This is a genomic window from Kitasatospora sp. SUK 42 (assembly GCF_015776785.2).
Classification (GTDB): domain Bacteria; phylum Actinomycetota; class Actinomycetes; order Streptomycetales; family Streptomycetaceae; genus Kitasatospora.
The window spans coordinates 57,672-113,433 of record NZ_LFMD02000003.1 but is presented as its reverse complement, the minus strand read 5'-3'; the positions used below and the strand labels follow the sequence as shown (position 1 = coordinate 113,433).

Genomic DNA, 55,762 nt, shown 5'->3' with positions numbered 1-55,762 from the left:
ACTCGGCTCTGGTCGTGGCCGGACCCGGCGGGCCCCCGTCCGATCCCACCCAACCGTGACCGGAGAAGAGACCACCATGACCCAGCTGACCACCGACCGGCTCCTGGCGATCCTGCACGAGTGCGCCGGCGAGGGTGACCCCCTGGAGCCCACCGACCAGCCCGAGGAGCTCGACTTCGCCGTCCTGGGCTACGACTCGCTGGCCCTGCTGGAGACGCTCAGCAGGCTGAAGCGCGAGTTCGGCATAGACACCGAGGAGGATGAGTTCGCCGCCGTCAGGACCCCCGCCGAGCTCACCACGCTCGTCAACCGCCTCCTGGCTCGGTCTCCCTCCGCCTGACGGCCCTCGCCACACCCGACGGCCGCACCCCCCGACGGTCATCGGCGGCGGCACCACCCCGCCCTGACAGCACGCCGGGCGGCGCGGTGCCCCGACAAGACCGAACTGGACACCCGATCGGCGCCGGGCCAGGGACTTCGCTGCGGCGGGAGCAACGGCGGTGTGAACGACCCGGCGTGATTCTCCGGGGCGTGGACGGAGGCACCGGCTCGGTCCCTCGCCCGCTCGATGTGGACCTGTTGGCCTGGCGGCGATGTCGAGAGTTGTCGAAAGCAGGTCGATTCGTTCATTGCCCCAACAGCTCAACCACGTCACCCAGGCCATGAGAGACCTGCGTGAGGAGAAGCGCCGCAACCTGTTCGACTACCCCGGCGGCGACGACGAATACTCCGAAGCCCTCGAAGTCCTCGTCGACGAACGCCGCCGCCTCGCCGCCCTCCCACAACACCCCGCCAAGTGGGTCGACGTCGAAACCGGCCAGACCTTCGCCGACGCCTGGAACCAGGCCGACCAGGAACACCGCCGCCAGCTCCACCTCGGTCTCAAAGCCCGTCTCCACATGACACCCGACACTGAAGGCTGGTACCTACCCGCCGAACTCGAAGCACGCGTAGGGCAGCTGGAACGTGCTGGAAGCTCGGCGTAGTTCGCGAAGCGGACGAGCAACTGGCGGCCGTCATCGACAGGTTTGACGAGCCGATTCCGCGTGGGGGAGCGGCTTCGGGCGGATCTGGCGGTAGTTCGGGCCGAGATCACCGAGCTGCGAGAGGAGAACGAACGCCGAACTCAAGGGGCGTCTCGGGATGAACTCGACGGACTCCCCGACGCCGCTGTCCAGCGGCGGTCTGGTCAAGGAGAGGGCGCTGCGCAGACGGTCCGGGCTCGGGCCGGGCAAGCCCAAGGGAACTGCTCCGGGTCGCCGAGCCGGACGACACCAAGGTCCATGTCCCAGTCGCGTGCGCGTCCTACGCGGCCGACCTCTTTGGGGCATCCGTGCGTTCACGGTGGCCGGCGCCCCGACCGCATCGCAGTCGGGGCCTTCGTCATGCACGGGTATCAGTCAAGTCCTGGTCTCACTTGCTTCGGTCGGACGGTCACCAGATGACCGCGCCGATCCGCCGTACGGCCTCTTCGATCGACGCGGTGTCCGCGCACACGGTCAGCCGTACGTAGCCTTCGCCGCCCGGCCCGAACCCTGTGGCCGGGATGCCAAGCACCGCCGCGTCCTCCAGCAGCCGCTTCGCGAACGCCTCGCTGCTGTAGCCCGGCGGGCAGCGCACGAGGCAGTAGAAGGTGGCGTCGGGTCGTAGGACGTCGAGGCCGGCCCGTTCGAGGCCGTCGCACAGTAGGTGCATCCGGGTACGGTAGGTGTTCCGCAGGTGCTCGGGGTATCCGGCGGTGTCGCCCAGGGCAGCGACGGCGGCGTGCTGGATCGCCGCGAACGTACCGGAATCGGTGTGCGTCTTGACCGTACGTAGGGCATTGACGGCCGACGCGTTGCCTGCTGCGAAGCCCACCCGCCAGCCCGGCATGTTGTACGCCTTGGACAGCGAGTGGAATTCGATAGAAGCGTGCCCATGTCTCGTACACCGGATAGGCCGGGTCGGGCACCAGCACCACGTCACCCGGGTTCACATAGGCCAGCGCGAGGTGCGCCATAGCCTCCTTGCTGCCGAGCGTGACGAGTACTTCCGAGTCCGGGTCCGCCCGCACGGAGAAGCGCCGTGCCAGGAAGGCGGCGGCCGCTTCTCGTAGCTAGGCCGTGCCGCTATAGGGCGGGTAGCGGTGCAGCTCCGGGTCCTGTACGGACCTGCGCATCGCCTCCACGATGTGCGGTGGGGTGGGCAGGTCGCAGTCGCCCACCCCCAACGGGACGGGGGCCACACCGGCTTGGTCCGCGAGTGCCCGTACCCGGTCGATGAACGAGAACAGGTAGTCGTCTGTGAGCAGTAGACGTGCGGCAGGTTGTGGCACCCAACTCCCCTTTTCTCGCAGCGTGTTGTGGCCGGTTGGTCGCCTGGCCCGGTTCAGGCGTCTTCTGCGGGCGAGATGAGCGGGAATCCCGACACGTCTTCTGCTCGGCGTGACACGTGCAGTGTGGTGTGGAAGTAGCCCTCGCTCTCCTTGCCCCGAGGGTCCTCCCCGGCCGCGGTCACCGCTTCGACGGCGTACTGCTGCTCACGCGCACTGGTGAAGCGGCGTTGCGGAAAGGTGTGCGCAGGGTCCTTCTGGGTGATCAAGCCGTACGGAGCCAGCCCCTCGGCGATCTCCTGGTACGAGCCCGTGCGCAGCACGAACGCGGCGACCCACACAGGGCCGTCGGCGTTGGCCAGGAGCGGCTGGAAGGTGCGCGGGGTGAGGAAGCTGGCCCCGCCCGTGATGGTGATCAGGTCCGTGTTCCGCACGGCCCCGAGCAGTGCGGCCGAGGGCGGCGCGGTCTCCAGGTTCTCGTCGAAGGCGTCGTCCAGGATGCCGACGGCACGCGCGTACGAGACCGCGTTCGTGGCGATGTCGAGCCCGATCACGCGGGCGGCGTCCGGGCGTCGGTGGGCCGCGTAGTAGGACCGGTCCCATGCGGTCAGCTCGGCGGTCGTGAGCGCCGCCGCCTGCGGGGACGTGTAGTGGGCGTACAGGTCGTCCAGGGTCAGGTCGTGGTTGAGCAGCGCGGCGTTGATGCCGTAGGAGCAGCAGATGTCCAGTACGGTGACCGGCCGCCCGGCGCGAAGTCGCTGCCCGAGGGCTGCGGTCATCCGGCGGAAGACGCCCTGCGCGTGGTGCGGCGTCTGGTACTCCAGGGGCCTGAACGTCCGGAAGAAGGCCCGGGGGTCCGGCTGGTCGTACACGTCGTCGAACGGAGTCCGGCCCCCGAGGCCGGGCGTGGCCGGTGTGCCTGCCTCGGCGGTCGTGGGCTCCGCCGGGTCGGCGTCCTGCGCATGCGTCATACCGCACGCCTCCTCGTCACGGGTCTTGCCGACCGTCCCGCCAGTATTGGTGCTTTACCGTGCCGATAGGAACAGAGCGCGGAGGAAATCAGCCATGTGAGCGGCTCCGCCAAAGGTCAGGACGCTCCTGATCACCCGGATGCTCGGACGGACATGTGGAGCGGCGTCCTCGATGTCCATGACGAGGTTCTTTGCGGTCTGGGCCACCCAGGCCGCGGTCGGGTGGGTGGTTGCGCCCAGGATCCGGATCCGGCGGTTGGCGTGCTCGATCGCGGTGAATACGCACAAGCGGTCCCGGACAGCGTGACAGTCTCGAAGAAGTCGCAGGCCAGCAGTGCATCGGCCTGGGAACGCAGGAAGTCGGCCCAGGTGCACCCCGAGCACGAGCGGCTCATCATGCAGGCGCCGGTAGCACCAGTCGGGATCCACGAAAGCGTCACCGGTCTTCGGCTCACCAGGTCACCGGCAGGGTGTGCAGGCCCACGAGGTTCTCGTTGTCCTTGAACGACAGCTCCGCCGCCGGCACCGCGAGCCGCAGCGCGGGGATTCGGCAGAAGAGGGTGCCGAGGGCCACCTGCAGTTCGACGTGGGCCAATGCGCTGCCCAGGCAGTGGTGCGGCCCATGGCCGAGCGCCAGGTTCGGCGACGGCGGCCGGCCGAGGTCGAGCCGGTCCGGGGCAGGGAAGACCGACGGGTCCCGATTGGCGGCGTCCAGTTGGATCAGCACTCCTTCACCGGCCCGGACCGGGGTGACGCCGATGACGATGTCCTCGGTCGCGACGCGAGTCATGCCGTTGTGAGCGACCGTCGTGTAGCGGAGCAGTTCCATCACGGCCTCGGCGATGTCCTCCGTGGCACGGAAGGCGGCCAGTTGCTCCGGATGCGCGAACAGCGCCGCCACAGCGGTGGCGATCGTGTACGCGGGCGTGCCGTGGCCCGCGTGGAACAGCAACTGCGTGGTCGCCACGGCATCCTGGTGGCTCAGCTCTCCGGACCGAATCCGCTCGACCATCACCCGGCCCACCACGCCCCTTCCCGGAGAGCGCAGTTGTGCCTCCACCAAGCGATGGAAATAGCTCTCCAGCGCGTCCAGCGCCCGGGATGCCTCGTCCGGCCGCGCGGTGCGCGACGCCACGGTGCGGCACAGTGCGTGCAGCACTTGGCGGTCCTCCTCGGCGTCCACCCCGAGGACCTCGCAGATGACGCCGATCGCGACCGGCGTCGCGAAGGCGGCCACGAGGTCGGCCGGACGAGGGCCCGCGAGCATGGCGTCGATGGCGTCGTCGACGATGCCCTGCACCCGGGGGCGCAGCGCCTCCATCTTCCTCGGGGTGAACTCCCGCATCAGCATCGCCCGCTGGGCCCGGTGTACCTCGTCCTCCCGCAGCGGGTACGGCAGCACGCGCTCCAGTTTGGCCGCGGAGGACGCCGAGGAGTGCGGAAACCCGGGGAGCCGGGCGTCCCCGCTGAGCCGGGACCCCCGGCTCCTTCGGCATGCCGGTGCCCAGGGCAGCCAGTGCCTCTGGTCCATGTACCGCCCGATCCGCGCCTGCGGCTGACCCTGCTGCTCGGCTTCGGCTTCGGCTTCCTCGCCCTGGTCGGTGCCACCGCCGGCGAAGCCACCCAGGCGGTCGGCTCCCTGCTGCTCCTCGGCCTGCTCGCCGCACCGGCCGGCGCCGCAATCCGCCTGACCGACCGCCCCTTCCACGCCCTCGCACTTTCTGCTGGCCTCGCGGTCGCCGAGATGTGGGGCGGCCTGCTGCTCAGCGCCGAAGCCCCCAAGCTCCCGCCGAGCTTCGCCATCATGGCCACCGCCACCGCCCCGGCGCCGACCACCGCCACTACCTGATCTGCCGCCAGTGCGGGATCAGCGTCCCTGTGGATGCTCAACGCAGTCCAAGGCGGCGGTGGCTACCGGGTCGATCCGGACACGGTGTTCCGGTCGTCAGTGCGGTTCCTGGGCTGGCGAGTTTGCGGGGTCGCCTGCCGAGGTTCCTGCGGTGAAGGTCCTGCGATAGGCATCCGGAGTGGTGCCGAGCGCGTCGTGGAAGTGACGGCGCAGAGCCACTGAGGTGCCGAACCCGCCCAGCGCGGCAATGCGCTCGATCGTGAAATCGGTCGTCTCCAGTAGTTGTTGGGCCCGCCGGACGCGTTGACTGTTCAGCCATTCCAACGGCCTTGCACCAGTACGCTTCACGAAGTGCCGGTGCAGGGTGCGCACGCTCACCCGCGCGTGCTGTGCCAGTTGCTCGACCGTGAGCGCCTCGGCAAGGTGCTCCAGCGCCCACTGCAACGTGGCACCGAAATCATCGCTGCCCTGCGGTGCCGGAACAGGGTCGATGTACTGCCGCTGGTTGCCTTCTCTCTGCGGCGGCGCAACCAAGCGTCTCGCCACCTGGTTGGCGACGTGTGCGCCGTAGTCTTTCCGCACCAGGTGCAGGCACAGGTCGATACCCGCGGATTTCCCAGCCGACGTCAGGACGTCACCGTGGTCGATGTACAACGGCGCCGGATCGACGACGATCTGCGGATGCCGTTCGGCCAGCGCCGGCGCGTGCACCCAGTGCGTCGCGGCGCGGCGCCCGTCGAGCAGTCCCGCTGCGGCGATGACGAATGCACCGGTGCAGATCGAGGCGATCCGCGCGCCTCGTCGCGCCGCCTCTCGCACAGCGTCCACTAGACCGGGTGCGGGAGTAAGTGCCGCGTCATGGCATGCCGGGATGATGACAGTGTCTGCGGCAATCATGTCGTTGTAGGTGTACGGAGTCGAGGCCGTGAACCATTCATCGATGCGGGCGCTGGACGGGCTGCACACCTTGAACGTGTACCAGTCGGTTCCGGTCAGATCGCTGCGGTCGGTGCCGAAGATCGCGCAGGGAGCCGCCAGTTCGAAGATTGGAACGCCGTCGCTGAGTGCCAACGCCACCACATGAGGCATGTCCGAAATTGTAACAGCAGTGACACATCGGTCACTGTTGCGCGACGCGGATCCTAGCGACCGTGGACGCATGACCGAAAAAGAGCACTGTCCCCGCCCGTTGCGCGACGGTCCGGCCCAAGCGGCACGAGATCGCCGCTGCGACGTCACCGATCCAGACGCGCAGGTCGCGCTGTCGGCCGCGCGCGAGCGGAGGGGCGGACCGGCCGGCGCGGCAGTGATCTTCATGTCGGCGGCGGCGGCGCTGGGAACCTCCACCATCTACGTACTGCAGCCCTCGGTCGCGCAGGTCGCAGGCTCGCTCGGGTCGCGGATCGCCGAAGTCGGCCTCGCACTGGCCCTGGGCCCGATCGGCTACATGATCGGCCTGGCCGTACTGGTTCCGCTCGTGGACCGCTACCCACCCAACCAGGTCATGGCTGTCCAGTTCGCTGTGCTCGGCACCGCACTCGGGTTCAGCGCCCTCGTCCGAGGCATCCCGTCACTCGGCGCGTTGGCCGCTGTGACTGGCGCCTTCTCTGTGGTCGGTGCGGGCATGAGCTCCATCGCCGGACGGCTGGCACAGCCTCACCGGCGCGCTACCACGCTGGGAATCGTCACGTCCGGAATCTCAGCCGGGATTCTGTCCGGGCGCATCGTCGGTGGACTCCTCACCGACCACTTCGGATGGCGCGGCATGCTCTGGATGTTCGCCGCTGGGTGTGCCGTATGCGCGCTCTGCTGCCTGCTCGTGCTGCCAAACGCGCGCAACGCGGCAACCGGAGGCCTGTTCAACAGCCTTCGTTCCCTACCTGGGCTCTTCGTCCGGTACCGGGTCCTGAGGCTCGCCGCACTGCGGGGCGCGCTGTGGTTCTTCGGATTCTGCACCGTCTGGGCAGGCCTGGCAGCCGCGCTCTCCCAACCACCCTTCACGTACTCGCCCGAGCGGATCGGCGTATACGGGCTCGCTGGGTTGTCCGGGATCGCCGCTACCCAGATCGCTGGCCGATCCACTGACCGCATCGGTGCCCGAAAGGTCATCCTCGTCGGCCTACTCCTGGCATCTACCGCTGCGCTGGCGAGCTCGTTCACCCTCCACAGCGTGATCGCCACACTGGCCTGCCTGGCACTCTTCGATGCCGGCCTGTTCGCAGCACAGGTCGCCAACCAAAGCACCGTCCTGGCGATCGACCCCACCGCACCCGCTCGATACAACAGCGGATACATGGTGGTCTACTTCATCGGCGGAAGCCTCGGCACAGCACTCGGCCCCACTGTCGTCACAAGGTTCGGCTGGTCAGCAGCCACGCTCGCCGCCACGGCTGCCTTCCTGGCTGCCACAGCCCTGACCCTCGCGAATCGACCTGACCAGACGCCGTCTGCCAACCCCGTCACCGGACACCAGCGGGTGTGACGCGTCGATACGGGGAGAGCGGTGCGGGCGCAGTCCGGGTCCTTGCCAGTCAGCGCCGGTCGGCCCCCGCCCGGGCGGCGCGCCCTGCCATCGGGCTCGGTCTCGGCAGCGAGTAACTCGGCAGCGACGGCGCCCTCGTGGTGTTCACTGCCGCTGCCGGGGGTGACCTCGGCGTCGCTGTAGATCACGGTCTCGGGTTCGACTGCGACGCTGGTCCGCTGATCGAGGCGGGCGAAGTCGTCGCAGGCGCTGGCCCAGCGGTGCCGGATCGTGCTCGGCTGCGCGGACGGAAAGACGAACCAGGAGGTCGCCGCCGAGCTCGGCATCTGGCCGCAGACGGTCGGCAAGTGGCGGCGGCGCTTCCTGGAGCGCCGGCTGGAGGGGCTCGCGGATGAGCAACGCCCCGGCGCTCCACGGAAGATCAGTGACGAGCGGATCGAGGAAATCGTCGTCGCCACCCTGGAACGCACCCCGAAGGACGCCACCCACTGGTCGCGGGCGTCGATGGCCGCCGAGACGGGGCTGTCGAAGTCCACGGTCGGCCGCGTCTGGCGGGCCTTCGGGCTCAAGCCTCACCAGGTCGACACCTTCAAGCTGTCGAAGAACCCGCAGTTCATCGACAAGGTCCGCGACGTGGTCGGGCTCTACCTGGACCCGCCGGAGCGGGCCCTGGTCCTGTGCGTCGACGAGTCGGGTCGGACCGGGGCGCGGTAGCACCGTTTCTGGTATTCCGTTTCCCCGGCCCGTCCGCCGAACCGGACAGGCCCGTCTCCGAGCATCCGGCTCTCCACGTGTTCTTGCCGCTGAGTCAGCTGACGGCAGCTGGTGGAGTTGTCCATGGTGTGGGAATGTGCAGTCCCCGGTATCGGTAGCGAACTACCGCCACCTCTTGGGGTTTGAACAGCGAGATCCCACCCTCGGTCGGCCGTCTCCCCGGGAGGAAGCGGCGGATCAAGGACGCCCACGAGACGCGGGGGTGCCGTTTGCGCAACCAGCGGGTCACTCGACGCCAGGCGTACTCATCGAGGTAACCGAACGTGGCTGCGGACACGCCGTGCCGGAAGTAGGCGCACCAGCCGCGCAGGACAGCATTCAACTGTCTTAGCAGTTCGGACAGATGCCGGTGTTTCGATCTGCCGGTGATCGCCCGAACCTTGTCCACGATGGAGGCCAGGGCCTTCTTCGAGGGGTAGGTGTAGACGACCTGCCGGGCAGTGCCTCGTTTCCGTCGACGCTGGATGCGCCAGCCCAGGAAGTCGAAGCCCTCGTCGATATGGACCACCTGCGTCTTGGTTTCCGACAGGCGCAGGCCCATCGGCGCCAGGACCGCTGCGGCCTCGACCCGCAGAGCCTCGGCGTGCTCGCGTGTGCCCGACACCATGACCACCCAGTCGTCCGCGTAGCGGACGAGGCGACACATGGGCAGGCCACGCTTGCGACGCGCGGTGCGCTGATAATCCGAGCCGTAGCTCTGCCAGATCTCGGCGAAGTACTCGTCGAGGGCGGACAGGGCGATGTTGGCCAGCAGCGGGGACAGGATTCCTCCCTGCGGCGTACCGGTGATCGAGGCGTCCGCGGTGCCGTCAGCGTGCATGATTCCGGCCTTGAGGAACGCCTTGACCAGGGCCAGGACCCGCTTGTCTCCAATCCGCGCCCGCACCCGGTCCATAAGGGCCGAGTGTGAGATCTCGTCGAAGCACGCCTGGATGTCCGCTTCCAGGACCCACTGGTAGGAGCGGGATCCGAAGAAGTGGATTTCGGCGATCGCGTCCTGGGCCCGCCGTTTGGGGCGGAACCCGTAACTGCACGGGAGAAAGTCCGCCTCAAAGATCGGCTCCAGTACCAGCTTCAGAGCCGCTTGCACGACTCTGTCACCCACGGGAGGAATGCCCAAACGGCGGAGCTTTCCACTGCTGCCGCCCTTCGGGATCATCACCTCCCGCACGGGGAGCGGGGTGAACGTCTGCGACTTCAGGTCCCGACGCAGACGATCTACAGGCTCGTCGGCTGGGACGCCTACTTCGAGCAGATCGTGTCACCGCCTCGTAACAGTCAGCGATGATCAAGGAGCGGCACAGGATCGGGCCCACCGGCCGGGACCGCGCGGCGAAACCCCGGACGGGCATCGCTCCGGGTGAGAGGTTCGCCTGTTCGGCTCAGCGAGGATGACGGCCAGGAGACGGCGCCCGGAGACCTTCCTACCGTTGGACCCCGGGAGGCTGCATCCCCGCGGAGCCCGGCCGAGGACCTCTCGCCCGTCGGCCACCGCTCACGCCGAACCCGGCAGTCGACTTCCACCGTGACCACGCAGGGTCCGGGTCGAAGGAGATGAAGGACATGAACACCACGCGCACCGCCCGCACGCCCGCGACACCCGCACTGAACGGGTGCCGGACATCACGCCGCCGCCTTCGGGCACGGATCGGGCTCGCCGCGACCGCCACGGCCCTGTCGCTGCTGCCGATCGCCCCGTCCACCGCCAGCGCGGCATCCCACCTCCCGCTCACACAGATCGTGCGGGAGGCCAAGGTGAAGGCGCAGCAGGAGCACCCCGGCTCGCAGTTCTACGACGCGGACGCCGTCCTGCTGACACCCACGACCAACCCCAATGACGTCCAGGCCTGGTGGATCCGCTTCCGGGCCAAGGACTCGGAGCCGTCCTTCGAGTACAAGTACTCGACCACCGGTCAGTACCAGAGCACGCAGCCGTGGAGCGTCCCGATCGGGATCCAGGCCATCTCCCCGTTCACCATGACGGAGGTCCAGGCCCACGATCTGGCCGTCAAGGCCGGGCACACCGGCGCGTTCAAGCCCCTGTACCTCAATGAGCCCGTCGTGCAGAACCCGCATCCCACCTACTACTTCTGCATTCCCAGCGAGGGCAGGACGGTGGCGGTGGACACCGTGACGGGCCACGTCACCACGCCGTGGCCGTGCTAGTGACCACGGTGTGAGCCCTGTTCGGTGGCCGTCACCCAGCGGGGGTGACGGCCATCGGCGGCTGGCGACCCTTGCCCTCCGCCCGCTCGGTGCCGCCGACCGGGCGGGCGATAAGGGTCGCTGGCCTGGAGCGCGAAGGGCCGGCTGCCGCCGGTCAGCCGGGCCCGGGTACGAGCGGGGGCCGTGCCGGTTCGGCCGGTCGCCGCGCACCCGCGCTGACCGTTGCGGCCAGCATGCTCTGTGTCGCCGGCATCGCCCCGGTGGCGTCCCGCGGGTCCGACAGCGGAGGCCGCTGTGACGCACGAACCCCGTCCCGGGCCACCGGGTGGGGCCGGCCGGCCCCACCCGGCAGTCCGGTCCGGGCCGACCGCCTGCCCCGCCCCGCGGCGCACCGCCTGCCGGCGCGGCACCGGGCGACGGCCCGGACAGCCGGCGTTCCCACCTCGCGGGACCGTGGTGACACGGTGACACGGTGACACGGTGGCAGCGGGCGCCCGGCGAACGCGCTGGCGCCGGTCCGGCAGGGCGGCCCGCAGCCGGGGCCGGTGCGCCTCGAAGAGCGCCGCCCTCGAAGATTTCTCGTCCACCGTGTCACATTCCCTCGTCGCCGGGGCCAGAGCAGCAGAGGCCACCGAGCGACGCGGCGGCGAGCAGATCGACTCCCCTCGACTCCCGGCCCGGGACGAGTCGGAGACGATCGTGACGAACACCCCCGAGACCGAGGACGTCGACGCCGCCCGCACCCCGGCCGGTGCCGAACTCGGCCACCGCACCTGGGAGGTGGGCCGGTGAGGGGTGCGGCCGTTATCGATACAAGGATGAAACGCCGGTTACCGGAATCTGCCGGTACCGATGAACGGATGAAACTCCCCCCAGACGAGAACCTGACATCCCGCTCCTACGGTGCCGTGCATGTCACAAACACATGGCCGGATCGACGGTCACCGCGACAGGATCCGCGGCCGAGCGCGCACCCGGTTCGTCCTGACGACAGCCGTGTTGGCGGCGGGCACGGTGCTGGCTGCGCCCGCAGGAGCCGCCGGGCACGCCGCGAAGGACGGGGCGGCCACCACGAGCCGGGTGGTCGTCCATCCGGAGGCGGTCACGGCCGCGCAGCAGCAGGCCGTCCTGGACCACTGGACCCCCGAGCGGATGGCCGCCCTGACGACGCCGTCGTCCGACAATCCGCCCAAGGCCGCTCCCGACGGTGCTCCGTGGACCGGCGCCGACGCCCTCAGCAGGACGGTGGGCAGACTCTTCTTCACCGACCACGGGGAGGACGAGAGCTGCACCGCGACCGTCGTGAACAGCGCCAACCGCAGCACCGTCGTCACGGCGGGGCACTGCGTCAACAGCCCTGACCTCCTCGGTGAGAACGACGAGTTGCTGTCGAACGAGATGTTCGTCCCGGGTTACCGCGATGGTCTCGCGCCGTACGGCAGGTTCGTCGCCCGCGCCGGGGTCGCCGACGCGACCTGGCTCCTCAACGACGAGCAGAACGCCCTGAAGTACGACGCGTACGACCAGGCGTTCCTGGTCCTGAACACCAACACCGCGGGCAAACGCGTGCAGGACGCGGTCGGCGCCGCACAGCGCATCGGCTTCGACCGGCCGGGCAGCGCCCCAGTCCACGAGTTCGGCTATCCGCGCGAGGCCTCGGGCGATCCCACCCGCGCGGGACTGCCCGAGTACACCGGGGCCAGGCTCGCCCACTGCGTGGGGCAGACCCGCGAGTACCCCGGCACCGTGGAGCACCCGGAGCCCCGGGGCGAGTGGGGCGCCCCCTGCGTGATGGGCGGCGGCTCCAGTGGCGGTCCCCGCGTCGCCGACTTCGACCCCTCCTCCGGGATCGGCACGGTGGTGGGTGACAACACCCAGGGGGCCTTCTTCGACTCCTCGGGCCGGGTCTGCGCCCGCGGCGACGAGGCCTGCACCCGACACCTGGTCGGCCCGCAGTTCACCTCCGCGATCACGAAGCCGCTGTACAAGGCCGCCGAACGCTCCTGAAGCGTCGGCGGAGCCGTGCTCGAAACGAACCGAACCCAACCGAGATTGGCGACGATGTCAACCACACACCGAGCGTTCCCCCGCACGTTCGCCGCCGCGGGAGTCCTCCTGCTGAGCGCGACCACGGCGGCCGTGCTGCTGCCGAACACGGCCTTCGCCGCGGAACGGGAATCCGTCACCACGCATTCCGGCGCCACGACCGAACAGGAGCGCAGCCGGATCGACGCCTACTGGACCGCCGAGCGGATGAAGCTGGCGGGCGCCATGGTCCCCGAGATCACCCCCGTGCCCGAGGACGACAACACGCCTGACGATCCGCAGCCGCTTCCCGCGAACACACCGGATCCCGGAGCCACCTGGACGCACGGCGGAGCGGTGGACAAGAGCGTTGGCCGGCTCTTCTTCACCTTCTCCGACGGCTACGACGGCAGTTGCACCGCAACGGTCGTCACCAGTGCGAACCGCAGCACCGTCATCACGGCGGCGCACTGCCTGAGGGGCGTCGGAGCCGCCGCCACCGACGCGACGTGGAACCACAATCTCTATTTCGTGCCCGGCTACCGCAACGGCACGAAGCCGCTTGGCGGCTTCAGCATCAAGGAGGTGGCCACCTCCTCCCGCTGGGACGCCGATCCGGGCAGGACGACCTCGGCCGATGTCGCCGTCGCCGGCTACGACACGGGGGTCCTCGTGGCGAACCCTTCGGCCGAGGGCCGACGGATCGCGGATGTCACGGGAAGCCAGCGGATCGCGTTCACCAAGCCCGCCAAGGACGAGTTCGTCCACACCTTCGGGTACCCGAAGGACCGGCTCAACAACCCCGACGCCAAGTACGCCGGGTCACGCATGATCCATTGCGCCGGACCGGCCCAGTCCGGACCCAAGGCCCCTCTTCTGTGGGGTGAGTCCTGCGACATGTCGCACGGGGCGAGCGGCGGCCCCCACTTGGCACAGTTCGACACCCGGACCGGCACCGGCACCGTCGTCGGCGTCACCACCACCAGTGAGGACCTCGCGGGCGGCCCGACCAACACGCTCTACGCCACGCGCCTCGGTGACAGCGCACACCGCCTCTACACCTGGGCGCAGGGTCGCGCGGCCTGACTTCTCGTCCGGCCCTGTGCGGCCGGCCACCGGTGACCTCGGTGGCCGGCCGTACAGGCGGTGGCGATCAGGGGTTGTGCGCCCGGGCGATCGGGAGGCCATCAACCGGACGACGGTCATGGGGCACGCCGCCGAGCGCGGCCGAGGACGCGGCGGTCGATGGCGGGAGTCGGCCCTTGATGAAGAGAGACGATGCCAAGAAGCGGCTGAACCGCATGCACGATGCTGTCGGGAGGGTAAGCGACGTTCATGGAGCGTGGTAAACCCACCGCTCGGGGTGGAAGGACGGCCGCCCAGCGTAGGCCTGCCAGCCTGGTGGCGGTGCCGAAAGTTCTACAAAGCAGGTCGATTCGCCATTGACCCGTTGCCCGCGGAGCCGATCAGGCGCGAGCACAGGCCACGTGAGCCGATGTGAGCGGGCCCTGGGCTGGTGTCGTGCGGTCAGCCCAGGGCCGGTGTCGGCGTATTCGTCAACTGTAGGAATTCGATGGTTAGTTAATGTCGAAATCGAACGCCGCGGTGACGGGGGCGTGGTCGCTCCAGCGCTCGGCGTGGGTGTCGGCGCGTTCGACGTAGGCCTCGACGGCCTTGGCGGCGAGGCCGGGGGTGGCGACCTGGAGGTCGATGCGCCAGCCGGAGTCGTTGTCGAAGGCGCGGCCGCGGTAGGACCACCAGGAGTAGGGGCCGGTGCGGTCGGGGTGGAGGGCGCGGACGACGTCGACGTAGCCGGCCTCGTCGTAGACGCGGGAGAGCCAGGCGCGTTCTTCGGGGAGGAAGCCGGCGGACTTCTGGTTGGCCTTCCAGTTCTTGAGGTCCTCGGGGCGGTGGGCGATGTTCCAGTCGCCGCAGACCACGACCTCGCGGCCGTCGGCGGCGGCGCGGGCGCGCAGGGCGGTGAGGTGGACGAGGAACTCCGCCATGAAGCGTTCCTTCTCGTCCTGGCGCTCGGTGCCGACCTCGCCGGAGGGGAGGTAGAGGCTGGCGACGGTCAGGCCGGGCAGGTCGATCTCGACGTAGCGGCCGGAGTCGTCGAACTCCTCGGAGCCGAAGCCGATCGCGGTGCGCTGCGGCTCCTGGCGGGAGAGGACCGCGACGCCGGCCCGGCCCTTGGTGGCGGCGGGTGCCCAGATCGCGTGCCAGCCGTCCAGGTCGCGCAGTTCGACGGGCAGCTGCTCGGGTTCGGAGCGCACCTCCTGGAGGCAGATCACGTCCGCCTCCGTCCCGGCCAGCCACTCGACGAAGCCCTTCCTGGCCGCCGCCCGGATTCCGTTCACGTTCACACTCGTCACCACGATCACCCGAGCAGCCTACCCAGTGCCCGAGCCGGCCCCGAAGCGTGACGCGCGGTGACCGGGGCGTGCGTCGGTGCGGGCGTGAACGCGGCGTGAATCCGTGTCGCGGTCGCATCAAGCCGTGCCATTGGTCTTGACCATCTCCGGACAGAGCCCCTAGGGTCACTTACTGCAAGGACCTTTAATAAAGAAGGACGGATAAAGGCCCGCTCTCCCACCTGCCGCGACTGCGAGCAGTGGGCCCGGGTTCCGCCCTCCTTGTCGTAGGGCGGACAACACCAGGGTGGAGGACACGGTGGGGACGACAGGACAGCTTTCGGCGGTGCCGGAACCGAAGTACTGGCACCTGCGCACGGTGCTGCTGCGGGCCATCGACTCGGAGTTCTCCACCGGTCAGGTCATGCCGAACGAGCGTGAGCTGGCCGCCCGCTTCGGCGTGGCCCGGGCGACGCTGCGGCAGGCCCTCGACCAGCTGGAGCTGGAGGGCCGCCTGGTGCGACGCCGGGGGATCGGCACGCTGGTCGCCGCCCCGCGGGTGGGTGTCCCGGTGAACCGGCAGGAGGAGGGCTGGCCCGGTGTCGGGCGCAGCCAGGCCTGGCGCACGGTCGACTGCACGACCGCGCCCGCCTCCGCGCAGCTGGCCCAGAACCTGGGCATCGCCGAGGGTGCCACCGTGCACACCGTCCGCCGGGTCCGGCTGGTCGAGGGCCGTCCGATGGCCACCGAGTCGCTGCACGTGCCGGCCTCCGCGCTGCCGCACCTGCCGGGCTTCAGGGCCGAGAGCGACCGGGCCCGCTCGGTGCTGCGCCAGCTGGAGCGCCTGGAGGTGGACGGCGAGTCCCGTGCCGTCGAGCTGGGTGTCGCCGAGGCCGCCGAGGCCGTCCTGCTGGAGCGCTCCCCGGGCACTCCGGTGCTGGTGATGACCACCCAGTACGCCTCCGCCGGCCGTTTGGTCGCGCTCGCCGTCTCCACCTACCGGGCGGACACCTGCAAGCTCACCTTCGGTGAGACCGGCCTGGTCGAGGTCACCCCCGTCGGCGCGGCGGCCGAGGTCCGCACCGCCTCCTGAACCATTTCCGACACCCTCAGGTCGAGGCCCGGACGCCCCAGCGGCGTCCGGGCCTTTGCCGTTGCGCGGGCCGTTGCGGCGGCCGTTGCGGAGACGGGCCTGCGGCCCCGTCCCACGGCCCCGGCCCGCCGCTCCGCCCGACCCGCCCCGGGTCTACGCCCGCGGTGGGTCGACGGCGAAGAGCTGGTCCTCGACGTGGTCCATGGCCACCCGCAGGGCGCCCATGGCGACGACCTCCGAGCCCAGCGCCGCCAGCGCCACCTCGGGCGCGCGCAGGGTGAACTGGGCCAGGCGCTCGCGCAGCGGCTCCAGCACGCCGTCCAGCCCGGCCGCCCAGCCGCCGACCACCACCAGCTGCGGGTCTATGGCCAGGACCAGCGCGGCGACGCTCTGCACCAGGCGGGTGAGGAAACGGTCCATCGCGACCTTCGCGACCTCGTCGCCCTCCCGGGCCAGCCGCAGCACGCGGGCGACCGCGGCCTCGTCCAGCGGGTTGAGCGGCTTGCCGGTGGTGGAGAGCAGCCGTTCCGGGGTGACCTCCTGCCCGAGCAGGTGGAGCGCGCCGATCTCGCCGGCCGCGCCGCCGAAGCCGCGGTGCAGCTTGCCGTTGATCAGCGAGCCGGCGCCGGGGCTGAGACCGGCCATGACGAAGACCACGTCGTCGGCGCCGACCGCCGCGCCCTGCCAGTGTTCGGCGATGGCGGCGAGGTTGGCGTCGTTCTCGATCAGGACGGGGCAGCGGAAGGAGCGCCGCAGCCGGGCGCCGAGGTCCAGGCCGGTCCAGCCGGGCATCGCGGTGCCGAGCTGGATGGTGCCCTCGCGGTCGACGATGCCGGGGGTGCCGATGCCGACGGACCACAGGTTGTCCCGGGAGATCCCGCCCTTGCGCAGCACCTCGGCGACGGCGGTGCGGACGGCGGCGAGCCGTTCCTCGGCGTCGAGGGTCTCGTCCACCGGCTTGAAGTGACTGCCCACCACCTCGCCGGTGAGGTCGGCGAGGATGACCCGGATGTCGTGGACGCCGATCTCGATGCCGAGGATGTGCCCGGCCTCGGCGCGGAAACGGAACCAGCGGGCCGGGCGGCCGCGGCGGCCGGTGCCCGGCTGGCCGTCCTCCCGGGGCTGTTCGACCTCGGCCACCAGGCCGGTCTCGACCAGACCCTCGATCACGCCCTCGACGGTAGGCCGGGAGAGGCCGGTCTCGCCGACGAGCTGAGTGAGGGTCACGGAGTGGCCGGTCCGCAGCGCCCGAAGCGTGACCGCCGCGTTGATCCGCCGCAGCAGCGAGGAGTCTCCTCCGGTGAGCCGATCCGCCAATGCGATGCCCTTCGCCGTTCGCGCGACTGCCCTGGCGCGCGGTGTCGAGTGCGCGGAACCCACCGAATGGCCCGCGGGGGGTGTGCCACGGAACGCGGCACGGGCGGCGCGGCGCCGCCCGCACGAAGGCCCGGTGGACAAGCCGGAGCCTACCCGGGTACCTGCCCGGGCCGCGAGGATTCCCGCAGCTCACCCGGGCTTCGGTATCGAAATGGTACTGATCGGGTGGCGGTGCGTGACCCGGGCTTCACCGGTTGGTCACGGGCGGGCCGAAGCCGGGGAAGCGGGACCGTACGGACCGGCGCGCTCGCATCGGCAGCAGGGATTCGATGCTGGGCCAGGAGGCCGACAGCACGCGGCGGACGGAGCCGACCGAGCCGATCGACAGCACGCTGCCGGCCGATCCGAGGGAGAGTACGGATCCGGCCGAGCCGATCGACAGGACGCTGCCGGCGGAGCCGATGGACAGGATGCTGCCCGCCGATCCGAGGGAGAGCGCGGACCCGACCGAGCCGACCGACAGCACGGAGGTGACCGAGCCGATCGACAGCACCGCGCCGATGGAACCGATGGAGGCGATCGAGCCCAGTGAGGCCCGGGAGCGGATCGAGCGGATCGAGCGGATCGAGCGCACGGAAGCGGCCATGGCGTTGATCGTAGCCCGCTGACGGTGGCCGTCCAGCCTTGGTCCGGACCAGCCGTCGGGCGCACGGTCGGGTCCTGCCGCCGGACGCACGGTCAGGTTCAGTCCACCCGGGCGGCGAACAGCCCCTGCCCCAGCAGCCCCATCGGGTGCCCGTCCTCCGGCAGGGTGAGGACGGTCGGGCACCCCGCGGCGGTGAGCGCGGCCCGCCACCGTTCGGCGGGGTGGGCGGTCAGGCCGAGGGCGTCGCCGGTGATCAGCAGGTCGAGCTGCTCGGCGACGGGTGCGAGCAGCAGCAGCCGGCCGCCGGGGGAGAGGAGGCCGACCAGCGCCGGGACCTCCTCCTCCGGCCGCCCGGTGGCGGTGGCCACCACGACGTCGTAGCGGCCGCCGTCCGGGGTGAGGTGGTGGTCGGCGTTCTGGCGGGGGCGGGCGGCCAGGGCCCGGGCGATGCCGGTCTCGGAGCCGTCGCGGTCGAGTTCGAGCACCCGCAGCGGCTCCGGCCCCTCGTGGGCCTCGGCGGTGCCGCGCACCAGCGCGCCGAGGGCGGCGCCGAGGTAGCCGCGGGCGGCGGCCCAGCGGACCGGTGCGGCGGCGGGCCGGGGTGCCTCGGCGCCGGTGATGAGCCGGGGCAGCCGCAGCGCGCCGCGCCGTACCCGGTCCAGGGCGGCGGCCGGGCCGAGGCCGTCGGCCCAGGCCTCGGCGGCCGGACGCCAGGCCTCGCGGACCTCGGCCGCGGTGAGTTCGGGCCCGCCGTGGAAGATCGGGCCCTGGGCGCCGCCGTCGTGGCGGGCGATCAGGCCGTGCCGGGCGAGCGCGTCCAGCCAGCGGCCGACCCGGGGGCGCTGGGCGGGGGTGACGAGGGCGGTGGCCAGCAACTCGGGCTCGGACCAGCCTCGTTGGGGTTCGGTGAGCACGCCGCCCTGCTGGAGGGTGTGCAGCAGCGCGGTGAGGACGGCCCGGTCGAGGTGGGCGCCGAACTCGGTGACCTGTTCGGCGGTGACGCCGATGCTGTGCTTCCAGGCGGCGGCGGTGGCGGCCGTGGCGTCGGCGCGCAGCCGGCGGTCGGCGGCCTCGGCCTGGCTGTGCGGGGCGCGGACGTGGGCCAGGACGGCGCCGAGCGCCTCGACGGCGGCGTACACGTCGTCCTGCCGGGGTTCGGGGCCGACGTGCAGGACGAGCCGCAGGGCGCCGAGGTCGTGCTCGGCCAGGCCGGGCCGGCGGCTGAGCCGCCAGAGCAGGGCGGAGGGCAGGCTGAGGTGGGTGGTGCCGTTGGCGGCGACGGCGGCGAGCTGGGCGTCGGGGTGCTGCTCGGGGTCGGCGCAGTGCACGGTGCCGCCGGCCAGCAGGGTGGCGAGGGCGAGCTCGACGGCGAGGTCGGTGGCGGGGTGCAGCAGGGTGTGCCGTATCGGCGGCGGGCCGAGGACGCCGGCCCAGTGCCGGAGCCGCTGTTCGGCGGCCCGGGCGGCGGAGGGCGGCAGGGCGGCGTGCTCGGCGACCCGCTCGGCGAGGGTGCGGGGCAGGCCGCCTGGCGGGGAGACGCCGAGCAGCAGGCCGATGCCGCTGATCGCGCGCCCGTCGGCGACGACGGCGGGCCGGTCGCCGAGTTCGCGCAGCGCGCTGACCAGGGCAGGGGTCGAGGACACGGTGATCACTCCGGGGTGCGGGGGGAAGCCGCACTACTGAACCACGCGCCCGGGCCGGAAGCGGCCGTGAGCAGGTCAAACTTCCGTAATGATTTTCATATCAGCTAACCAAGCGAGTGGAGCGATCCCGACAGGAAAGCACCGGAACTTCACATTCCGTAACCGCTGTGCGATCCCTTGACAGGTGGTTCGGGTGCTGGGTTACTTGGCCTGGGCTTGCCCTGACCGAACGATCGGTTGGGCGCCCGTGATCGGCCGACCTGCGAAGGAGCGACGATGACCGGCAGCGCACCCGAGACCGGCAGCGCACCCGACCCGCGCCCACGCCTGCCGCGCCGGCGCCTGGGGGAGCCGATCCCGCCCGCACTCCTGGACGCCGGCGAGCGGATGGGCGTCGACGAACTGCGCGCCCACCAGCTCACCCGACTCCGGGCCACCCTGCGGCACGCGTACGACAACGTCGAGCTCTACCGCCGCAAGTTCGACGCCGCGGGCGTGCACCCCGAGGACTGCCGCACCCTGGACGACCTCGCCCGCTTCCCCTTCACCACCAAGGCCGACCTGCGCGAGGGCTACCCGTTCGGCATGTTCGCCGTCCCGATGGAGAGGGTCCGCCGGATCCACGCCTCCAGCGGCACCACCGGCCGGCCGACCGTCGTCGGCTACACCGAGAACGACCTGTCCATGTGGGCCGACGTGGTCGCCCGCTCGATCCGCGCCGCCGGCGGCCGGCCCGGCCACAAGGTGCACATCGCGTACGGCTACGGGCTGTTCACCGGCGGCCTGGGCGCGCACTACGGCGCCGAGCGGGCCGGCTGCACGGTCATCCCGGCCTCCGGTGGCATGACCGCCCGGCAGGTGCAGCTGATCTGCGACTTCCGCCCCGAGATCATCATGGTTACCCCGTCCTACCTGCTCACCCTGCTGGACGAGTTCGAGCGCCAGGGCGTCGACCCGCGCGAGAGCTCGCTCCAGGTCGGCATCTTCGGCGCCGAGCCGTGGACGGAGGAGATGCGGCGCGAGATCGAGGAGCGGCTCGACCTGCACGCCGTCGACATCTACGGCCTCTCCGAGGTGGTCGGCCCCGGCATCGCGCAGGAGTGCGTGGAGACCAAGGACGGGCTGCACATCTGGGAGGACCACTTCTACCCGGAGGTGGTGGACCCGTTCACCGACCAGGTGGTGCCGGAGGGCGGGAGCGGCGAGCTGGTCTTCACCTCGCTCACCAAGGAGGCGCTGCCGGTCATCCGCTACCGCACCCGCGACCTCAGCCGGCTGCTGCCCGGCACCGCCCGCCCGGCCTTCCGGCGGATGGAGAAGGTCACCGGGCGCAGCGACGACATGATCATCCTGCGCGGGGTGAACCTCTTCCCGACCCAGATCGAGGAGATCCTGCTGCGCACCCCGGGCGTCGCCCCGCACTTCCAGCTGCGGCTGACCAGGCAGGGGCGGATGGACCACCTGACGGTACGGGTGGAGGCCCGCCCGGAGTCGTCCGCCGAGCTGCGGGAGGCGGCGCGGGCGGGGATCGTCCGGGCGGTGAAGGACGGGGTGGGCGTCTCGGTCGCGGTCGAGGTGGTGGACCCGTACACGCTGGAGCGCTCGGTCGGCAAGATCAGGCGGGTGGTGGACGAGCGCGGGTGAGCGGGTGTCCCGGCACGGGCTCTATGCTGCGGGGCATGCCGAGTGAGCTGCCAACTCTCCAGGCGGGCGCCGATCTTGCCTTCATCCGGCGGGAGACCGAGCTGAAGCCCGTCCCCTTCGTACCCGAGATCCGACTGCACATGGCCGAGGACGCCATCGCCCTGTGGGAGACCACCGAGCGCGAGCGCGGCGGGGCCGGACTGCCGCCGCCGTTCTGGGCGTTCGCCTGGGCGGGCGGGGTCGCGGTCGCCCGCTACGTGCTCGACCACCCCGAACTCGTCGACGGACGGGCGGTGTTGGACATCGCCGCCGGATCCGGACTGGTCGGGGTGGCGGCCGCGCTGCGGGGGGCGAAGGACGTCCGGGCCGCCGAGATCGACGCCTTCGCGGTGTCCGCCATCGGCCTGAACGCCGAGGTCAACGGCGTACGGGTGGACGGCGCGCTGGTCGACCTGGTCGACGGGGACGGCGCCCCGGCCGAGGTGGTGCTGGCCGGGGACGTGTTCTACGAACGGGCCATGGCCGCCCGCTTCCTGCCGTTCCTGGAACGGGCCGCCGCGCGCGGGGCCACCGTGATCGTCGGCGACCCGGGCCGGGCCTACCTGCCCCGGGACCGGTTCACGGCGGTGGCGGCGTACCAGGTGCCGGTGGTCGCGGACCTGGAGGACACCTCGGTCAAGACCACCACGGTGTGGCGCCTCGGCTGACCGTCCACGGGCTGAAATTCCGGGTGGCGGGGCGGAACGGCCTGTTAGACAGGCCGCCATGACCGAACAGATCGCGCTGCGCCCCGCCACCTCCGACGAGATCCCCGCCGTGCTCGCCCTCTGGGCGCGGGCCGCCAAGGGCACCAGCATCACGGACGACGAGGCCGGAGTGGCGGCGCTGCTCGCCCGGGACCCGGACTGCCTGATCGTCGCCACGGCGGCGGACGGCCCGGCGGCGGATGGCTCGGCGGCGGCCGGCCCGGCGGTCCTGCTCGGCACCGTCATCGCGGGCTGGGACGGTTGGCGCTGCCACCTCTACCGCCTCGCCGTCGACCCCGGGCACCGTCGCCGGGGCATCGGCGCCGCCCTGCTGGCGGCCGCCGAGGAGCGCTTCGCCACCCTCGGCGGCCGTCGCGCGGACGCGATGGTGCTGGACGACAACGCCCTCGGCCACCGCACCTGGCAGTCCGCCGGCTACCACCCCGAGCCGCAGTGGAGCCGCTGGGTCAAGCCACTGGCGAGCTGACGCCTTGGACCCTTTGGTCCCCTTGGGCCTTGTCAGTCCAGCCAGCCGCGCTGGGCCGCCTTGAGCCCGGCTTCGAAGCGGCTTGACGCGTCGAGCCGCTCCATCAGCGCGGCCATCTGGCGTCGGACGCTGCGGGCCGAGATGCCCAGCTTGCGGGCGGCGACCTCGTCGGTGACGCCGGACGCGAGCAGCGTGAGCAGTTCCCGCTCGGTGTCGCCGAGTCCGGTCCGGGCGTCCTTGGACTCGTCGACGCCGAGCGGGCTGGCGGCGCGCCAGGTCTGTTCGAAGAGGGTCACCAAGGCGGCGATGATCCCGGCTTCGCGGGTGCACAGGGCGCCGAGCCTGGTGTTGGACGGATCGATCGGGACGACGGCGACCTCGCGGTCGAAGACCAGCATCCGCGGCGGCAGCGTCGGGCAGGTGCGGACCTCGCCACCCTCCTCGGTCATCCACCGGGCGTAGGCGAGGGTCGCGGGGTCGTGGTGCGCGCTGTTCTGGTAGAGCGTCCGGAGCGAGACCCCGCGGCGCATGGCCGCCTCGTCCAGTGGCCGGGAGGCGTCCAGGCTGGCCTGCGACTGGGCTCCGCCCGGCATCACCGACAGGCACTCCTCGGAGACCTCGCGCGCGAGGTTCTCCAGTTTGAACTGGATGGCGTCCAACCCGACCAGGCGCTCGGTCGTGGCGGACGGGGCGTCCGGTCGCAGGTCGGCGTACTCGGCGATCGCGCGTGCCGCGGCGGCCCGTCCCAGTTCGAGCTGCTCCCGGCGGTGTGCGAGCTCCTCCTCCTGCCGCCGCAGGAGGAGTTCGAGGCCGAGGTCAGGGCTGACCGGCTGCAAGGTGCCGGGCAGGTCCCGGGAGGGACGCAGGAGCCGTAGGTCGGCGAGCCGGTCCAGGGCCTCGCGCGCCACGCTCTCCGAGATGCCCAGTTGATCGCAGAGCTTCTGCATGCTTCCGCCCGGATCCGAGAGCATCGCCCGGTAGACGGCCTCCGCCGTGCTGTCCAACCCCAGAATGACCAACATGACCCACCCCCGGTCGCGTGGCTATTAAATTCGCCACCAGCATAAGGTTCTTGACCTCAGCCGATCAAGTGGGTTGCAGGGGGTAGGGGTTGGCGTTGGTGAACCGGGCGCGCAGATTGAATTGACAACGATGCGACTACTAAAATCGCCTTGGGCACTCTGAGCGCCCCGGACGATCGGAGGCGGCCGACATGGAGAGACTGGAAGACGGCAACCCGGAGCACCTGCACCCGATCCCCGGCCGCGCCCGGAAGATCGCGGGGCGGCTCGACGCCCTCATCCAGGGCGAGGCCTCCAGGGCCGGAGGGAGAGCGCCCGGATACCGGGAGCTGGCCGAGCGGATCAACCGGATCGCCGGACGCAACGTCATCTCCAAGGACACCATCCGCAATCTGCACCAGGCCTCGACCCAGAACGGCCACGCGCCCAACCCCACGGTCGAGACGCTGGACTGGCTGGGCCTCGCCTTCGGCATCCGTTCCGGGGCCACCTACTTCCTCGACGACGCGCGAGCGGCGCTGGTGGGCGAGCAACTCCAAGGCCTGGAGCGGCTCGCGGGTCTACGGGCCGTCCTCGGGAACGCGGAGGTGGTCGGCCTCGCCCAGCGCGCCTCCGGGCTGTCCGACAACAGCCTCCACATGCTGGTCGCACTCGCCGACCGGCTGAAGGCGTTGGAGGAGGAGGCGTCCGGCGCGACCGGCGGCGACCGGGATCGATCTGACGGGAGTGGAGAAGGCCTTCCGGGATAAGGTGAGTGACGGTTCGTCGTCCACCTACACGAAATCCACCTACACGAAGGATCCGCCGTTCGCCATGCCCGTGCCCCGGAACCTGCGCAGGCGGTGCGAGGGCATCCTCGCCGGGATCGAGCTGCCCGACCCGTTCACGGTGGACGGCTTCCGGGAGGAGTTGGCGCGATCGCGGGGCCGGCCGATCGCGATGGAACCGCTGCCCGAGCTCGGATCCGACGCCCCCTGCGGCCTGTGGATCGCGCTGCCGAGCGTGGACGTCGTGTTCTACGAGCAGCACACCAGCCCGGCGCACCAGGACCTGATCAAGCTGCACGAGCTGGGCCACCTCCTGCTCGGCCACACCGGCAACCTCGAACTGTCCCGACTGGCCGGCCTTTTCACCGAGTTGACGCCGGAACTGATAGCGCAGGCCCTCGGCCTGGCCCGGAGCAACTTCGCCACGGTGGAGGAACAGGAGGCCGAGATGATCGCCGTGCTCCTGGCCGACCTGGCCGGTGCCGACCGAATAGGCACCCCGTCCTCGCGTCGACTGGCCGCCAGCCTCGCCCACCCGATCCGCCGGCTGCGAGGCTGGCGAGGAGACTGATGGACACCCACTCCCAGGTCATCCTGCCCGTGCTGCTGTGGACAACGGTGATCTGGCGGGCGCCGTCCGCGCTCCGGGGCTCGCGCCCGTCCCGGTTCCTGTGGGGGTCCCTCGCCGGGATGGCCGTCATGATCAGCATGATCCCGCCGAGCGTGGAGCACCTCGTCCGGGCCTGCACCGGATCGCCGGACCTGCCCGTCCTGATCAAGCACCTCGCCGGGCTGGCATCCACCTACCTGATGGTGGAGTACGTGATCGCGGTCCACGGCCGCGGGCCGCGGCGAAGGGCGGTCGAGTGGATCCGGATCGCCCTGGTGGTGGCGGCCGCGTCGGCCCTGACCGTGCTGTTCGTCTTCTTCTTCCAGCACGACCCTGACCCAAGCCGTCCCGCGACCCTGGTGACCGACGTGCACCTCACCGACCCGGCCGTCCGGGCGTACGAGGGCATCTTCTACGCCTACCTCGGGACGTCCTCCCTGCTGTCGGCCAAACTGTTCTGGTCGAACCGGCGCAGTGTGCCGCCGGGATTGCTGCGGGCCGGACTCCTGCTCCTGACAGCCGGATTCGGGGCCGGCGTGGCGTACACGCTCTACCGGGTGTACTTCCTCGCCCGTCAGACCGCACCGCCGGCGGACGGACTGGGGCCGTACGACCTCGCCTCCCGGATACTCCCGGTGGCCGCCCTGCTCCTGATCCTGCTCGGGCTCGCCCTGCCGCCGCTGCGGACCTTCGCCCGCTACCTGGGTGACCAGTCCGCGCTGTGGCGACTCCACCCCTTGTGGTCGGACCTGATGGAGGCCGCACCGACCGTGGCGTTCGGTCCCAGGGTCGGGCGGACCCGCGACCTGTTCACGTTCGGCGACCGGACCCTCGACGTGGCCCACCGCGCCTTCGAGATCCGCGACGCCGCGCTCGTCCTGCGGGACCGGGCCATCGCGATGGGCGCGGGGCGACCTGACACCGCCGACGCACCGTACGACGGCGAGGACGCCCGGGCCCGCGCCGAAGCGGCGTGGCTGTTCGCCGCCCTCCACCCCGAACCGCGGGCCGGTGCCGCCGACACGCTCCCGGGCCCTGCGCGCGCCAGGACGCCCAGCGAGGAGGTGGCGTGGCTGCTCAAGGTCGCGGCCGCCTACGCGCCGCTGCGCGCGGGCGCGAGGCCCTCAGCGTCCTGATGCGGTCAGGCCGGATGCGGACGGGGGAGAAACCTTCCGCCGCCGTCCGCCCCCCAGCAGGATGGTGATCAACGGGATGGCGGTCGATCCGCCAAGTACCAGCGTCTGAAGGGCGCTCGGTCCCGATCGCCGTTCGTTTCCTGGGGGAAGCAGCATGTCCAAAATCGTCCGACTGGTCACCGCCGCGCTCACCACCGTCGCCCTGTCCGGAACGGCGATGCTCGTCGTGTCCGCCGTCTCCGGGATGGCGACCCCGGTCGGCATCGGCTGGGACTGACCTGGTGGTTCCCGTCCATCTCACCTTGATGCCGACGGGACCGAACACGCCCACGGAGGACGTGATCCACGCCCTCGAAGACATCCTCTGGGCTCACGCGACACCTGAAACCGCCATGGAACACCTCCGGGTGCGGGCGGTCCCGAGGGGGATCGGGATCGTGCTCTACATCCGTGCCGCCACGACCGAGGCCGCGCGAGCCAGGGCGCGGCGTCTCGTGGCCGACGCGCTCGCCGCGTCGGGCATCGGCTTCGACGGATACACCGTCATCTTTCAGCACTGACCGCACCGGCAGCGCCGGTAGCCGACGTCGCACCGTCGTTCGCGCGCCGCCGGCCGTCCACTCATGCCTCGAACAGGAGACACCTGTGCACTACTTGCGTTCCGCGACCCGGGCGACCTCGGTCCTCATGGCCGCCGGGCTGTCCGCCCTCGCCCTCGGCGCCGGCCCGGCGAGCGCCCAGCCGACCGGATCCACTGACCCCACGCCGTCCGTCAACGTCGTCGACAACGACAAGGGCGGCGCCGGCCAGGGGCCGAGCACACCGATCAGGACCCAGCGCTCGACCGCCGACGGGGTCGCCTCCACGCTGGCCGTCGGGCCGAAGATCACCCGCTCCGAGGTCATCGCCCGCGCGCAAACCTGGGTGGACAAGAACCTCCAGTACAGCGGGAACGCCACGTACCAGGGCTACCGCACGGACTGCTCCGGTTACGCCTCGATGGCGTGGAAGCTGGGCACCCCCGGTCTGGCCACACCGGATTTCGTTCCCAGTGGTGTCGCCTCCTGGCTCAACAGCAAGGAGGACCTCAAGCCCGGTGATGCCCTGCTGAACGATGCCTCGGGCGCCGCCGGACACATCGCCATCTTCAACGGGTGGACCGACGGCACGCACACCTCTTACGACGCCTACGAGTTCACCGGTAGCGGCGTTCACCACCGGACGATCCCGTACCCCTACTTCTCCGGCTACGGGACGTTCAAGCCGGTCCGCAACAACAGCGTCATCGACGCGACTCCGTCGGGGATCGGTGTGTACCGGGCGGCGGATCGGACGTTCTACGTGGCGGACAGGAACGGTGCGGACGTCGGTCGGAACATGTTCGGGAATGCGGATGACATGCCGTTGGTGGGGCATTTCGCGGGTCCGGGGCGGGACACTGTCGGGGTGTACCGGCCGGCGACTCAGGAGTTCTTCCTGACCGGTGACAACGCGAACGTGGCTGTGTACACGGTCTTCGGGAACAAGGACGACGTGCCGTTGGTGGGGGACTGGGACGGTACGGGGAAGCAGACGATCGGGGTGTACCGGCCGTCCGAGGGGGCCTTCTACCTGACGGTGGACAACCTCACGCCGAAGTACCGGGTGACGTTCGGTAATCCGAACTGGAAGCCGATCGTGGGGAATTGGAGTGGGACGGGTAAGGACACGGTCGGTGTGTACGACCCGGACACCCAGACGTTCCACCTGTCGGACGCGAATGTGAACGGGCCTGCGAACGATGACCACCGGGTGACGTTCGGCAATCCGGACGATGTTCCGATCAAGGGTGACTGGGACGGTTCCGGGACGGACAAGGTCGGTGTCTACCGGCCGAGCACCCAGGAGTTCTTCGGCGCCGTCAACGGCGGTCAGCTGCTGGCCAAGTACGGCAACCCCGGTGACAAGCCCCTCACCGGCCACTGGAACTGACTGACGTAGCGGCACATCTCTGATTCACCCGTTGATCGCCGGCCGGCCGCAGGTCCTCCCGCGGCCGGCTCCGCTCAAGGAGCCCCGTTGTTCAAACAGCACCGATCAGGCCTGCCGTTCCGTCGAACGCTAGGCGCCCTCACCGTCACCGCCGCACTCTGCGGTGTCGTGCCCGGAGCGGCGGGCGCCGCTTCGGCGCAGCCATCCGGCCTGCGCGACGTGACCTATCGCGGACACCACTTCGCGGTCCCCTCCGACTGGCAAGTGGTGGATCTGGCGGCCGACCCGGGCACCTGTGTGCACTTCGACCGGCACGCCGTCTACCTCGGCACGCCGGGCGTCAGGCAGGACTGCCCGGCCCACTTCCAGAGCGGGCGGACCGAGGCTTTGCTCGTCGAGCCGGACGAAGCCGCCGCCCCCGGAACCACCGTCAACCCCGTGGCGCATGAACTGAAGGCGGTCACGGGTGGTCTGCGCGTCACCGCCACCTACGACACGGACCAGGAACTCGTGCGGAGGATCCTGGCCGACGCGGGCTTCCCGACCACCGCCCCCGCCCAGCCGCGTGCCACCGCACCCGATGCCGCGGGCCTCGCGGCGACGGCTGCCGCCGCGCTTCCGGCCGACGTGACCACCTTCACGGGCAAGGGTTTCGACGCGTGCGCCGCCCCCGACTCCGGGACGATGAGCGCCTGGCGCGCCAACTCACCGTACGGCGCCGTCGGGATCTACATCGGCGGTCCGAAGCGGATCTGTGCGCAGCCCAATCTCACGGCCGGCTGGGTCCAGCAACAGGCCGCGGCCGGCTGGCGGTTCATGCCGATCTACGCCGGACTGCAGTCCTCCGGGATCACCTCGCCCGGCAGCCAGGGCGCCGCCGCCGCCGACGACGCCGTCGCACAGGCGGCCGCCCTGGGCCTCGGCCCGGGAAGCGTGCTCTACGAGGACATGGAGGCCTACTCCTCCCAGTACTCCGGGGCCGTGCTCGGATACCTGTCCGCCTGGACGGCCGAACTGCACGCCAGGGGCTACAAGTCGGGGGTCTACAGCAGCTCCGACTCCGGAATCGCCGATCTGGCCCGCAACATCGGCGGTGGCTACAACCTCCCCGACGTCATCTTCATAGCGGCCTGGAACGGCGTCGCCGACACCAACGACCGGAATGTTCCCGCCAGCGCCTGGACCGGTCACCAGCGGATCCACCAGTACGCGGCAGATGTCTCGGAGAACTGGGGCGGCGCCGGTCTGCGCATCGACCGGGACTATCTCGACGTCGTTGCCGGCCGGCCCCAGTCCGCGACTCCGTCGGGGATCGGTGTGTACCGGGCGGCGGATCGGACGTTCTACGTGGCGGACAGGAACGGTGCGGACGTCGGTCGGAACATGTTCGGGAATGCGGATGACATGCCGTTGGTGGGGCATTTCGCGGGTCCGGGGCGGGACACGGTCGGGGTGTACCGGCCGGCGACTCAGGAGTTCTTCCTGACCGGTGACAACGCGAACGTGGCTGTGTACACGGTCTTCGGGAACAAGGACGACGTGCCGTTGGTGGGGGACTGGGACGGTACGGGGAAGCAGACGATCGGGGTGTACCGGCCGTCCGAGGGGGCCTTCTACCTGACGGTGGACAACCTCACGCCGAAGTACCGGGTGACGTTCGGTAATCCGAACTGGAAGCCGGTCGTGGGGAATTGGAGTGGGACGGGTAAGGACACGGTCGGTGTGTACGACCCGGACACCCAGACGTTCCACCTGTCGGACGCGAATGTGAACGGGCCCGCGAACGATGACCACCGGGTGACGTTCGGCAATCCGGACGATGTTCCGATCAAGGGTGACTGGGACGGTTCCGGCACGGACAAGGTCGGCGTCTACCGGCCGGACACGCAGGAGTTCTTCGGTGCCGTCAACGGCGGCCAGCTGCTGGCCAAGTACGGCAACCCCGGAGACAAGCCCCTCACCGGCCACTGGAACTGAGGCGACTCCGAGATGTCGATGTCCACGTCCAAGCGGTTGATCAACCTTGCCGCCGCGCTCACGGTCACGATGGGCCCGCTGTCCCTGCTGGCCGCCCAGCAGGCCTCGGCGGCCTCGGTGGCCACCTGGGACAAGGTCGCCCAGTGCGAGAGCAGCGGCGACTGGACCAACGTCCACCACACCTCGACGACGACCTACTACGGCGGGCTGCAGTTCGACGCCGCCACCTGGAACGCGTACGGCGGCCAGCAGTACGCGCCGTACGCCAACCAGGCCACCAAGATGCAGCAGATCCTGATAGCCGAGAAGGTGCTCGCGGTCCAGGGGGAGAGGGCCTGGCCGCACTGCGGCCCCCCGGTCGGGCTCGGGGCCGATCACGCCACGCCGTACCCGGCTACGCCGTCGGGGATCGGTGTGTACCGGAAGGCGGATCGGACGTTCTACGTGGCGGACCGGAACGGTGCGGACGTCGGTCGGAACGCGTACGGGAATGCGGACGACATGCCGTTGGTGGGGCATTTCGCGGGTCCGGGGCGGGACACGGTCGGGGTGTACCGGCCGGAGACTCAGGAGTTCTTCCTGACGAGTGACAACACGAACCTGTATTCGTACTCGGTTTTCGGGAACAAGGATGACGTGCCGTTGGTGGGGGACTGGGACGGTACGGGGAAGCAGACGATCGGGGTGTACCGGCCGTCGGAGGGGGCTTTCTATCTGACGGTGGACAATCTCACGCCGAAGTACCGGGTGGCGTTCGGGAATCCGAACTGGAAGCCGGTCGTGGGTAATTGGAGTGGGACGGGCAAGGACACGGTCGGTGTGTACGACCCGGACACCCAGACGTTCCACCTGTCGTACGCGAACGTGAACGGGCCTGCGAACGATGACCAGAAGGTGTCGTTCGGCAATCCGGACGACGTTCCGATCAAGGGTGACTGGGACGGTTCCGGGACGGACAAGGTCGGCGTTTACCGGCCGAGCACGCAGGAGTTCTTCGGTGCCGTCAACGGCGGCCAGCTGCTGGCCAAGTACGGCAACCCCGGTGACAAGCCCATCACCGGCCACTGGAAGTGATCTGGAGTTGACTCGGTGACACTCATACAACGCATGGGCCGGGGCCTCGTGTCCGCGGCCACTCTGGCCGGACTGACCGTCCTGCCGGCGGGTTTGGGCGCGGCGCCCGCTTCGGCGGCACCGGCCGCCGTCACACCGCCGACCCCGGTGAACCTCAACGTTGCGGGTCCGTTCGTGGATTCGTTCCGGCAGGATCCGGCGCTGAACACGGTGCCGTTGCGCGGGCTGAACGTGGGTCTGGATCAGCGTCAGCAGGGCAGCGCGCGGACGGTGTCCTGGACGAGGACCTCCGGCCGGTGGGACACGGTGGCGCCGCCGGACGCGTCGGCCGTTCAGGTCAGTACGGTCGGGCAGCCCAACCGGCTGGTGTTCACCCAGGGCGTCTCGGCGGTCATGCTGGGCGCCCCCGTGATCGCTGACGCCGGAGGGACGTACACCGTGTCCACGGTGGTGGATCCGTCGGTCGGGGACACCACTAGCGGTGACTGGGCTTCGGTCGTGCTCAGTCGCAGTCACCGTGCCAACGGGTACGTGACCAACGGGGACGTCGATCTCGGGCTGATTGTCACTTCGGCTGGCAAGCTGTCGTTGTTCCACGGTGGGGGTGGTGAAACTCCGTTCTGGCAGGGGGCGGTGACACCGGCCGAGCGGTATGCGGTGTCGCTGAGGGTGTCGACCGGCGCCGACAAGGCCGTGACCCTGACTGTCAACGGCACCGCGTTCGCGATCACCGGTCCGGCCTCGGTTGTCCGCTGGCCGAGTAGCTCCTTCCTGTACCTCGGTGCTTACCTGTCCAATCCGGGCGAGTTGACCACTTTTGGTGACGGCACTGGGACCGGTGTGAACGTCAGCCGGATCGACGCGAGTGCCACGGCCAGTGCCAAGCCGTTCGTGGACACCTTCGACGGTGCTCCGGCCGGTAGTGACAACGGGCTCAATGACGATCTGAGCGCTCGCCAGCCCACCTTGGTCTCGGCCAACTACACGCCGGTGTCCGGCACCAAGGGTCTGGCGGTGACGCCTCCGGTGGGTTCGGTGCGGGTCAACAGCCCGGCTGCTCCCAATGTGCTGTCCTTCCCGCAGGGAAGCGCCGCTGTCCGGTTGAACAAGCCGGCCACCGCCGATCTGTCGGGCTCGTACACGGTGCACGCCCGGCTCACTCCGGCCGTCGGCCGTACCAGTGGCCCGGACGCGGCCACGCTGCTGGTCAGCAACGCCTCCGGGGCGACCGGGGCGGTGGATGCCGAGGACGTCGCACTCGGCCTGCGGGTCCAGGCCGACGGCACCCTGGCGCTGTACCAGGGTGGCCAGACGCTGCCCCTGCTCACCGGCGCCGTCACGCCCGGCTCCGACACGTACGACGTCTCCCTCGCGCTCACCGGCGGCACCGCCCGACAGGCCACCGTCACGGTCAACGGCACCACCGTCTTCGCCGGTCAGACTCCGGCCAACCTGCCGCGCGACGGCTACGTGCACCTCGGCTCGCAGCGCACCACGCCGGGGACGGTCGGCACGGTGGACGATCTGCGGGTCAGCATGCTCGGCGGGCTCGACTACTACGGCTACTACGACATCATGGACCCGGGGGAGAACATCGACCACAGCCCCGAGGTGTTCCCCTGGACGAACATGAACAGCTTCGTCAACCAGGACCTCACCGATCCGCGCTACGCCGGATTCCTGGACTACTGCCGCCCCGCCTCCTGCGTCCTCGACGTCAGCAAGGTGGTCGCGGAGCCCGACCCGACCAGGGGCGGCAAGAACCGGCCCGTCCCGGACGCCCCGGCGGCCCTGGCCGCCCTGGCCTCCCGGGTCGGCGCCAACCTGGACAAGATCTCCGTGATCTACACCCTCGACGAGCCGTACTACCAGGGCTTCTCCGCCGCTCAGGTGGAGACCGAGGTGAACCAGGTGCGGGCCGCCTTCCCGGGCAAGATGCTCGCCTACACCACGGACGCGTACAACCTGACCGCGCCGGTGCCCAGCGGGGCCGACCTGGTCGGCTTCGACAACTACTGCCCCGGCCGCGCCACCATCGAGCAGAACCTGGCGGCCCTGCAGGGCGCGCTCGCCTCGCCCGACCAGCACCTGGTGCTGTTCCCGGAGTCCTTCAGCCAGAACGTCAATGGCTGCGAGACGGCCACCGACGCGATCATCGCGAAGAACAACGCCGACTACCGGGCCATCGCCGCCCAGCACCCCCGGGTCGTCTACCTGCAGAACTTCCGCTGGCTCAACTCCCAGCAGCCCACCGACAGGCCGCTGACCACCCAGCAACAGCAGCGGATCGGCGCGGCCGTCGTCAACGCCACCCCGACCCCGGCACCGGCGGGCATCGGCATCTACCGGCCCGGTGACCACAGCGTCAGCGAGAACAGCCACAACGACGTCTACCTCGGCACCTCCGGCACCTCGCCGCTGTTCACCAGTACGGACGACGTCGCGCTGACCGGCCACTGGAACGGACCGGGCATCGACACAGTCGGCGTCTACCACCCGTCGACGTCGACCTTCGTGCTGCAGGGCAGCGACGGCACCACCTCCACGTACGTGTTCGGCAAGTCGGGGGACTTCCCGGTCGTCGGTGACTGGAGCGGGCGGGGCCGCACCACGATCGGCGTCTACCGACCGGGCGACCGGACCTTCTACCTGAGCGACGACAACGCGACCACTGCCTCCCGGGTCACGTTCGGTGACTCCACCTGGACCCCGCTGGTCGGCAACTGGAGCGGCAGCGGCCGCACCACCGTCGGCGCGTACGACCCCGACACCCAGACGTTCCACCTGCGCGACAGCAACACCGCGGGCCCCGACGACCACACCTACAAGTTCGGCAACCCCGGCGACCTCCCGATCAAGGGAGACTGGGACGGCAGTGGCACCGACACCGTCGGCGTCTACCGCCCCGGTGACCGGTCCTTCTACGGCTCCGCCAAGGACGGCACCATGGCCGCCTACAGCGTGAAGTTCGGCAACTTCGGCGACCGGCCACTGGTCGGCAACTGGGGCTGACCGAGCACGGCATGATCGCGCGGCACCGTGGGGCACGTGCCCCACGGTGCCGCACTGCTGTGGTCAGCCGCGCAGGCCGGCCAGCCAGGCCTCGACCTCGTCGGAGCGGCGGGGGAGGTCGGCGGAGAGGTTCTCGTTGCCGTCGGCGGTGACCAGGATGTCGTCCTCGATCCGGACGCCGATGCCGCGGTACTCCTCCGGCACCGTCAGGTCGTTCTCCTGGAAGTAGATGCCCGGCTCGACGGTGAGCACCATGCCCGGCAGCAGCTGTCCGTCGACGTGCTCCTCGGCGCGGGAGTGGGCGCAGTCGTGGACGTCGAGGCCCAGCATGTGGCCCGTGCCGGCCAGGGTGAACCGGCGGTGCAGGCCCAGCTCGTAGACCTTGTCGGCGGTGAGGTCGCCGAACAGGCCCCAGGAGGTGAGGTGTTCGGCGAGCTCGCGCTGGGCGGCGTGGTGGAAGTCGCGGAAGTCCGCGCCGGGCCTCACCGCCGCGATGCCCGCCTCCTGCGCCGCGTACACGGCGTCGTAGACCTTCCGCTGGATGTCGGTGAAGCGGCCGGAGACCGGCAGGGTGCGGGTGACGTCCGCGGTGTACAGGTGGTTGGTCTCCACGCCGGCGTCGAGCAGCAGCAGGTCGCCCGGGCGGGCCTGGCCGGTGTTGCGGACCCAGTGCAGGGTGGTGGCGTGCGGGCCGGCGGCGGCGATGGTGCTGTAGCCGACGTCGTTGCCTTCCAGCCGGGCCCGGACGAAGAAGGTGCCCTCGATCAGCCGCTCCGGCGTCTCGGTGTCGGTGCCGAGGACGCGCACCACGTCCTCGAAGCCGCGCGCGGTCGCCGCGCAGGCGAAGCGCAACTCGGCGATCTCCCATTCGTCCTTGACCAGGCGCAGCCCGGACAGGAAGACCTCGAACTCGGCGTCCCGCTCGGCGTCGGATCGCTCCCGCAGGGCCTCCTCCACGCCCGCGTCGTACCCGCGCAGAACACGCACCGGGCCGGTGGCCGCGCCCAGGTCTCCGTGGACGGTGCGCACGTCCCGGCAGGGCAGACCGAGCAGCCGCTCGCTCTCGGTCAGGCTGTCGCGGCGGCCGTCCCACAGCTCGCCGTGGGTGTCCAGCCAGAACTCGCCGTTCTCCACGTCGGAGCGGCCGCGCAGGTAGAGCACGGCCCGGTGGCCGCTCTCGCCGGTGGGCTCCAGCACCAGTACGGCGTCCTGGGACTGGTCGCCGGTCAGGTAGGCGTAGTCGGAGGACGCGCGGAACGGGTAGTCGGTGTCGTTGGCCCGCACCTTGGGGGTGCCGGACGGGACGACCAGCAGCTCGCCCGGGAAGGCGGCGGACAGCGTGGCGCGGCGGGGCCCGGTGTACGCGGCCTGCGCTGTCGGCTCCAGGTCGCGGCGCTCGGTGTCGGCCCAGCCGTGCCTCATGCTCTCGGCGAGCTCCTCGGTCACCCCGCGGGTGAGACCGTTCTTCCGGTACTTGATGGGCTCGGTGGGCTCGGTCACTGCGGACTCTCCAGAGGGGTGGGGAGATGCGGCGCATCGTCGCGTCGATCTGCCGGGTACGTAACAAGCGTTTTGTACCGTATATCGAACTGCGCTCGAAGAGAAGAGCCAGGTCCCGGCGGCCCCCTCCCGGGTCCGCCTCACCGCTCCCGGTCCGGGAAGGCCACTGAGGCGCCAGGGGAGAACCCCTGACGCCTCAGGTGGAGCCGAAGGGCGCGGCCGGCCCGGGAGCGCTTCTCAGGCCGGACGAGGTGCCGGGCCCCGTCGAGTCCTGAAGGAACCGGTCGCCTACGCGGTCGTGCGCTTGAGGGCCCGCGCCCGGATGGACTCGGGCAGCGCGTCGGCGGCCAGGAGCCGTGGCAGCAGGTCCGGTTCGAGTGTCATCGCGCGGAAGACAACTGCGGCGGTCACGTCGTGGTCGGGCCGGTGCACGAGCTCGACGGGGTCGCCGGCCCGGATGGATCCCGGCTCGATCACGCGCAGGTAGGCGCCCGGCAGCGCGGCCCGGGTGAACCGCTTGATCCAGCCTTCCTGCTCCAGCCACCCCTGGAACGTCCCGCACGGGATCCGTGCGCACGACACCTCCAGGAGCACCTCCGGTCCGACGCGCCAACGCTCGCCGATCAGGGCGCCGTTGACGTCGAGACCGGCGGTCGTGAGGTTCTCCCCGAAGACGCCGTTGGTGAGCGGCCTCCCCAACTCGTCCTCCCAGCCGTCGAGATCCTCGCGGGCATAGGCGTAGACGGCCTGATCGGAACCGCCGTGGTTCTTCACGTCGTAGACGCGGTCGCCCACGAGACCGACCTCGCCGGTGCCCTTGGGCCCGGGGGCGATGACCGCGACCGGCCCGTCGACGGGCTGTTTGTCGATGCCCGTCGAACCGATGCCCTTCCACGGGTTGGGGCGGGGCTTGCCGACATTGACGGAGAGCAGCTTCATGTCCACGACGGTACGGACCTCCGCGGGCCGGGGCGAGTCATTTCCCTGCCGTCCCTGGGATTCGATCGTGCCCGCGTGGATGCTGCTGGCCGAGGGGCCGCCGCCCTCATCCCCTGAGGTCGACCGCACGCGCAGGCGGATCCCTGGACCCGGAAGGCCAACTGGGTGCAGGGCACTACCCCAAGGATCAAATGGTGCCGAAGTCGCCGGACTTGACGCCGGTGATGAAGGACTGCCAGGCGTCCGAGCCGAAGGCGAGGTGCGGGCCTTCAGGGTCCTTGCTGTCACGGACGGGGAGGATGCCGGGGAGGCCGGGCGCGACCTCGATGCAATTGCCACCACCGCTGCTGTACGAGGACTTCAGCCAGGAGTTGGGCTTGGCGGCCGCAATGGGGAACATGGCGTGGAACTCCTTGAGACGCGCGCGGATGAGAGCCAGCGAGTCCGCACATGAGAGGGCTTGGACCTGGAGCCAATCGTAAGTCCTGCCGAGGGAGCGGATGTTGCCCTGGTCTTCGCGCTCGACATAACCCCGTTGGATGGTTTCGAGGTAGGCCATCCATGTCCCGGTTGGGGTGGTCAGGAGCGTGAACGGCAACAGTGAGGGAAGGTTCTCACCAAGGCTGGATGGCGCGATCTGCAACGTGACGTGCGGAAGGGCGGCCACGCTCTGAAGCCGGCGAAGCTGTTCGGCCATGACGAAGGGGCCGCCGACGGGCCGGAGGCAGCTCTCCTCCATGACAATGCGGATCGAGGGAGCCGGGTCCTGGTAGAGCACGGCTTGCCGGGCCATGCGGACATTTACGCGTTCGCTGACCTTGTCCTGAGGGATCTCGCCTCGCCGGGCCTCGGCGTCGACGATCGCGGAGGCGTAGGCCCGCGTCTGGAGCAGCCCGGGGATGACGTTCAGCTCGTAGATCTTGAAGGCGGTGGACTTGCGCTCGTGCTCGATGAAGGCGACGAATCCGCCGATCAAGGTGCTGCTCTTGGCGGTCCAGTACAGGAGCTCAAGCGCTCCACAGGTGTCGAGCTCCTTGTCGCACCGCCGGACGAGATTCAGCGGCGCGGGGCGGTCGCCGTTCTCGATCATGGAGATGAGCGAGTCGCTGTAGTTGATCCGCTGTCCGAGCCCGATCTGAGTGAGCCCCCTTGCCTTGCGGAAGCGTCGAAGCTGGACGCCGATGGCCGCGCTCGGGGATGAGGTGGGGTCAAGGTCCTGCTGGGGCATGGTGATCACGCCATTCCACAGTGCTGGCTGTCAAAGTGAAGCTCTTTCAATGCTACTTGCGATCGGCCACTCTTGGTGAGGAGTTAGCAACAGAGAGGAGTTATTCCGTGGATATGACGAACACTCAATGTGGCGAAAGCATCATCTGGCGGCGAGACTTTCCGCCCTGCCGGTGTCCGCAGTGCGGCGACTCGGTTCCCGAGGCGCGGATGAGCGCTGCGACCATCGCCCCTGCGGCGCCACCCGTGCGACGGGTGGCGCCGCCGTCCAAGCCCTACCGCCCCTCCTCCATCGGCGAGCGGGTCTTCGACCTCCGCTCCGGGCGTTGGGCCGCCTTCATGGGGTGGCAGCACGGACGCGCCTTCCTCCGGCCGATGGGTGGAGGCGTGGAGTGGGACACCGAAGCGCGTTGGATCACGAACTCCGAACTGTGAGATGCCCGATGAACAGCATGATCGACAAGATCACGGCGGAGGAGCGTCGTACCGCCGCCGACATCCTCGACGACCTCCAGGCCGTCCTGAACGCCGCCGGCGTGAAACTCCCGTCGCTCGGCATCGACTGGCGCTCGGCCAAAGCCACCGGCGTCATCCTGATCGACCTCGGGGCCGCGAGGCCGGACGTCATCGAGCGGCTGGTCGTCGTCCTCCGCAGAGGTATGCGGCCGTAGTCGGAGCCGGCGCCATCGCCATGGGAAGTCTCGCGCTCGCGGCATCGGTTCTTCTGATGATTCCCGAGAGCGTTTCCACTTCTGCGAGCGCCTTGGTGTTCGTCCTCATCTTCCTCGCCACCTCAACGGGCGGATTCATGCTCGCAGCGGGATGGATGAGGGTGCGCACATAGCGGCGCGGGCTTCGAGGTTGCTCGAAGCCCGCGCCGAATATCGTGCCTCTCAGGCGCCGTTGAGGGCGTAGCTGCGGAAGGTTGCCAGCAGGGGCAGCACTTCGGTCTTGCTCGGATCCTCCGTGACGGCGCGCATGGCGTCGATCACGGTGTGGGCGATGACCTTGATGACGGCGAGGTCGTCGGCGGCGGCGACCGTCGCCCATGCCTGGAGGGTCCGGGTGACCAGGGCGCTCATCCTCGCGCCGATGTTGGCGCTGACCGCGTCCGACAGCTCGGCGATCTCCTCGTCGCTCATGCTGGAGCGCAGGCCGAAGGCGAGCGCCATCAGTGTGTCCATCGCGTGCTCGCCGTACGCGGCGACCAGCGCCGGTAGCGACCGCTCATCGGCCCCGCCCGCCGCAAGGGCGGACAGGGCCTCGTCGTCGTCCTTCCACGCCGCCTCCAGGGCGGCCAAGGCCCGCAGGGCCTCGTCCATGGTCAGCCCGTCTGTCATGGGAGGAACGGTATTGAGCCAGTACCCCACTGCACGAGGTTTGGGGGCCGGGATCACACCTTCGAGGGAAGCGGGGGCAATTCCGGCCGATGGACGTGTGCGAAGTGCTCCGCGTCCCAGGTGCCGCCCAGCTCGGGGGCCAGGGAGGACAGGGCGAGGGCGGCGAAGTCCTCGGCGGTGCCCGCGCGCTCCGGCAGGGCGCCGAGCAGCGGGGCGCCGGCGGAGCGGGGGAGGTCGGCGAGGTTGCAGCGTTCGGCGAGGCCGGGGGAGGCGGGCCAGGAGCCGACGAGGACGCCGGCGAGGGGGAGTGCGCGGGCGGCCAGGGCCTCGGCGGTGAGGGAGACGATGTTCAGCGTCCCGAGCCCGGCCGAGGCGACCAGCAGCACCTCGGCGTCCAGCCCGGAGTCCAGGACGGCCCTGGCCTGGTCGGCCAGCGTTCGGCCCTCGTCGTCGTAGCGGACCAGCAGGCCGCCCGCGCCCTCGACCAGCACCAGGTCGTGGGCGGCGGCGAGTTCGGTGACCGCCGAGGCCGCCTCGGCGGGGGAGAGGTACGGCATTCCGGCGCGGCGGGCGGCGGTGTCGGGTGCCAGCGGCTCGGGGTAGCGGACCAGCTCACGGAACGTCAGATCACCTGCCAGGCGCCGCACTTCCGCCGCGTCGCCGGGCTCGCCGGGTGCGACACCGGTCTGTCCGGGCTTGAGCACCGCGACCCGCTGTCCGCCGCGCAGCGCCGCCGAGGCGAGGGCCGCGGTGGCGACGGTCTTGCCGACGTCCGTGTTCGTTCCCGTCACGAACAGGATGCGCGCGCTCATCCGGCCACCGCCGCGGCGGTCACGGCGGCGGCGATCCGTGCCACGTCCCCGTCCTCCGTCACGTAGGGGGGCATGGTGTAGATCAGGTCCCGGAAGGGGCGCAGCCAGACGCCCTCCCGGGCGGCCGCCTCGGTCGCCGCCGGGACGTTCACCGGGTGGTCCAACTGGACGACGCCGATGGCGCCCTGGACCCGTACGTCGTGCACGCCCGGAACGTCCGCGGCCGGAGCGAGGCCCTCGGCCAGTCCGGCCTCGATGCGCTTGACCTCCACCGCCCAGTCCTGCCCGAGCAGCAGGTCCAGCGAGGCGTTCGCGACCGCGCAGGCGAGCGGGTTGCCCATGAAGGTCGGCCCGTGCGCGAGCACCGGCATCTCGCCGCGGCTGATGCCGTCGGCGATCTCGCTGGTGCACAGTGCGGCGGCCAGCGTCAGGTAGCCGCCGGTGAGCGCCTTGCCCAGGCACATCACGTCCGGCGAGACGCCCGCGTGGTCGGCGGCGAACAGTGCGCCGCTGCGCCCGAATCCGGTGGCGATCTCGTCGAAGACCAGCAACACCCCGTACCGGTCGCAGAGTTCGCGCAGCATCCGCAGGTACGCGGGGGAGTGGAACTGCATGCCGCCGGCGCCCTGGACCACCGGCTCGACGATGACGGCGGCCAGCTCGTCGGCGTGACGTGCCATCAACTCCTCGAACTGCGCGGCGTATTCGGGATCGAGAGGAGCGTCGAACCCGGCCGGCGGCTGCGGCGCGAAGAGCTGCCCGGGCAGCACTCCGCCCCACAGGTGGTGCATCCCGCCGTCCGGGTCGCACACCGACATCGGGTGGAAGGTGTCGCCGTGGTAGCCGCCGCGCCAGGTCAGCAGGCGGCGCTTGGCCGGGCGGCCGACCGACTGCCAGTACTGGAGGCACATCTTCATCGCCACCTCGACGGACACCGAGCCCGAGTCGGCGAGGAAGACGTGCCGCAGCGGCTCCGGGGCGATCTCGACCAGCCTGGCCGCGAGCCGGACGGCGGGCTCGTGGGTGAGCCCGCCGAACATCACGTGGCTCATCCGCCCCAGCTGCTCGCGCACCGCCTCGTCCAGCACCGGGTGCCGGTAGCCGTGGATCGCCGCCCACCAGGACGACATCCCGTCGACCAGCTCGCGCCGACCGCCCGCCACGGGCTCGGCCAGGCGTAGCCGTACGCCCGAGGCGGACTCGACCACGTACGGGGTGACGGTGCCGGGCATCGGCCCGTACGGGTGCCAGACGTGGGCGCGGTCGAGGGCGAGCAGGGTGTCCGCGGACAGCATGGTGCGTGGTTCTCCCGGATTTCCGGTGGGTGGTGGAACGGGTGGAGCTGGTGGAACGTGTCAGGCGTTGGGCGCGAGTTCGGTGCCGGCGCCGCGGCGGCGGACCTTGACGAGGTCGCTGCGCAGCTCGTCGTCCGAACCCTCCGAGGCCGACCCCTCCGAGGCCGGGGCCTCCGGAGCGGTGTGCGCGTGCCCGCCGCACGGGCCGCAGCCGCCGCCGCTGCCGCAGGCCGAGGCCGCGGTGCCGCAGGAGCCGGCGGCCTGGGCCGCCTCGGCGAGGTCGGCGCGGTGGCGCGGCAGGGTGGCCTCGCCCGCGCCCTCGACCTCGAAGCCGGCGTCCTTGATCATGTCGAGGTCGGCCTGGCCGGCCTGGCCCTCGCTGGTCAGGTAGTCGCCGAGGAAGATGGAGTTGGCGATGTGCAGGCCGAGCGGCTGCATCGAGCGCAGGTGCACCTCGCGGCCGCCGGCGATCCGCACCTCGGTGTCCGGGTTGACGAAGCGGACCATCGCCAGGATGCGCAGGCAGCGCTGCGGGGTGAGGTTCCACTCCTTGGCGAGCGGGGTGCCCTCGAACGGGATCAGGAAGTTGACCGGGACGGAGTCCGAGCCGAGCTCGCGCAGCGCGAACACCACGTCGACGAGGTCCTCGTCGCTCTCGCCCATGCCGGCGATCAGGCCGGAGCAGGCGGACAGGCCGGCGCCGTGCGCCTTCTGCACGGTGTCCACCCGGTCCGCGTAGGTGTGGGTGGTGGCGATGTCGCCGTAGGTGCCCTCGGAGGTGTTGAGGTTGTGGTTGTAGGCGTCGGCGCCGGCCGCCTTGAGCCGCTCGGCCTGGTTGTCGGAGAGCAGGCCGAGGCAGACGCAGATCTCGACCGCGGGGTCGGCCTCCTTGATGGCGGCCATGGTGTCGGTGACCCGGTCGATGTCACGGTCCGTCGGGCCGCGGCCGCTGGCGACCAGGCAGACCCGCTTGGCGCCACCGGCCACTCCGGCGCGGGCGGCATCGGCGGCCTGGTCCGGCTTGAGCCAGGTGTACTTGAGGATCTCGGCCTTGGACCCCAGCCGCTGCGAGCAGTAGGAGCAGTCCTCGGGGCAGAGCCCGCTCTTGAGGTTCACCAGGTAGTTGAGCTTGACCCGGCGGCCGAACCAGCGGCGGCGCACCTTGCCGGCCGCGGCGACCACGTCGAGCAGCTCGTCGTCGGTGGTGGCGAGGACGGCCAGCGCCTCTTCCCGGGTCGGGACTTCGCCGCGCAGGCCCTTGGCGGTGAGGGTATCGAGCAGATCCATGGGGCCGATCCTGCCTGCTGGCGCGCGAACGGCGCCAGAGCAAACCCACCAGAAGATCCCCGGAAGGATGTGCCGATTGCCACAGTGTCGAAGCTCACGGCGTCACTGCTGGTCACGAGCTTGACGGCCGCGCGGGGTGATGGTTACCGGCGGGTAGGGTGGGGGTGTCGCGGACGAAGATCGACGACCCCCGACCCAGTGATCCACGCCACCCCGAAGGTGCTTAGAATCTGCGCCATGACCACGCAGGGGGAGCGCACCCCGATTCCGGGAGAAGGCCAGAACGGCCAGAACGGCCAGGCAGGGCAGGCGGAGCAGGCAGGGCAGGCAGGGCAGCGGACCGGCGGGGGCGCCGGTGCGACCGGGGGGACGGAACGCAGGCGCGGCCGGCGGCTGTCGGGCCGCCGGGCGGTGGGCTGGGTCGTCATGGTCGGTGTGGTCGCGGCCGGCGGATGGATCATCACCCAACCGACGCCCGGCGACTACATACCCGGCCTCGGCCCGTCCAAGAAGGACGCGTCCAAGACCCCGCCCGTGGTGGGTGCCCCGCCACCGCCCACCGACCCCGCGGCCCTCAACGCCGACAACCTGTTCCCCGCCCAGCGCCCGGTCGAGGCCGCCGGCTACAAGGCCCGGCGCGGCGGCATCCGGCAGGGCGAGAAGTGCGACGAGGTGCTGCAGGACGGTACCCAGGAGCTGCTCAAGGACAGCGGCTGCCAGGCCTACCTGATCGTCAGCTTCACCGGCGTCGACCGCCCGGTGCTCAGCAGCGTCACCCTGCTGCGCTTCGCCGACCAGACCTCCGCTGCCAAGGCCACCGACGCCCTGCGGGCCAAGCCCGGTGCCGTCGCCTTCATCCTCGCCGACGCCTCCACCGCGCCCGCGCAGTCCGGCGGCGCCAAGCCGGGCGGTGAGCGGGTGGAGGCGGTCGGGCGCTACGTGACCGTCACCAGCTCCCGGGCCGGCGACGGCCGCCCGGCCGGCACCCCGGCCTCGGGCGGCGCCACCGCCCCGTCGTCCCCGGCGCCGAGCACCTCGGGCGGCGGCGAGCCGAACCTGGACGAGGCGACCCGCGCGCTGTCGTACGCGGCGGGCCAGCCGTTCGTCTGGATGTAGTCGAGGGGTGTGGCCGACCCGGCGTGAGAAACCGGAAGGGGCCCGGCGCGAACCGCGCGCCGGGCCCCTTCCGCGTGCTCCTGCCCGGTCAGCCGCCGAGCCGGTCCACCGAGGTCACCCGCAGCACCGCCCGGCCCTCCTCGTCCGAGCCGTAGAGGTCGACCTCGGCGCTGATGCCCCAGTCGTGGTCGCCCTCCGGGTCGTCGAAGATCTGCCGGACCTTCCAGGCGGAGTCCTCCTCCTCGATGATCAGCATCTTCGGGCCGCGCGCGTCCGGGCCGGTGCCGAGGTCGTCGTACTCGTCCCAGTAGCCGTCCATCGCGTCCGCCCAGCGGTCCGCGTCCCAGCCGTACTCGCCGTCCAGCTCGCCGAGTTCGTCCCAGTGCTCCAGGGCGCACAGCTCGACCCGGCGGAACATCTCGTTGCGCACCAGCACCCGGAAGGCGCGGGCGTTCGCCGTGACCGGCGCCGGCTTGTCGTCCAGCCGCACCTCGGCGGTGGCCGCCTCGGTCGGGTTGGCCAGCTGCTCCCACTCGTCCAGCAGGCTGGAGTCGACCTGGCGGACCAGCTCGCCGAGCCAGGCGATGACGTCCTTGAGGTCGTCCGTCTTCACGTCCTCGGGGACGGTCTGCTCCAGGGCCTTGAACGCGCCGGCCAGGTAGCGCAGCACGATGCCCTCGGTGCGCGCCAGCTCGTAGAAGCCGACGTAGTCCGAGAAGGTCATCGCCCGCTCGTACAGGTCGCGGACCACGGACTTCGGCTGGAGCTGGTGGTCGCCGATCCACGGGTGTGCCCGGCGGTACACCTCGTAGGCGTGGGTGAGCAGCTCCTCCAGCGGCTTCGGGTACGTGATCTCCTGGAGCCGCTCCATCCGCTCCTCGTACTCGATGCCGTCCCGCTTCATCTCGCCGACGGCCTCGCCGCGCGCCTTGTTCTGCTGGGCGGCGAGGATCTGGCGCGGGTCGTCGAGGGTCGCCTCGACCACCGAGACGACGTCCATCGCGTAGGACGGCGAGGTCGGGTCGAGCAGCTCGAAGGAGGCCAGGGCGAAGGTGGACAGCGGCTGGTTGAGCGCGAAGTTCTCCTGGAGGTCCAGGGTGAGGCGGACGATCCGGCCCTCGGCGTCCGGCTCCGGCAGCCGCTCCACCACGCCGCCCTCCAGCAGCGAGCGGTAGATCGCGATCGCGGTGCGGATGTGGCGGCGCTGGGCGGCCCGCTCCTCGTGGTTGTCGGTGAGGAGCTTGCGCATCGCCTCGAAGGCGTTGCCCGGGCGGCCGATCACCGACAGCAGCATCGCGTGGCTCACCTTGAACCGGGAGACCAGCGGCTCCGGGTCGGCGTTGATCAGCTTCTCGAAGGTCTCCTCGGTCCAGCCGACGAAGCCCTCCGGCGCCTTCTTGCGCACCACCTTGCGCTTCTTCTTCGGGTCGTCCCCGGCCTTGGCGATCGCCTTGTCGTTCTCGATCACGTGCTCCGGCGCCTGGGCGACCACCTGGCCGACGGTGTCGAAGCCGGCCCGGCCCGCGCGCCCGGCGATCTGGTGGAACTCACGGGCGCGCAGGATGCGCACGCGCTGCCCGTCGTACTTCGACAGGGCGGTGAACAGCACCGTGCGGATCGGCACATTGACGCCGACGCCGAGGGTGTCGGTGCCGCAGATGACCTTCAGCAGGCCCGCCTGGGCGAGGCGTTCGACCAGTCGGCGGTACTTCGGCAGCATGCCCGCGTGGTGCACGCCGATCCCGTGGCGGACGTAACGGGACAGGTTGCGGCCGAACTTGGTGGTGAAGCGGAAGTTGCCGATCAGATCGGCGATGGCCTCCTTCTCCGCCTTCGAGCACATGTTGATGCTCATCAGCGACTGGGCCCGCTCCACCGCCTCCTTCTGCGTGAAGTGCACGACGTAGACCGGCGCCTGGCCGGTCTGGAGCAGCTCCTCCAGGGTGTCGTGCATGGTGGTGCGGCGGTACTCGTAGAACAGCGGCACCGGGCGGGTCGCGTTGCGCACCACGGTGGTCGGACGGCCGGTGCGGCGGGTCAGGTCCTCCTCGAAGCGGCGGACGTCACCGAGCGTCGCCGACATCAGCAGGAACTGCGCCTGCGGCAGCTCCAGCAGCGGGATCTGCCAGGCCCAGCCGCGGTCCGGCTCGGCGTAGAAGTGGAACTCGTCCATGACCACCTGGCCGATGTCCGCCCGCGCGCCGTCGCGCAGCGCGATCTGGGCCAGCACCTCGGCGGTGCAGCAGATGATCGGCGCGGTCGGGTTCACGCTCGCGTCGCCGGTCATCATGCCGACCTGCTCGGTGCCGAACATCTTCACCAGGTCGAAGAACTTCTCCGACACCAGCGCCTTGATCGGCGCCGTGTAGAACGTCCGCTGCCCCTCCGCGAGCGCCGCGAAGTGCGCCCCCGCCGCCACCAGGCTCTTGCCCGACCCGGTCGGCGTCGCCAGGATCACGTTGTTCCCGGACACCAGCTCGATCAGCGCCTCCTCCTGCGCCGGGTACAGCGTGATCCCCCGCTCCTCCGCCCAGGCTGCGAACGTCTCGTACAGCGCATCGGGCGTGGCGGGCTTCGGCATCAGATCAAGGAGGGTCACCCGGCTATCTTGCCTGCTCGCCGCCACCCCGGGCAAAGCCCGGGGCCGGGACGGTCGGCTCAGAAGGCCGCGGCGGGCGCCTGCTCGGCCAGCTGCGGCGCGTTCGTGCAGCCCTGGGCGCGGACGAGCTCCTTCGCGGCGCGCAGGGCGGCGTCGATGCGGATCTGGTGGACCTTGGTGGCGGGGGTGTCGGGGGACCATGAGTCGCCGGTGACGGTGATCAACCGGTACGGGAAGTTGGTGCGGGATCCGTCGTCCTGGACGAAGTCGCAGCGCACCAGTACCTGCACCGTTCCCTCGTGGAAGAGCCAGCCCTGGGCGCTCGGTCCGAAGTCGAGGTGCGCGGGACGGGCCGGTTCCCAGCCGCCGGCCTCCGCCACGGTCTTGGCGCGTTGGAACTGCTCGTCGCGTCGGCTGGTCTCGATGCTGGCGAGCGAGCCGGCCTTGCTGTCGCCCTGCTTCCGGGTGATCTCACAGGCAGGGGCCTCGCCGAGGAGGTTACGGTCCGCGAAAGAGCCCTTGCCCTGCCAGGCGATGGCCCTGTAGCCCTTGCCGGTCAGCGCCGCCAGGTCGTCGTGCGTGAACGTGTTCCAGCAGGCGCTCTGCGGCACATCGGCGGCCTGCGGGGGCTTCCAGTACCAGAACCCGCCGCCGACGCCGGCGACGAGTACCGCCGTGCCGAGCGCGATCAGCAGGATGCGGCGGCGCGGGCGCTCAGCCATCGGCCTTCTCCTTCGGGAGGTCGGGGACAACGGGCGCGGAGACGGGCAGCTGCACCTGGTTGCCGCACTGGTACTCGGCGACGGCGACCCGGGCGATCTTCAGCGCGATGTCGCCGTACGCCTGACGTCCCTTGGCGGGCGAGGAGGCGTAGAGCTCATCGCTTCCGACGTCGACGCGGAAGTACTGCGGCGCCTTGCGCTTGGGGTCGTCCCCGGTGGGGACCTGGAAGTCACACCGCACGTAGAGCCGGACGCGGTGGTCCTCGCCGGTCGTGGCCAGCCCCACCGAGCCGGGACCGAAGTCCAGCGCTGCCACGCGCTGGCCCCGGGAGGCGTCCTGGGCGCGATCGGCGTCGATCCCGTCCCACGCGGCGGTGACGTCCACCGACAGGAGCCAGCCACGGTCACCGTCGTCTCCCCGCCAGCCGATGCGGCAGCTGGTGCTGCGGATCAGCGCCTCCTCCGGAGACATCGGCGTCAGCATCCGGGCACGCGGCACGATGTCGAACACCTCCCCGTACTCCCCGGCCAGCGGCGTCAGGTCGTCCTTCGACAGCACCGACCAGCACGCGCTCTGCGGGATCTCCAGCGACCACCACGGCTTCCAGACCCACAGCCCGCCGCCCACGACGACGGCCACGGCGAGGACGCCGGCCAGCCATCGCCGCCGCCACCAAGGAGGCGGTGGCGGCGGATCGTCGGGCGAGCGCGGGATGATGTGTGCGACGTCGACCATGGATCAGCGGCCTTTCAGGACTTCACGGGGGCGACGGTGACGTGGTCGACCAGGTGGATGTCGGGGCAGCCCTCCCGCTGGACGACCTCCTTCGCGAGCTTGAGGATGAAGTCCGCCCGATTCTGGACCAGTTCGCGGGCTGGGCGCGCGGGCACCCGTGGATCGCCGGTCACCATGATCGAGACGTTGGTGCGCCGACCCGAGTCGGGGACGGGACACGGGAAGATCAGCGAGGCATTCACCGAGTCGACCCAGGCCTTCGCGTGGTCTCCGACGGCGACTTCCGTCGCTCTGCCCTGTGCGATGTCGTCGGCCATGCGTGCCTGGTCGTGCTGGTAAAGAGAGCCGTCGGTGCGCATCACCGTGGCGTCGATGGCAGCGAGGCCTCCCCTGGGCGACCAGGAGACCGAGCACTCGGCGAGCGGGTTGGCCGCCGATAGGTCTCCCTGGACATGGGCCACCGCCTTCCCGTCGTTCCCCACGAACGGTCTGATGGCCTCATGGTCCAGCACCCCCCAGCAGGCGCTCTGCGGCAACTCGACGGACTGCCACGGCTTCCAGACCCACAGCCCGCCGCCGACAACGGCGGCCACCGTGAGGCCGGCCAGCCAGGGCAGCGCCCGCCGCCACCAGGGCGGCGGTGGCGGCGGATCGTCTGGCGACGACGGGATGATGTGTGCGACGTCGACCATGATGAAGTCAGCTCCCGTTCCCCATAGCGAAGTTGTAGTCGGCGATTCCGGTCTTGAAGCCGTTGACGGCGTCGTCGCCGGCGCTCGGGGCTATGTCCTTGGTGAGTTTCGGGTCGAATCCGGCCGAAGCGGCCGCCTGTTGTACGGCGTTGGCCGCGGAGTCCGACGTCTGCTGCATGGAGGAGCCCGCCGCGTTGCTGGCCTGATGCTGGGCCTGGCTGGTGGTGTCGACCTTGTACGAGGCCGATACCCCTTCGATGAGTTTGTCCACTGCGAAGTTCCCCACGCCGCTGACCCCGGGGACCGGGACGAGCCCCAAGGCCTTGCCGCCCGTGAGCTCCCAGCCCTTCTTGACCCAGCCCGCTCGCTCATCGATGGCCTGGTTGTAGGCGGCGTCGCTCTGGTGGTGCTGCGTGTGGATCTCATCGGTCTTGGCGCTCGTGATGATGCCGGCGACCTGCCCGCCAGGCGTGACGACGTTCTTGAGGGCGGCATTCAGGTCGCCGTGGTCCGACGCGTGCGCGATGACGTCCTGGATCTGCGCTGTCGTGTACGCCTGCTGTGCGGTGGCGATGGCGGCGAACGCTTCGGGGTTGCGGCCGAGGGTGGCGAGCAGATCCTTGGCGTTCGCGGGGTCGAACTTGATGGGGACCCCGTTCGACGGCAGGTCGATCTTGGTGGGGCTGATGGAATGCTGGATGTCACCCATGTAGGACGCCATCATGTCCCCGAGGACGGGGTTGAGGCTGTTGAAGGGTGCCGAATCCCCCTTCAACAGGGCCGCGCCGTTCTCGCCGCCGAACCTGTCGATCACCGCATTCATGACCTCACCCATCTCCTTGCTGTGTGGGGGGAGGGGCGCATCAGGGGTGTCGGAGCCGCGCCCGAGGGTGGCCGCCTCCAGGGCGTGGCCGAGGTCGATTACCTCGTGGGGGTTCGCCGTGCCCGGGTTGGGGCGCGGCGGGTACATCGCGTCGATGAGGATCGAGCGCGAGCCCTTGTCGGTGAACATGTCGAGGTAGTGGTTCGCCCCGCCCGAGCTCTTGACCGTCCCGTCCGGGTTGTAGGTGTCGACCGGGTCGTGGAAGAACTTGGTGGCCGCTTCCGGGTTGTGGCCGAGACCGTCCAGCACCGCGCTCAGCGGGTTGAAGCCCTGGATGTTGCCGTCCTTGTCCGGCACGCCGATGAACTTGAGCGCGGTGTACGGGTACGCCGTCTTGGTGCTCGGCTCCCAGCGCATCGGGTCTTCCTGGCTGAGCTGGGTGATGTGCTGGGCGACCGGGACGAGGAAGTGCGCGTCGTACTTCCCGTTCCGCAGCAGGTTGGCCATGATCTGGTAGCCGTACGGGCTGTGCGCCGGGTCGGCACCGGGTGGGACGGGGATCTGCTTGGCGCCGGCGGCGCGGAACTTCGTCTCCCACTCGTCCGAGACGTGCAGCGGCTGCTTGGTGTCGGTCGCGGTGGCCAGGGTGAGGCCAAGACCCTTCTGGATGCCGTCGAGCGCGGCGGACCGGGCCGGGCTGTTGGCGTAGTCCGCGCTCTGCGCCATGGCGCCGTACTTGGCCATGAAGGTCGCCGGATCCTGGTTGCCGTAGAAGGACGAGGCGAAGCGCGGGTCGCCGTTGTGGTGGTCCAGGATGGTCTGGAGGTGCTGGAGTTGGGCGTCGGTGGCCTTGTCGCCGAGGCTCATGATGTAGGTGGCCGTCTTGGCCTCTTCCTCCGGGAGACCGCCGACCGGGTTGGCGTTGAACGCGGTGGCGTCGCTGCCGGTGTCGTCGCCCAGGGCCTTGGCGGCGTCGAGGTCGGCCTCGGTGGCACGGTCGACCGCGTCGCTGATGGCCTTGGCGGCGGTCTCGGCCTTCGTCTTCCAGCTCTTGGCGTACTCCGGGTCCCGTTTGTCCTCTTCGGTCTTGGGCGCGGGCCAGGCGACCGCGCCCGCGTCGTCGACGGTGAGGCCGGCGGTGGTGGCGCTGTGTATCGCGTTCGTGAGGTCCTGCTTGGCGGCCGTGATCTCGGTGTGGGCGTCGCGGAGGGTCTTGGCCAGGGCCGAGGCCTCCTCGAAGGCCGCGTGGATCTGGTCACGGGCCCAGGTGAGTTTGGCGTCGGCGAGGCCGGCGGCGTCGCCGTGCCAGCCGGACTGCTGGATGGTGCCGATGACCTCGCTCTGCATCCGCCGGGTGAGGTCCCACTTGCGGACCAGGGTCTCGAAGTCGCCGGCCGCCGTGGCGAGGCTGCCGAGGTCGACCTGCTTGAGCTGACTGAACGTCACCATGCTTGTGCTGCTTCCCCCCGATTGCGCCGCGGTTAGCCCTTGGCGCCCTGTGGCTTGTTGAAGTTGGCGTGGATGTCCGACTCGGTCTTGCTGTAGTTCCGGGCGGTGGTCTGGAGGCTGGTTCCGATGTCGCCGACGGTGGTCTGCAACCCGCCGGCCTGGTTGGACCACGTGCCCCAGGTGGCGGTGAGTGCGCCGCCCAGCGCCCACCCCTTGAGCGTGCCGGCGGCGGCGTTGACGTGCTCCCCGGGCTGGGTGCACTCGGTCTTGACGGAGTCGCGCAGGGCGAAGGCGTTCTGCGCGGCCTGCTGGAGCACGGCGGTGTTCACGGTGACGGTCTTGCCGCCGCCCGCCGGGTTCAGCGACACCGGGGCGGCGTTGCCGCCGGCCAGGTCCGGGAACTGCTTCTTTGCCGCTTCGGTCAGATTGCCCTTGTCGTCGAAGAGCCATGGATTCATGCGGCGCTCGAAATCGAGGTCTGCCACTTCTTCTTACCCCCCAGGTGAAGATCGGCATGGAGCGTAGTGGAAGCGCCACGGGGTTGCCGGGCACTTCGCTCGGAATGGTCGAACATCTCCCCGAATTCGGGGAGTTGGTGTTTTCGATATTGAATTCAGATGAAATCAAGGTGAACTGCAACAGGAATGGGGCGGCGAGGTTGTGCCGAGTCGCACATTGCCCGGGGTGTGGCGGGCGTGCCAGAGTGCCGGGCATGACCCTGCCTCTCGCATCCGAAACGCGTTCTGCCGACCTCGCTCCCGGGCGGGTGTTCGACTGGCTCGACGAGGCCGCCGGGTTGCGGGCCGAGGCGGGGCTGACGCGGGCCTTGCGCAGTCGGGGGGCCGGGGACGAGGTGCTCGACCTGGCCGGGAACGACTATCTGGGGCTGACCAGGCATCCGGTGGTGACGCAGGCGGCGGCGGAGGCCGCGCTGCGGTGGGGCGGGGGGTCGACGGGGTCGCGGCTGGTGACCGGGACGACGGCGCTGCACACCGAGCTGGAGGAGGAGCTGGCCGCGTTCTGCGGGGCGGAGGCCGCGCTGGTGTTCTCCTCCGGTTACACGGCCAACCTCGCGGCGCTCACCGCGCTCACCGACCCGGACACGCTGATCGTGTCGGACGCCTACAACCACGCCTCGCTCATCGACGGCTGCCGGCTCTCCCGGGCGGACGTCCACCGCGCCCCGCACAGCGACCCGGGCGCGGTCGCGGAGGCGCTGGCCCGGCGGACGCGGCGGCGGGCGCTGGTGGTCACCGACTCGGTGTTCTCGGTGGACGGCGACGCGGCTCCGCTGCGCGGGCTGTCCGAGGCCGTCCGGGCGCACGGCGCCGCGCTGCTGGTGGACGACGCGCACGGGCTGGGCGTGCTCGGCCCCGGCGGGCGCGGTGCGCTGGCCGCGGCCGGGCTGGCCGGGCAGCCGGACACCGTCGCCACCATGACGCTGTCCAAGTCGCTCGGTTCGCAGGGCGGTGTGGTGCTCGGCCCGCGCCGGGTGATCCGCCACCTGACCGAGACCGCCCGCACCTTCATCTTCGACACCGGCCTCGCCCCGGCCGCCGCCGGCGCCGCCCTCGCCGCCCTGCGCCTGCTGCGCGCCGAGCCCCACCGCGCCGACCGCGCCCGCGAGGTCGCCCGCACCCTCGCCGCCCGGCTGACCGCCGCCGGCCTGCACGCCTGCGAGCCGGAGGCCGCCGTGGTCTCGGTGCGGGCCCCGGGCCCCGAGGCCGCGGTCGCCTGGGCCGCCGACTGCCTCCGGGCCGGGCTCGCGGTGGGCTGCTTCCGGCCGCCGTCTGTCCCGGACGGCATCTCCCGGCTGCGGCTGACGGCGCGCGGGGACCTGACGGACGCGCAGATCAGCGAGGCCGTGAGGATCGTCGCGGAGCTCGCGCCGGTCGGAGCGCGCGGTTAGGCACTGTCCGGCCTAGCGGTTAGTCCACCAGCGCCAACGCGCCGCCGCCGCTACGGCGCGGCGGTGCGTTGGCGGTGCTGCGCGGCCTTGGCGCGGTTGCCGCAACCCGACATGGAGCACCAGCGGCGGCGGCAGGCGGGGGACTTGTCGTAGTAGCGGCCGCTGCAGCCGTTGCCGGTGCAGATCTTGAGGCGGCGGCGGTCCTCGCTGCCGAGGATCTCGGCGGCGTCCACGGCGATCAGGGTCAGGGCCGTGGTGGCGTCCGCCGGTCGGCGGGTGTGCCGCAGGGTCGGGAGGCCGTCGTGGACGGCGAGTCGGGGCGGGTGGTCGGCGGCCCGGGCCAGCCAGGTGTTGATGACCTCCGCCGCCTCCACCGGGAAGCGGGTGCCGTCGACGACCGCCCGCAGGCCGTCGTCGACGGCCTCGCGGAGCCGGACGGCCCGTGCGAGCAGCTCCTCGTCGACGGCAAGGCGTTCGGCCGGGTCCCCGGCGGGTGGGGCGGTGTGTTGCCCGGCCGCGGCGAACCAGGCCGTCAGGTCGTCGGGCTCCAGCAGGAGTTCGCGGCCGCCCCGGTAGCGGTCGCGGAGGGTGTTCACGAAATCGACGCTGGGCCTGCCGCCGTACCAGACCCAGTCGCGGCTGCTCTGCCGACTCTCCATAACCGCATGATAGGTTACGGCGTCAAGTAACCACATATATGGTTACGTCGATGCGGAGGGGGCGCCGATGGGGAAGAGGCAAGGGGCCGACGGGCGGGTGTGGCTGCTGGCCCTGGGGATGTTCGCGATCGGGACCGATCTCTTCGTCGTCTCCGGGCTGCTGCCCGACGTCGGCCGCGACCTGGGCCAGTCCACGGCCTCGGCCGGCCAGATCACGACGGTCTTCGCCGCCACCTACGCCGTGGCGGCCCCGCTCCTGGCGAGCCTCACCGCGCGGGTCGAACGGCGGGTCCTGCTGCTCGCCGTGCTCGCGGTCTTCGCGCTGGGCAACGCGCTGTCGGCCCTCGCGCCCGACTTCGCCGTCCTGCTCCTCAGCCGGGTGATCACCGGCGCCGGCGCGGCGCTCTACTCCGCCACGGCCTCGGCCGTCGCGGCGCGGATCACGCCGTCCGAGCGGCGCGGCCGGGCGCTGGCGGTCGTGTACGCCGGCATGACGAGCGCGATCGCGCTCGGTGTCCCGCTGGGCAACGAGATCGGGGCGCTGGCCTCGTGGCGCTGGGCGTTCGGGTTCGTGGCGCTGCTCGCCCTGATCACCGTCGGCGGTCTGGCCGGGCGCCTGCCGTCGGTCCCGGGCGCGGCCGGGCTGACCGTCCGGCAGCGGCTCGGGGCGGTCCGGATCCGCCGCGCGCCCGGCGCGCTGATCACCACGGCGCTGTGGATCGTCGGGACGTTCTCCCTCTACACCTATCTCGGCACCGTGCTCGACACCGTCACCGGCGTCGGCGCGGACGGCCGCTCCTGGCTGCTCCTGCTGTTCGGCGTCGGCAGCTTCGCCGGAGTGCTGATCGGCGGGCGGCTGGCCGACCGGGTGGACGCCCGGCGCGCGCTCCCGGGTACGGTCGGCGCGCTCGCCGTCGTCCTGGTGCTGCTCGCACCGGCCCTGCACTCGGTGGCCGGGGCCGCCGTCGGACTGCTGCTCTGGGGCCTGGTGCACTGGCTGACCTTCCCGCTGATCCAGCACCGGCTGCTGGCGATCGGCGGCACGAACGGCGACATGCTGCTCGCGCTCAACAACAGCGCCGCCTACCTGGGGCAGACCGTGGCGGCCGTGGTCGGCGGGCTGTTCGCGAGCGCCGGACGGCTCGACCGACTCCCGCTCGCCGCGGCGGGAATCATGCTCCTGGCGGCGTTGTGCGCGCTGGCGACCGGAGGGCCGCGGGCGGCCGAGGAGCCCCGGGCGGTGACCGAAGCGGGACGGCCCCAGCGGGTGGGCGACTGAGGTGCGGCTCCCCGGGCTACGGCCGCCCCGGCGCGGGCCGGTACCCGGCGCTGGAAAGCCGCTCGGGGGAGGGGCCCCGGAGGGCATGATGGCGGGATGGCTGATCTGCGCTGGGACGACCACGCCGGGTGGCTGCTCGACCCGGCCGACGACGAGGGCTGCCTCCCGGACCTGTCCATCGCGGACACGACGGTGGCGGACTGGCAGGCCTTTCTCGACCTGGTCGAGGAGCGGGGCTGGCCCTACGACTACGTCGTGGGCTGCTTCGAGATGCCGCTGCCGCGGGCCGAGACGGTGCTGTCCCGGCCGCCGGGTGTCGTGTGCCCGATCCTGAGCGTGCGGCCGGGCTCCGAGGTCGGTGTGGTCTTCCGGTTCCACAGGGCGGAGCGGATCGACTTCGACGTCTACCTCGACCAACTCCAGGGCCAGGAAGGGCTGGACGTCCTGTGCGGGTTCCTGGCCGCGATCGGACGGCGGCTGGGTACGTCGGTGCCGACGTACCCCGAGGGCGGGTGCACGGGGAAGCCGTTCCTCGGGTTCGACGTCGCCGCTGACCGGGTCCGGGTGTGGACGCCGCCGGACGAGTGACCCGGGCCCCTAGGGCTGCCCGGCCACCAGCAGCGCCTCCGCGCCGACCGGCCGGTATCCGGCGGCCTGGAAGGCGCGGACGCTGGGGGCGTTGCCGGGGGCCTGCTGGGCCCAGACCGTCCCGCCCTCCGGCAGCAGGTGCCGGGCCGCCGTGGCCAGGGCGCGGCCGAGGCCGCGGCCGCGGGTGTGCGGGTCGACCTCGATCGCGCACTCCCAGCGGCCGCCCGGCCCCCGGCCGAGGATCAGCACGCCGCCGTCGGCCGTGAAGACCCGCACGTCGTCCCGGTAGTGCAGCGCCCGGACCACCCGGGGGTGTTCGCGGTCCTCGATCTCGGCCAGCGGCAGCGGCGGCTCGCCCGGGAGGCGGTCGGCGACGGAGAGCAGGTCGATGTTGTTGACGGTCCGCCCGGTGCGCTCGGCGAAGGCGGTGAGGAAGGGCGGGCAGAGCGGCGCGGAGAGCGGATCGCCCGGCACGGCGGCGAGCGTCCCGTGCACCCAGGCCGGGTCCTCGTCGGTGAACACCACGGCGTGCGCGGCGAAGGACAGCACCCCGGTGTCCCGGGGCGACGGCTGCGGCACCACCGTCACCGTCCCGTCCGGCGGCGGGAACACCCCGCCCGCCGCGTCCGTCAGGATCTCCGCCAGCCCCCGCACGCCCATCAGGTTCCCCTCCCTGGTCAATGAGGTTCCAGCCTAGTCGATCACCGGGCTCC

At 70.8% G+C, this 55,762-nt stretch carries 55 protein-coding genes and 2 pseudogenes (1 of these 57 running past the window's edge); 28 read left to right on the top strand and 29 right to left on the bottom strand.

All coding sequences use genetic code 11. From position 1 onward, the window contains the following. Together RZ50_RS10095 and RZ50_RS10090 are read left to right on the top strand one after the other, a co-directional pair. Window positions 1-59 carry the 3' portion of a ketosynthase chain-length factor gene (locus tag RZ50_RS10095; protein WP_196952154.1) on the top strand. Its footprint begins 1,168 nt before the window's first position, so the window shows 59 of its 1,227 coding nt (coding positions 1,169-1,227); its start codon lies beyond the left edge, outside the window; it ends in the stop codon at window positions 57-59. 17 nt (window positions 60-76) lie between these two features. Continuing rightward, the gene (locus RZ50_RS10090) at window positions 77-340 is read left to right on the top strand and encodes an acyl carrier protein (RefSeq protein ID WP_196952143.1); all 264 of its coding nucleotides are present in this window, start codon (window positions 77-79) and stop codon (window positions 338-340) included. 286 nt (window positions 341-626) lie between these two features. Here the strand turns inward: RZ50_RS10090 and RZ50_RS10085 are convergent, their stop codons facing one another. The 6 genes and pseudogenes from RZ50_RS10085 to RZ50_RS10065 all read right to left on the bottom strand — a co-directional run bounded on the left by RZ50_RS10085 (window position 627) and on the right by RZ50_RS10065 (window position 4,684). Beyond that, the gene (locus RZ50_RS10085) at window positions 627-899 is read right to left on the bottom strand and encodes a hypothetical protein (RefSeq protein ID WP_196952142.1); all 273 of its coding nucleotides are present in this window, start codon (window positions 897-899) and stop codon (window positions 627-629) included. Window positions 900-1,434: 535 nt separating this feature from the next. Continuing rightward, window positions 1,435-1,965, bottom strand: a complete 531-nt coding sequence (locus RZ50_RS10080) for an aminotransferase class I/II-fold pyridoxal phosphate-dependent enzyme (RefSeq protein WP_308271574.1) — start codon at window positions 1,963-1,965, stop codon at window positions 1,435-1,437. Continuing rightward, window positions 1,918-2,083, bottom strand: a pseudogene (locus RZ50_RS30325) (aminotransferase class I/II-fold pyridoxal phosphate-dependent enzyme); the annotation flags it as partial. The pseudogene RZ50_RS30325 and the gene RZ50_RS10080, both read right to left, overlap by 48 nt. Window positions 2,084-2,095: 12 nt before the next feature. Beyond that, a complete protein-coding gene (locus RZ50_RS10075) occupies window positions 2,096-2,314 on the bottom strand; it encodes a hypothetical protein (protein WP_217680438.1) in 219 nt (72 codons plus the stop codon). Between the two features lie 53 nt (window positions 2,315-2,367). Next, window positions 2,368-3,282: a hypothetical protein gene (locus tag RZ50_RS10070; RefSeq protein WP_254802439.1), complete on the bottom strand. Its 915-nt coding sequence runs from the start codon at window positions 3,280-3,282 to the stop codon at window positions 2,368-2,370. A 451-nt stretch (window positions 3,283-3,733) separates the two neighbouring features. Continuing rightward, window positions 3,734-4,684 carry a cytochrome P450 gene (locus RZ50_RS10065; RefSeq protein WP_196952140.1) on the bottom strand — a complete coding sequence of 317 codons (951 nt, stop codon included), beginning with the start codon at window positions 4,682-4,684 and terminating at the stop codon, window positions 3,734-3,736. A gap of 114 nt (window positions 4,685-4,798) precedes the next feature. Between RZ50_RS10065 and RZ50_RS10060 the strand changes: the two genes are divergently transcribed. Continuing rightward, window positions 4,799-5,131, top strand: coding sequence for a metal ABC transporter permease (locus RZ50_RS10060; RefSeq protein WP_308271573.1), 333 nt, complete (start codon window positions 4,799-4,801; stop codon window positions 5,129-5,131). Window positions 5,132-5,227: 96 nt separating this feature from the next. On the opposite strand, the gene RZ50_RS10055 is transcribed toward RZ50_RS10060, so the two are convergent. Continuing rightward, a complete protein-coding gene (locus RZ50_RS10055) occupies window positions 5,228-6,220 on the bottom strand; it encodes a GlxA family transcriptional regulator (protein WP_196952139.1) in 993 nt (330 codons plus the stop codon). 70 nt (window positions 6,221-6,290) lie between these two features. On the opposite strand from RZ50_RS10055, the gene RZ50_RS10050 reads away from it, so the two are divergent. Then, window positions 6,291-7,613: an MFS transporter gene (locus RZ50_RS10050; protein WP_196952138.1), complete on the top strand. Its 1,323-nt coding sequence runs from the start codon at window positions 6,291-6,293 to the stop codon at window positions 7,611-7,613. Between the two features lie 222 nt (window positions 7,614-7,835). Beyond that, window positions 7,836-8,303 (top strand): annotated as a pseudogene (locus tag RZ50_RS10045) (IS630 family transposase); the annotation flags it as partial. Window positions 8,304-8,421: 118 nt separating this feature from the next. Here RZ50_RS10045 and ltrA read toward each other — a convergent pair. After that, on the bottom strand, window positions 8,422-9,600 hold the full coding sequence (gene ltrA / locus RZ50_RS10040) for a group II intron reverse transcriptase/maturase (RefSeq protein ID WP_256463712.1): 1,179 nt from the start codon (window positions 9,598-9,600) through the stop codon (window positions 8,422-8,424). A gap of 350 nt (window positions 9,601-9,950) precedes the next feature. Here ltrA and RZ50_RS10035 point away from each other — a divergent pair, with 350 nt between their 5' ends. The 4 genes from RZ50_RS10035 (at window position 9,951) to RZ50_RS10020 (ending at window position 13,664) form a co-directional block, all read left to right on the top strand. Continuing rightward, window positions 9,951-10,553 (top strand): hypothetical protein, encoded by a 603-nt coding sequence (locus RZ50_RS10035; protein WP_196952137.1) that lies wholly within the window; start codon window positions 9,951-9,953, stop codon window positions 10,551-10,553. Between the two features lie 588 nt (window positions 10,554-11,141). Then, window positions 11,142-11,345, top strand: coding sequence for a hypothetical protein (locus tag RZ50_RS10030; protein WP_196952136.1), 204 nt, complete (start codon window positions 11,142-11,144; stop codon window positions 11,343-11,345). A gap of 120 nt (window positions 11,346-11,465) precedes the next feature. Then, window positions 11,466-12,560, top strand: coding sequence for a serine protease (locus tag RZ50_RS10025; RefSeq protein ID WP_217680436.1), 1,095 nt, complete (start codon window positions 11,466-11,468; stop codon window positions 12,558-12,560). Window positions 12,561-12,614: 54 nt separating this feature from the next. Then, a complete protein-coding gene (locus RZ50_RS10020) occupies window positions 12,615-13,664 on the top strand; it encodes a serine protease (RefSeq protein ID WP_254802438.1) in 1,050 nt (349 codons plus the stop codon). Window positions 13,665-14,155: 491 nt separating this feature from the next. On the opposite strand, the gene RZ50_RS10015 is transcribed toward RZ50_RS10020, so the two are convergent. Then, the gene (locus tag RZ50_RS10015; protein ID WP_196952135.1) at window positions 14,156-14,962 is read right to left on the bottom strand and encodes an exodeoxyribonuclease III; all 807 of its coding nucleotides are present in this window, start codon (window positions 14,960-14,962) and stop codon (window positions 14,156-14,158) included. A 289-nt stretch (window positions 14,963-15,251) separates the two neighbouring features. Here RZ50_RS10015 and RZ50_RS10010 point away from each other — a divergent pair, with 289 nt between their 5' ends. Next, entirely contained in the window at window positions 15,252-16,025 is a 774-nt protein-coding gene (locus RZ50_RS10010; RefSeq protein WP_196952134.1) for a GntR family transcriptional regulator, read from the top strand. A 153-nt stretch (window positions 16,026-16,178) separates the two neighbouring features. Here RZ50_RS10010 and RZ50_RS10005 read toward each other — a convergent pair whose 3' ends face one another. From RZ50_RS10005 to RZ50_RS09995, 3 genes are all read right to left on the bottom strand, one after another. Beyond that, a complete protein-coding gene (locus RZ50_RS10005; protein ID WP_196952133.1) occupies window positions 16,179-17,342 on the bottom strand; it encodes an ROK family transcriptional regulator in 1,164 nt (387 codons plus the stop codon). Window positions 17,343-17,589: 247 nt separating this feature from the next. Next, complete coding sequence (locus RZ50_RS10000) at window positions 17,590-17,988, bottom strand: hypothetical protein (protein ID WP_196952132.1); 399 nt, start codon at window positions 17,986-17,988, stop codon at window positions 17,590-17,592. A 98-nt stretch (window positions 17,989-18,086) separates the two neighbouring features. Continuing rightward, a complete protein-coding gene (locus tag RZ50_RS09995; protein ID WP_217680434.1) occupies window positions 18,087-19,631 on the bottom strand; it encodes a hypothetical protein in 1,545 nt (514 codons plus the stop codon). Window positions 19,632-19,907: 276 nt separating this feature from the next. Here RZ50_RS09995 and paaK point away from each other — a divergent pair, with 276 nt between their 5' ends. The 3 genes from paaK to RZ50_RS09980 are packed head-to-tail and all read left to right on the top strand — an operon-like array spanning window position 19,908 to window position 22,508. Next, complete coding sequence (paaK, locus tag RZ50_RS09990) at window positions 19,908-21,275, top strand: phenylacetate--CoA ligase PaaK (protein WP_196949289.1); 1,368 nt, start codon at window positions 19,908-19,910, stop codon at window positions 21,273-21,275. Window positions 21,276-21,310: 35 nt separating this feature from the next. Then, window positions 21,311-21,982: a methyltransferase gene (locus RZ50_RS09985; protein ID WP_196949288.1), complete on the top strand. Its 672-nt coding sequence runs from the start codon at window positions 21,311-21,313 to the stop codon at window positions 21,980-21,982. A 58-nt stretch (window positions 21,983-22,040) separates the two neighbouring features. Continuing rightward, complete coding sequence (locus RZ50_RS09980) at window positions 22,041-22,508, top strand: GNAT family N-acetyltransferase (protein ID WP_196949287.1); 468 nt, start codon at window positions 22,041-22,043, stop codon at window positions 22,506-22,508. 32 nt (window positions 22,509-22,540) lie between these two features. Here RZ50_RS09980 and RZ50_RS09975 read toward each other — a convergent pair whose 3' ends face one another. Further along, window positions 22,541-23,530 carry a helix-turn-helix transcriptional regulator gene (locus RZ50_RS09975; protein WP_196949286.1) on the bottom strand — a complete coding sequence of 330 codons (990 nt, stop codon included), beginning with the start codon at window positions 23,528-23,530 and terminating at the stop codon, window positions 22,541-22,543. Window positions 23,531-23,721: 191 nt separating this feature from the next. Here RZ50_RS09975 and RZ50_RS09970 point away from each other — a divergent pair, with 191 nt between their 5' ends. The 5 genes from RZ50_RS09970 (at window position 23,722) to RZ50_RS09955 (ending at window position 26,603) form a co-directional block, all read left to right on the top strand. Continuing rightward, a complete protein-coding gene (locus RZ50_RS09970; protein WP_196949285.1) occupies window positions 23,722-24,279 on the top strand; it encodes a hypothetical protein in 558 nt (185 codons plus the stop codon). 64 nt (window positions 24,280-24,343) lie between these two features. Further along, complete coding sequence (locus RZ50_RS09965) at window positions 24,344-24,868, top strand: hypothetical protein (protein WP_196949284.1); 525 nt, start codon at window positions 24,344-24,346, stop codon at window positions 24,866-24,868. Then, window positions 24,868-26,043, top strand: a complete 1,176-nt coding sequence (locus tag RZ50_RS09960; protein WP_196949283.1) for an MAB_1171c family putative transporter — start codon at window positions 24,868-24,870, stop codon at window positions 26,041-26,043. The genes RZ50_RS09965 and RZ50_RS09960 overlap by 1 nt, the downstream gene beginning before the upstream one ends. A gap of 154 nt (window positions 26,044-26,197) precedes the next feature. Then, window positions 26,198-26,320 carry a hypothetical protein gene (locus RZ50_RS29700; RefSeq protein ID WP_256463702.1) on the top strand — a complete coding sequence of 41 codons (123 nt, stop codon included), beginning with the start codon at window positions 26,198-26,200 and terminating at the stop codon, window positions 26,318-26,320. A gap of 61 nt (window positions 26,321-26,381) precedes the next feature. After that, window positions 26,382-26,603 (top strand): hypothetical protein, encoded by a 222-nt coding sequence (locus tag RZ50_RS09955; protein ID WP_196949282.1) that lies wholly within the window; start codon window positions 26,382-26,384, stop codon window positions 26,601-26,603. A gap of 90 nt (window positions 26,604-26,693) precedes the next feature. On the opposite strand, the gene RZ50_RS09950 is transcribed toward RZ50_RS09955, so the two are convergent. Beyond that, window positions 26,694-26,975 carry a hypothetical protein gene (locus RZ50_RS09950; protein ID WP_217680432.1) on the bottom strand — a complete coding sequence of 94 codons (282 nt, stop codon included), beginning with the start codon at window positions 26,973-26,975 and terminating at the stop codon, window positions 26,694-26,696. On the opposite strand from RZ50_RS09950, the gene RZ50_RS09945 reads away from it, so the two are divergent. From RZ50_RS09945 to RZ50_RS09930, 4 genes are all read left to right on the top strand, one after another. Continuing rightward, window positions 26,968-28,014, top strand: coding sequence for a hypothetical protein (locus RZ50_RS09945; protein WP_217680430.1), 1,047 nt, complete (start codon window positions 26,968-26,970; stop codon window positions 28,012-28,014). The genes RZ50_RS09950 and RZ50_RS09945 overlap by 8 nt on opposite strands. 219 nt (window positions 28,015-28,233) lie before the next feature. Further along, window positions 28,234-29,991 carry a DUF1906 domain-containing protein gene (locus tag RZ50_RS09940; RefSeq protein WP_217680428.1) on the top strand — a complete coding sequence of 586 codons (1,758 nt, stop codon included), beginning with the start codon at window positions 28,234-28,236 and terminating at the stop codon, window positions 29,989-29,991. 36 nt (window positions 29,992-30,027) lie between these two features. Beyond that, on the top strand, window positions 30,028-31,065 hold the full coding sequence (locus tag RZ50_RS29850) for a transglycosylase family protein (RefSeq protein WP_305853033.1): 1,038 nt from the start codon (window positions 30,028-30,030) through the stop codon (window positions 31,063-31,065). A gap of 693 nt (window positions 31,066-31,758) precedes the next feature. Further along, window positions 31,759-34,077 carry a hypothetical protein gene (locus RZ50_RS09930; RefSeq protein ID WP_196947234.1) on the top strand — a complete coding sequence of 773 codons (2,319 nt, stop codon included), beginning with the start codon at window positions 31,759-31,761 and terminating at the stop codon, window positions 34,075-34,077. Between the two features lie 63 nt (window positions 34,078-34,140). Here the strand turns inward: RZ50_RS09930 and RZ50_RS09925 are convergent, their stop codons facing one another. The 3 genes from RZ50_RS09925 to RZ50_RS09915 all read right to left on the bottom strand — a co-directional run bounded on the left by RZ50_RS09925 (window position 34,141) and on the right by RZ50_RS09915 (window position 37,744). After that, the gene (locus RZ50_RS09925; RefSeq protein WP_308271572.1) at window positions 34,141-35,577 is read right to left on the bottom strand and encodes an aminopeptidase P family protein; all 1,437 of its coding nucleotides are present in this window, start codon (window positions 35,575-35,577) and stop codon (window positions 34,141-34,143) included. Window positions 35,578-35,865: 288 nt separating this feature from the next. After that, a complete protein-coding gene (locus RZ50_RS09920) occupies window positions 35,866-36,516 on the bottom strand; it encodes an MOSC domain-containing protein (protein ID WP_196947235.1) in 651 nt (216 codons plus the stop codon). Window positions 36,517-36,703: 187 nt separating this feature from the next. After that, the gene (locus tag RZ50_RS09915; protein WP_254802548.1) at window positions 36,704-37,744 is read right to left on the bottom strand and encodes a Scr1 family TA system antitoxin-like transcriptional regulator; all 1,041 of its coding nucleotides are present in this window, start codon (window positions 37,742-37,744) and stop codon (window positions 36,704-36,706) included. Between the two features lie 209 nt (window positions 37,745-37,953). Here RZ50_RS09915 and RZ50_RS09910 point away from each other — a divergent pair, with 209 nt between their 5' ends. Both RZ50_RS09910 and RZ50_RS09905 read left to right on the top strand, forming a co-directional pair. Then, on the top strand, window positions 37,954-38,178 hold the full coding sequence (locus RZ50_RS09910) for a hypothetical protein (protein WP_196947237.1): 225 nt from the start codon (window positions 37,954-37,956) through the stop codon (window positions 38,176-38,178). Between the two features lie 8 nt (window positions 38,179-38,186). Next, on the top strand, window positions 38,187-38,414 hold the full coding sequence (locus RZ50_RS09905; RefSeq protein ID WP_196947238.1) for a hypothetical protein: 228 nt from the start codon (window positions 38,187-38,189) through the stop codon (window positions 38,412-38,414). Window positions 38,415-38,636: 222 nt separating this feature from the next. Here RZ50_RS09905 and RZ50_RS09900 read toward each other — a convergent pair whose 3' ends face one another. The 4 genes from RZ50_RS09900 to bioB are packed head-to-tail and all read right to left on the bottom strand — an operon-like array spanning window position 38,637 to window position 42,477. Further along, window positions 38,637-39,083 carry a hypothetical protein gene (locus RZ50_RS09900; protein ID WP_196947239.1) on the bottom strand — a complete coding sequence of 149 codons (447 nt, stop codon included), beginning with the start codon at window positions 39,081-39,083 and terminating at the stop codon, window positions 38,637-38,639. A gap of 53 nt (window positions 39,084-39,136) precedes the next feature. Continuing rightward, window positions 39,137-39,895, bottom strand: coding sequence for a dethiobiotin synthase (bioD, locus tag RZ50_RS09895; protein ID WP_196947240.1), 759 nt, complete (start codon window positions 39,893-39,895; stop codon window positions 39,137-39,139). After that, on the bottom strand, window positions 39,892-41,190 hold the full coding sequence (locus RZ50_RS09890; RefSeq protein WP_196947241.1) for an adenosylmethionine--8-amino-7-oxononanoate transaminase: 1,299 nt from the start codon (window positions 41,188-41,190) through the stop codon (window positions 39,892-39,894). The genes bioD and RZ50_RS09890 overlap by 4 nt, the downstream gene beginning before the upstream one ends. A 60-nt stretch (window positions 41,191-41,250) precedes the next feature. Next, on the bottom strand, window positions 41,251-42,477 hold the full coding sequence (gene bioB / locus RZ50_RS09885) for a biotin synthase BioB (protein WP_196947242.1): 1,227 nt from the start codon (window positions 42,475-42,477) through the stop codon (window positions 41,251-41,253). 237 nt (window positions 42,478-42,714) lie between these two features. On the opposite strand from bioB, the gene RZ50_RS09880 reads away from it, so the two are divergent. Next, window positions 42,715-43,593 carry a hypothetical protein gene (locus tag RZ50_RS09880; RefSeq protein ID WP_196947243.1) on the top strand — a complete coding sequence of 293 codons (879 nt, stop codon included), beginning with the start codon at window positions 42,715-42,717 and terminating at the stop codon, window positions 43,591-43,593. An 88-nt stretch (window positions 43,594-43,681) separates the two neighbouring features. Here the strand turns inward: RZ50_RS09880 and RZ50_RS09875 are convergent, their stop codons facing one another. The 6 genes from RZ50_RS09875 to RZ50_RS09850 all read right to left on the bottom strand — a co-directional run bounded on the left by RZ50_RS09875 (window position 43,682) and on the right by RZ50_RS09850 (window position 51,099). Next, window positions 43,682-46,174 (bottom strand): DEAD/DEAH box helicase, encoded by a 2,493-nt coding sequence (locus RZ50_RS09875; RefSeq protein ID WP_254802547.1) that lies wholly within the window; start codon window positions 46,172-46,174, stop codon window positions 43,682-43,684. 77 nt (window positions 46,175-46,251) lie between these two features. After that, on the bottom strand, window positions 46,252-46,914 hold the full coding sequence (locus RZ50_RS09870; RefSeq protein ID WP_196947245.1) for a hypothetical protein: 663 nt from the start codon (window positions 46,912-46,914) through the stop codon (window positions 46,252-46,254). Beyond that, entirely contained in the window at window positions 46,907-47,650 is a 744-nt protein-coding gene (locus RZ50_RS09865; protein WP_196947246.1) for a hypothetical protein, read from the bottom strand. Before RZ50_RS09865 ends, RZ50_RS09870 begins: the two co-directional genes overlap by 8 nt. A 14-nt stretch (window positions 47,651-47,664) precedes the next feature. Then, entirely contained in the window at window positions 47,665-48,342 is a 678-nt protein-coding gene (locus tag RZ50_RS09860) for a hypothetical protein (RefSeq protein WP_196947247.1), read from the bottom strand. A 7-nt stretch (window positions 48,343-48,349) separates the two neighbouring features. Then, complete coding sequence (locus RZ50_RS09855) at window positions 48,350-50,614, bottom strand: hypothetical protein (RefSeq protein ID WP_196947248.1); 2,265 nt, start codon at window positions 50,612-50,614, stop codon at window positions 48,350-48,352. 32 nt (window positions 50,615-50,646) lie between these two features. Continuing rightward, entirely contained in the window at window positions 50,647-51,099 is a 453-nt protein-coding gene (locus RZ50_RS09850) for a hypothetical protein (RefSeq protein WP_196947249.1), read from the bottom strand. A 227-nt stretch (window positions 51,100-51,326) separates the two neighbouring features. Between RZ50_RS09850 and RZ50_RS09845 the strand changes: the two genes are divergently transcribed. Continuing rightward, complete coding sequence (locus RZ50_RS09845; RefSeq protein ID WP_196947250.1) at window positions 51,327-52,523, top strand: 8-amino-7-oxononanoate synthase; 1,197 nt, start codon at window positions 51,327-51,329, stop codon at window positions 52,521-52,523. A 50-nt stretch (window positions 52,524-52,573) separates the two neighbouring features. On the opposite strand, the gene RZ50_RS09840 is transcribed toward RZ50_RS09845, so the two are convergent. Beyond that, on the bottom strand, window positions 52,574-53,182 hold the full coding sequence (locus RZ50_RS09840; RefSeq protein ID WP_196947251.1) for an ABATE domain-containing protein: 609 nt from the start codon (window positions 53,180-53,182) through the stop codon (window positions 52,574-52,576). Window positions 53,183-53,249: 67 nt separating this feature from the next. On the opposite strand from RZ50_RS09840, the gene RZ50_RS09835 reads away from it, so the two are divergent. Next, on the top strand, window positions 53,250-54,461 hold the full coding sequence (locus RZ50_RS09835) for an MFS transporter (RefSeq protein ID WP_196947252.1): 1,212 nt from the start codon (window positions 53,250-53,252) through the stop codon (window positions 54,459-54,461). 96 nt (window positions 54,462-54,557) lie between these two features. Next, entirely contained in the window at window positions 54,558-55,049 is a 492-nt protein-coding gene (locus RZ50_RS09830; RefSeq protein ID WP_196947253.1) for a hypothetical protein, read from the top strand. A 9-nt stretch (window positions 55,050-55,058) separates the two neighbouring features. Here RZ50_RS09830 and RZ50_RS09825 read toward each other — a convergent pair whose 3' ends face one another. Next, window positions 55,059-55,709 (bottom strand): GNAT family N-acetyltransferase, encoded by a 651-nt coding sequence (locus RZ50_RS09825; protein WP_196947258.1) that lies wholly within the window; start codon window positions 55,707-55,709, stop codon window positions 55,059-55,061. Between the last annotated feature and the right edge of the window lie 53 nt (window positions 55,710-55,762).

Bases quoted from the DNA above. Each gene is read 5' to 3' on its own strand.
- RZ50_RS10090 (WP_196952143.1), top strand. From the start codon at position 77: ATGACCCAGCTGACCACCGACCGGCTCCTGGCGATCCTGCACGAGTGC.
- RZ50_RS10070 (WP_254802439.1), bottom strand. From the start codon at position 3,282: ATGACGCATGCGCAGGACGCCGACCCGGCGGAGCCCACGACCGCCGAG.
- RZ50_RS10055 (WP_196952139.1), bottom strand. From the start codon at position 6,220: ATGCCTCATGTGGTGGCGTTGGCACTCAGCGACGGCGTTCCAATCTTC.
- RZ50_RS10050 (WP_196952138.1), top strand. From the start codon at position 6,291: ATGACCGAAAAAGAGCACTGTCCCCGCCCGTTGCGCGACGGTCCGGCC.
- RZ50_RS10035 (WP_196952137.1), top strand. From the start codon at position 9,951: ATGAACACCACGCGCACCGCCCGCACGCCCGCGACACCCGCACTGAAC.
- RZ50_RS10025 (WP_217680436.1), top strand. From the start codon at position 11,466: ATGTCACAAACACATGGCCGGATCGACGGTCACCGCGACAGGATCCGC.
- RZ50_RS10020 (WP_254802438.1), top strand. From the start codon at position 12,615: ATGTCAACCACACACCGAGCGTTCCCCCGCACGTTCGCCGCCGCGGGA.
- RZ50_RS10000 (WP_196952132.1), bottom strand. From the start codon at position 17,988: ATGGCCGCTTCCGTGCGCTCGATCCGCTCGATCCGCTCGATCCGCTCC.
- paaK (WP_196949289.1), top strand. From the start codon at position 19,908: ATGACCGGCAGCGCACCCGAGACCGGCAGCGCACCCGACCCGCGCCCA.
- RZ50_RS09985 (WP_196949288.1), top strand. From the start codon at position 21,311: ATGCCGAGTGAGCTGCCAACTCTCCAGGCGGGCGCCGATCTTGCCTTC.
- RZ50_RS09980 (WP_196949287.1), top strand. From the start codon at position 22,041: ATGACCGAACAGATCGCGCTGCGCCCCGCCACCTCCGACGAGATCCCC.
- RZ50_RS09975 (WP_196949286.1), bottom strand. From the start codon at position 23,530: ATGTTGGTCATTCTGGGGTTGGACAGCACGGCGGAGGCCGTCTACCGG.
- RZ50_RS09970 (WP_196949285.1), top strand. From the start codon at position 23,722: ATGGAGAGACTGGAAGACGGCAACCCGGAGCACCTGCACCCGATCCCC.
- RZ50_RS09965 (WP_196949284.1), top strand. From the start codon at position 24,344: ATGCCCGTGCCCCGGAACCTGCGCAGGCGGTGCGAGGGCATCCTCGCC.
- RZ50_RS09960 (WP_196949283.1), top strand. From the start codon at position 24,868: ATGGACACCCACTCCCAGGTCATCCTGCCCGTGCTGCTGTGGACAACG.
- RZ50_RS29700 (WP_256463702.1), top strand. From the start codon at position 26,198: ATGTCCAAAATCGTCCGACTGGTCACCGCCGCGCTCACCACCGTCGCC.
- RZ50_RS09920 (WP_196947235.1), bottom strand. From the start codon at position 36,516: ATGAAGCTGCTCTCCGTCAATGTCGGCAAGCCCCGCCCCAACCCGTGG.
- RZ50_RS09915 (WP_254802548.1), bottom strand. From the start codon at position 37,744: ATGCCCCAGCAGGACCTTGACCCCACCTCATCCCCGAGCGCGGCCATC.
- RZ50_RS09910 (WP_196947237.1), top strand. From the start codon at position 37,954: ATGAGCGCTGCGACCATCGCCCCTGCGGCGCCACCCGTGCGACGGGTG.
- RZ50_RS09905 (WP_196947238.1), top strand. From the start codon at position 38,187: ATGAACAGCATGATCGACAAGATCACGGCGGAGGAGCGTCGTACCGCC.
- RZ50_RS09900 (WP_196947239.1), bottom strand. From the start codon at position 39,083: ATGACAGACGGGCTGACCATGGACGAGGCCCTGCGGGCCTTGGCCGCC.
- bioD (WP_196947240.1), bottom strand. From the start codon at position 39,895: ATGAGCGCGCGCATCCTGTTCGTGACGGGAACGAACACGGACGTCGGC.
- RZ50_RS09890 (WP_196947241.1), bottom strand. From the start codon at position 41,190: ATGCTGTCCGCGGACACCCTGCTCGCCCTCGACCGCGCCCACGTCTGG.
- bioB (WP_196947242.1), bottom strand. From the start codon at position 42,477: ATGGATCTGCTCGATACCCTCACCGCCAAGGGCCTGCGCGGCGAAGTC.
- RZ50_RS09880 (WP_196947243.1), top strand. From the start codon at position 42,715: ATGACCACGCAGGGGGAGCGCACCCCGATTCCGGGAGAAGGCCAGAAC.
- RZ50_RS09875 (WP_254802547.1), bottom strand. From the start codon at position 46,174: ATGCCGAAGCCCGCCACGCCCGATGCGCTGTACGAGACGTTCGCAGCC.
- RZ50_RS09870 (WP_196947245.1), bottom strand. From the start codon at position 46,914: ATGGCTGAGCGCCCGCGCCGCCGCATCCTGCTGATCGCGCTCGGCACG.
- RZ50_RS09865 (WP_196947246.1), bottom strand. From the start codon at position 47,650: ATGGTCGACGTCGCACACATCATCCCGCGCTCGCCCGACGATCCGCCG.
- RZ50_RS09860 (WP_196947247.1), bottom strand. From the start codon at position 48,342: ATGGTCGACGTCGCACACATCATCCCGTCGTCGCCAGACGATCCGCCG.
- RZ50_RS09855 (WP_196947248.1), bottom strand. From the start codon at position 50,614: ATGGTGACGTTCAGTCAGCTCAAGCAGGTCGACCTCGGCAGCCTCGCC.
- RZ50_RS09845 (WP_196947250.1), top strand. From the start codon at position 51,327: ATGACCCTGCCTCTCGCATCCGAAACGCGTTCTGCCGACCTCGCTCCC.
- RZ50_RS09840 (WP_196947251.1), bottom strand. From the start codon at position 53,182: ATGGAGAGTCGGCAGAGCAGCCGCGACTGGGTCTGGTACGGCGGCAGG.
- RZ50_RS09835 (WP_196947252.1), top strand. From the start codon at position 53,250: ATGGGGAAGAGGCAAGGGGCCGACGGGCGGGTGTGGCTGCTGGCCCTG.
- RZ50_RS09830 (WP_196947253.1), top strand. From the start codon at position 54,558: ATGGCTGATCTGCGCTGGGACGACCACGCCGGGTGGCTGCTCGACCCG.
- RZ50_RS09825 (WP_196947258.1), bottom strand. From the start codon at position 55,709: ATGGGCGTGCGGGGGCTGGCGGAGATCCTGACGGACGCGGCGGGCGGG.